The sequence below is a fragment of the Delftia sp. WSY_22 genome (assembly GCF_043104185.1).
GTDB lineage: Bacteria > Pseudomonadota > Gammaproteobacteria > Burkholderiales > Burkholderiaceae_C > Comamonas > Comamonas tsuruhatensis.
The window spans coordinates 1-55,403 of the sequence record NZ_JBICKN010000018.1; the positions used below are offsets into that span (position 1 = coordinate 1).

51 protein-coding genes and 1 pseudogene are annotated in these 55,403 nt (G+C 62.7%); 24 read left to right on the forward strand and 28 right to left on the reverse strand.

Annotated features, from left to right (window positions below):
- Positions 1–220 precede the first annotated feature (220 nt).
- From ACF8NF_RS09805 to ACF8NF_RS09815, 3 genes are all read left to right on the forward strand, one after another.
- On the forward strand, positions 221–1,156 hold the full coding sequence (locus ACF8NF_RS09805) for a restriction endonuclease (RefSeq protein WP_392450642.1): 936 nt from the start codon (positions 221–223) through the stop codon (positions 1,154–1,156).
- 389 nt (positions 1,157–1,545) lie between these two features.
- Positions 1,546–3,237 (forward strand): RNA-directed DNA polymerase, encoded by a 1,692-nt coding sequence (locus ACF8NF_RS09810; RefSeq protein WP_392450523.1) that lies wholly within the window; start codon positions 1,546–1,548, stop codon positions 3,235–3,237.
- Positions 3,227–3,952: a hypothetical protein gene (locus ACF8NF_RS09815; RefSeq protein ID WP_392450524.1), complete on the forward strand. Its 726-nt coding sequence runs from the start codon at positions 3,227–3,229 to the stop codon at positions 3,950–3,952. The genes ACF8NF_RS09810 and ACF8NF_RS09815 overlap by 11 nt, the downstream gene beginning before the upstream one ends.
- Before the next feature lie 465 nt (positions 3,953–4,417).
- Here ACF8NF_RS09815 and ACF8NF_RS09820 read toward each other — a convergent pair whose 3' ends face one another.
- The 3 genes and pseudogenes from ACF8NF_RS09820 to ACF8NF_RS09830 all read right to left on the reverse strand — a co-directional run bounded on the left by ACF8NF_RS09820 (position 4,418) and on the right by ACF8NF_RS09830 (position 5,550).
- Complete coding sequence (locus ACF8NF_RS09820; protein WP_043782013.1) at positions 4,418–4,639, reverse strand: hypothetical protein; 222 nt, start codon at positions 4,637–4,639, stop codon at positions 4,418–4,420.
- A gap of 285 nt (positions 4,640–4,924) precedes the next feature.
- Positions 4,925–5,263: pseudogene (locus ACF8NF_RS09825) on the reverse strand (YkvA family protein).
- A gap of 146 nt (positions 5,264–5,409) precedes the next feature.
- Positions 5,410–5,550, reverse strand: coding sequence for a hypothetical protein (locus ACF8NF_RS09830; RefSeq protein ID WP_392450525.1), 141 nt, complete (start codon positions 5,548–5,550; stop codon positions 5,410–5,412).
- A 449-nt stretch (positions 5,551–5,999) separates the two neighbouring features.
- Between ACF8NF_RS09830 and ACF8NF_RS09835 the strand changes: the two genes are divergently transcribed.
- The 3 genes from ACF8NF_RS09835 (at position 6,000) to ACF8NF_RS09845 (ending at position 8,060) form a co-directional block, all read left to right on the forward strand.
- Positions 6,000–6,935: a hypothetical protein gene (locus tag ACF8NF_RS09835; RefSeq protein ID WP_392450643.1), complete on the forward strand. Its 936-nt coding sequence runs from the start codon at positions 6,000–6,002 to the stop codon at positions 6,933–6,935.
- 11 nt (positions 6,936–6,946) lie between these two features.
- Entirely contained in the window at positions 6,947–7,438 is a 492-nt protein-coding gene (locus ACF8NF_RS09840; RefSeq protein ID WP_279213118.1) for a hypothetical protein, read from the forward strand.
- A gap of 133 nt (positions 7,439–7,571) precedes the next feature.
- Positions 7,572–8,060: a hypothetical protein gene (locus ACF8NF_RS09845; RefSeq protein ID WP_392450526.1), complete on the forward strand. Its 489-nt coding sequence runs from the start codon at positions 7,572–7,574 to the stop codon at positions 8,058–8,060.
- A gap of 41 nt (positions 8,061–8,101) precedes the next feature.
- On the opposite strand, the gene ACF8NF_RS09850 is transcribed toward ACF8NF_RS09845, so the two are convergent.
- Together ACF8NF_RS09850 and ACF8NF_RS09855 are read right to left on the reverse strand one after the other, a co-directional pair.
- Positions 8,102–9,544, reverse strand: coding sequence for an iron-containing redox enzyme family protein (locus ACF8NF_RS09850; protein ID WP_392450527.1), 1,443 nt, complete (start codon positions 9,542–9,544; stop codon positions 8,102–8,104).
- Between the two features lie 316 nt (positions 9,545–9,860).
- On the reverse strand, positions 9,861–10,895 hold the full coding sequence (locus tag ACF8NF_RS09855) for a LacI family DNA-binding transcriptional regulator (protein ID WP_392450528.1): 1,035 nt from the start codon (positions 10,893–10,895) through the stop codon (positions 9,861–9,863).
- A 169-nt stretch (positions 10,896–11,064) separates the two neighbouring features.
- Here ACF8NF_RS09855 and ACF8NF_RS09860 point away from each other — a divergent pair, with 169 nt between their 5' ends.
- From ACF8NF_RS09860 to ACF8NF_RS09885, 6 genes are all read left to right on the forward strand, one after another.
- Positions 11,065–12,069 carry a Bug family tripartite tricarboxylate transporter substrate binding protein gene (locus ACF8NF_RS09860; RefSeq protein WP_392450529.1) on the forward strand — a complete coding sequence of 335 codons (1,005 nt, stop codon included), beginning with the start codon at positions 11,065–11,067 and terminating at the stop codon, positions 12,067–12,069.
- Between the two features lie 20 nt (positions 12,070–12,089).
- Complete coding sequence (locus tag ACF8NF_RS09865; protein WP_392450530.1) at positions 12,090–12,929, forward strand: HpcH/HpaI aldolase/citrate lyase family protein; 840 nt, start codon at positions 12,090–12,092, stop codon at positions 12,927–12,929.
- Between the two features lie 14 nt (positions 12,930–12,943).
- Entirely contained in the window at positions 12,944–14,671 is a 1,728-nt protein-coding gene (araD, locus tag ACF8NF_RS09870) for an L-arabinonate dehydratase (RefSeq protein ID WP_392450531.1), read from the forward strand.
- 84 nt (positions 14,672–14,755) lie between these two features.
- Positions 14,756–15,139, forward strand: coding sequence for a hypothetical protein (locus tag ACF8NF_RS09875; RefSeq protein WP_016451744.1), 384 nt, complete (start codon positions 14,756–14,758; stop codon positions 15,137–15,139).
- A gap of 366 nt (positions 15,140–15,505) precedes the next feature.
- Positions 15,506–17,197: an aspartate-alanine antiporter gene (gene aspT / locus ACF8NF_RS09880; protein WP_189354248.1), complete on the forward strand. Its 1,692-nt coding sequence runs from the start codon at positions 15,506–15,508 to the stop codon at positions 17,195–17,197.
- Between the two features lie 64 nt (positions 17,198–17,261).
- Positions 17,262–18,857, forward strand: a complete 1,596-nt coding sequence (locus tag ACF8NF_RS09885; RefSeq protein ID WP_016451742.1) for a bifunctional aspartate transaminase/aspartate 4-decarboxylase — start codon at positions 17,262–17,264, stop codon at positions 18,855–18,857.
- A 41-nt stretch (positions 18,858–18,898) separates the two neighbouring features.
- Here the strand turns inward: ACF8NF_RS09885 and ACF8NF_RS09890 are convergent, their stop codons facing one another.
- A complete protein-coding gene (locus tag ACF8NF_RS09890) occupies positions 18,899–19,849 on the reverse strand; it encodes a DMT family transporter (protein ID WP_392450532.1) in 951 nt (316 codons plus the stop codon).
- Positions 19,850–19,924: 75 nt separating this feature from the next.
- Between ACF8NF_RS09890 and ACF8NF_RS09895 the strand changes: the two genes are divergently transcribed.
- On the forward strand, positions 19,925–20,827 hold the full coding sequence (locus ACF8NF_RS09895) for a LysR family transcriptional regulator (RefSeq protein WP_252652102.1): 903 nt from the start codon (positions 19,925–19,927) through the stop codon (positions 20,825–20,827).
- A 198-nt stretch (positions 20,828–21,025) separates the two neighbouring features.
- Here the strand turns inward: ACF8NF_RS09895 and ACF8NF_RS09900 are convergent, their stop codons facing one another.
- Entirely contained in the window at positions 21,026–21,157 is a 132-nt protein-coding gene (locus ACF8NF_RS09900) for a hypothetical protein (RefSeq protein WP_392450533.1), read from the reverse strand.
- Positions 21,158–21,346: 189 nt separating this feature from the next.
- Between ACF8NF_RS09900 and ACF8NF_RS09905 the strand changes: the two genes are divergently transcribed.
- A complete protein-coding gene (locus ACF8NF_RS09905; RefSeq protein WP_016447050.1) occupies positions 21,347–22,258 on the forward strand; it encodes a bestrophin family protein in 912 nt (303 codons plus the stop codon).
- 76 nt (positions 22,259–22,334) lie between these two features.
- On the forward strand, positions 22,335–22,544 hold the full coding sequence (locus ACF8NF_RS09910) for a DUF4287 domain-containing protein (protein WP_016451737.1): 210 nt from the start codon (positions 22,335–22,337) through the stop codon (positions 22,542–22,544).
- A 17-nt stretch (positions 22,545–22,561) separates the two neighbouring features.
- Here the strand turns inward: ACF8NF_RS09910 and ACF8NF_RS09915 are convergent, their stop codons facing one another.
- Genes ACF8NF_RS09915 through ACF8NF_RS09925 form a run of 3 tightly spaced genes read right to left on the reverse strand, consistent with a single transcriptional unit; the run spans position 22,562 to position 25,536 of the window.
- Entirely contained in the window at positions 22,562–23,542 is a 981-nt protein-coding gene (locus ACF8NF_RS09915) for an alpha/beta hydrolase (RefSeq protein WP_392450534.1), read from the reverse strand.
- A 2-nt stretch (positions 23,543–23,544) separates the two neighbouring features.
- A complete protein-coding gene (locus ACF8NF_RS09920; RefSeq protein WP_016447052.1) occupies positions 23,545–24,441 on the reverse strand; it encodes an alpha/beta fold hydrolase in 897 nt (298 codons plus the stop codon).
- A 39-nt stretch (positions 24,442–24,480) separates the two neighbouring features.
- Positions 24,481–25,536, reverse strand: coding sequence for a sugar phosphate isomerase/epimerase family protein (locus ACF8NF_RS09925; protein WP_392450535.1), 1,056 nt, complete (start codon positions 25,534–25,536; stop codon positions 24,481–24,483).
- Positions 25,537–25,678: 142 nt separating this feature from the next.
- Here ACF8NF_RS09925 and ACF8NF_RS09930 point away from each other — a divergent pair, with 142 nt between their 5' ends.
- On the forward strand, positions 25,679–26,305 hold the full coding sequence (locus ACF8NF_RS09930) for a TetR/AcrR family transcriptional regulator (protein WP_392450536.1): 627 nt from the start codon (positions 25,679–25,681) through the stop codon (positions 26,303–26,305).
- A gap of 4 nt (positions 26,306–26,309) precedes the next feature.
- On the opposite strand, the gene ACF8NF_RS09935 is transcribed toward ACF8NF_RS09930, so the two are convergent.
- The 5 genes from ACF8NF_RS09935 to ACF8NF_RS09955 all read right to left on the reverse strand — a co-directional run bounded on the left by ACF8NF_RS09935 (position 26,310) and on the right by ACF8NF_RS09955 (position 32,682).
- Positions 26,310–27,422, reverse strand: a complete 1,113-nt coding sequence (locus ACF8NF_RS09935; protein ID WP_392450537.1) for an acyl-CoA dehydrogenase family protein — start codon at positions 27,420–27,422, stop codon at positions 26,310–26,312.
- A gap of 109 nt (positions 27,423–27,531) precedes the next feature.
- Positions 27,532–28,863 carry a c-type cytochrome gene (locus ACF8NF_RS09940; protein WP_392444354.1) on the reverse strand — a complete coding sequence of 444 codons (1,332 nt, stop codon included), beginning with the start codon at positions 28,861–28,863 and terminating at the stop codon, positions 27,532–27,534.
- Between the two features lie 17 nt (positions 28,864–28,880).
- Complete coding sequence (locus ACF8NF_RS09945; protein WP_203400941.1) at positions 28,881–31,181, reverse strand: molybdopterin cofactor-binding domain-containing protein; 2,301 nt, start codon at positions 31,179–31,181, stop codon at positions 28,881–28,883.
- The gene (locus ACF8NF_RS09950) at positions 31,178–31,765 is read right to left on the reverse strand and encodes a (2Fe-2S)-binding protein (RefSeq protein ID WP_209801807.1); all 588 of its coding nucleotides are present in this window, start codon (positions 31,763–31,765) and stop codon (positions 31,178–31,180) included. Before ACF8NF_RS09950 ends, ACF8NF_RS09945 begins: the two co-directional genes overlap by 4 nt.
- 629 nt (positions 31,766–32,394) lie before the next feature.
- Positions 32,395–32,682 (reverse strand): hypothetical protein, encoded by a 288-nt coding sequence (locus tag ACF8NF_RS09955; protein WP_016447059.1) that lies wholly within the window; start codon positions 32,680–32,682, stop codon positions 32,395–32,397.
- A 454-nt stretch (positions 32,683–33,136) separates the two neighbouring features.
- Here ACF8NF_RS09955 and ACF8NF_RS09960 point away from each other — a divergent pair, with 454 nt between their 5' ends.
- Together ACF8NF_RS09960 and ACF8NF_RS09965 are read left to right on the forward strand one after the other, a co-directional pair.
- On the forward strand, positions 33,137–33,412 hold the full coding sequence (locus ACF8NF_RS09960; protein ID WP_016447060.1) for an H-NS family nucleoid-associated regulatory protein: 276 nt from the start codon (positions 33,137–33,139) through the stop codon (positions 33,410–33,412).
- Between the two features lie 268 nt (positions 33,413–33,680).
- Entirely contained in the window at positions 33,681–34,469 is a 789-nt protein-coding gene (locus ACF8NF_RS09965) for an Hpt domain-containing protein (RefSeq protein ID WP_392450538.1), read from the forward strand.
- 7 nt (positions 34,470–34,476) lie between these two features.
- Here ACF8NF_RS09965 and ACF8NF_RS09970 read toward each other — a convergent pair whose 3' ends face one another.
- From ACF8NF_RS09970 to ACF8NF_RS09985, 4 genes are read right to left on the reverse strand one after another with little or no spacing between them, the layout of a single operon-like run.
- Entirely contained in the window at positions 34,477–35,169 is a 693-nt protein-coding gene (locus ACF8NF_RS09970; RefSeq protein ID WP_016451730.1) for a response regulator, read from the reverse strand.
- Positions 35,170–35,216: 47 nt separating this feature from the next.
- Positions 35,217–38,150, reverse strand: a complete 2,934-nt coding sequence (locus tag ACF8NF_RS09975; protein WP_338500672.1) for an ATP-binding protein — start codon at positions 38,148–38,150, stop codon at positions 35,217–35,219.
- Positions 38,151–38,175: 25 nt separating this feature from the next.
- On the reverse strand, positions 38,176–39,348 hold the full coding sequence (locus ACF8NF_RS09980) for an EAL domain-containing protein (protein WP_203400940.1): 1,173 nt from the start codon (positions 39,346–39,348) through the stop codon (positions 38,176–38,178).
- Between the two features lie 19 nt (positions 39,349–39,367).
- Complete coding sequence (locus tag ACF8NF_RS09985) at positions 39,368–40,024, reverse strand: response regulator transcription factor (protein WP_016447065.1); 657 nt, start codon at positions 40,022–40,024, stop codon at positions 39,368–39,370.
- A gap of 348 nt (positions 40,025–40,372) precedes the next feature.
- On the opposite strand from ACF8NF_RS09985, the gene gloA reads away from it, so the two are divergent.
- Positions 40,373–40,822 (forward strand): lactoylglutathione lyase, encoded by a 450-nt coding sequence (gene gloA, locus ACF8NF_RS09990; RefSeq protein WP_026062330.1) that lies wholly within the window; start codon positions 40,373–40,375, stop codon positions 40,820–40,822.
- 94 nt (positions 40,823–40,916) lie between these two features.
- Here the strand turns inward: gloA and ACF8NF_RS09995 are convergent, their stop codons facing one another.
- Positions 40,917–41,441, reverse strand: a complete 525-nt coding sequence (locus tag ACF8NF_RS09995; protein WP_392450539.1) for an OmpA family protein — start codon at positions 41,439–41,441, stop codon at positions 40,917–40,919.
- Positions 41,442–41,679: 238 nt separating this feature from the next.
- On the opposite strand from ACF8NF_RS09995, the gene ACF8NF_RS10000 reads away from it, so the two are divergent.
- Complete coding sequence (locus ACF8NF_RS10000) at positions 41,680–42,303, forward strand: gamma-glutamylcyclotransferase (RefSeq protein ID WP_047473238.1); 624 nt, start codon at positions 41,680–41,682, stop codon at positions 42,301–42,303.
- A gap of 150 nt (positions 42,304–42,453) precedes the next feature.
- Positions 42,454–43,065, forward strand: a complete 612-nt coding sequence (locus ACF8NF_RS10005; protein ID WP_046985507.1) for a superoxide dismutase family protein — start codon at positions 42,454–42,456, stop codon at positions 43,063–43,065.
- Positions 43,066–43,086: 21 nt separating this feature from the next.
- Here the strand turns inward: ACF8NF_RS10005 and ACF8NF_RS10010 are convergent, their stop codons facing one another.
- Genes ACF8NF_RS10010 through ACF8NF_RS10030 form a run of 5 tightly spaced genes read right to left on the reverse strand, consistent with a single transcriptional unit; the run spans position 43,087 to position 48,524 of the window.
- Positions 43,087–43,863, reverse strand: a complete 777-nt coding sequence (locus tag ACF8NF_RS10010; protein ID WP_151019512.1) for a CoxG family protein — start codon at positions 43,861–43,863, stop codon at positions 43,087–43,089.
- Entirely contained in the window at positions 43,853–44,359 is a 507-nt protein-coding gene (locus ACF8NF_RS10015) for a (2Fe-2S)-binding protein (protein WP_252652093.1), read from the reverse strand. The genes ACF8NF_RS10010 and ACF8NF_RS10015 overlap by 11 nt, the downstream gene beginning before the upstream one ends.
- On the reverse strand, positions 44,356–45,252 hold the full coding sequence (locus ACF8NF_RS10020; RefSeq protein WP_016447072.1) for a xanthine dehydrogenase family protein subunit M: 897 nt from the start codon (positions 45,250–45,252) through the stop codon (positions 44,356–44,358). The genes ACF8NF_RS10015 and ACF8NF_RS10020 overlap by 4 nt, the downstream gene beginning before the upstream one ends.
- The gene (locus ACF8NF_RS10025; protein WP_392450540.1) at positions 45,245–47,539 is read right to left on the reverse strand and encodes a xanthine dehydrogenase family protein molybdopterin-binding subunit; all 2,295 of its coding nucleotides are present in this window, start codon (positions 47,537–47,539) and stop codon (positions 45,245–45,247) included. The genes ACF8NF_RS10020 and ACF8NF_RS10025 overlap by 8 nt, the downstream gene beginning before the upstream one ends.
- Position 47,540: 1 nt before the next feature.
- Positions 47,541–48,524 carry a Bug family tripartite tricarboxylate transporter substrate binding protein gene (locus ACF8NF_RS10030; RefSeq protein ID WP_392444366.1) on the reverse strand — a complete coding sequence of 328 codons (984 nt, stop codon included), beginning with the start codon at positions 48,522–48,524 and terminating at the stop codon, positions 47,541–47,543.
- Between the two features lie 243 nt (positions 48,525–48,767).
- On the opposite strand from ACF8NF_RS10030, the gene ACF8NF_RS10035 reads away from it, so the two are divergent.
- Positions 48,768–49,334: a MarR family winged helix-turn-helix transcriptional regulator gene (locus tag ACF8NF_RS10035; protein ID WP_013802266.1), complete on the forward strand. Its 567-nt coding sequence runs from the start codon at positions 48,768–48,770 to the stop codon at positions 49,332–49,334.
- Between the two features lie 2 nt (positions 49,335–49,336).
- Here ACF8NF_RS10035 and ACF8NF_RS10040 read toward each other — a convergent pair whose 3' ends face one another.
- Positions 49,337–49,909: an NTP transferase domain-containing protein gene (locus ACF8NF_RS10040; RefSeq protein WP_267178619.1), complete on the reverse strand. Its 573-nt coding sequence runs from the start codon at positions 49,907–49,909 to the stop codon at positions 49,337–49,339.
- Positions 49,910–49,961: 52 nt separating this feature from the next.
- Between ACF8NF_RS10040 and pdxH the strand changes: the two genes are divergently transcribed.
- The gene (gene pdxH, locus ACF8NF_RS10045) at positions 49,962–50,609 is read left to right on the forward strand and encodes a pyridoxamine 5'-phosphate oxidase (RefSeq protein WP_017405177.1); all 648 of its coding nucleotides are present in this window, start codon (positions 49,962–49,964) and stop codon (positions 50,607–50,609) included.
- A gap of 31 nt (positions 50,610–50,640) precedes the next feature.
- On the opposite strand, the gene ACF8NF_RS10050 is transcribed toward pdxH, so the two are convergent.
- Entirely contained in the window at positions 50,641–51,594 is a 954-nt protein-coding gene (locus ACF8NF_RS10050; RefSeq protein WP_250438882.1) for an AEC family transporter, read from the reverse strand.
- Between the two features lie 277 nt (positions 51,595–51,871).
- On the opposite strand from ACF8NF_RS10050, the gene ACF8NF_RS10055 reads away from it, so the two are divergent.
- Positions 51,872–52,933 carry a site-specific integrase gene (locus tag ACF8NF_RS10055; RefSeq protein ID WP_392450541.1) on the forward strand — a complete coding sequence of 354 codons (1,062 nt, stop codon included), beginning with the start codon at positions 51,872–51,874 and terminating at the stop codon, positions 52,931–52,933.
- 35 nt (positions 52,934–52,968) lie between these two features.
- On the opposite strand, the gene ACF8NF_RS10060 is transcribed toward ACF8NF_RS10055, so the two are convergent.
- A complete protein-coding gene (locus ACF8NF_RS10060) occupies positions 52,969–55,167 on the reverse strand; it encodes a TonB-dependent receptor domain-containing protein (protein WP_016451719.1) in 2,199 nt (732 codons plus the stop codon).
- Positions 55,168–55,403 lie beyond the last annotated feature (236 nt).

Here is a 55,403-nt window from a genome sequence, read left to right on the forward strand (position 1 = left end):
CGATCAATCCATTGCCCCAAATGACAAGGCAAGGAATTTCGCAGACCAGGCATACACCACCTGCTATGCAATCAATAGCGCATTGCACACATTCATCGCCAGCCAGAAGACATCGTGAATGTCAATTTCTCTTGATTTCACCGCACCCATTGGCACAGGAATTCGCCTCGCCCACAAATGTTGCAAAATGTTCGGAAATTTGAACGATGGAGGAGCGGGAGTGGCAAGAAAACGAAAGACCAGCACGGCAGAAGACCTCATGGATCTGATCGCCATGCTGCCCTGGTGGGCTGGCATTGCATTGGCACTCGCCAGCTACATGGTGCTGCACTCCATTGCCATCCGACCCCTGCCTGCAGCACAAAGCCCGCAGCAAATCGGCCAATTGGCCACAACAGCCATCTGGCAAGGCCTGGCCACTGCAGGCCAGTACATCCTGCCCCTCATCTGCCTGGCCGGCGCGGCCATTTCCGCAGTGCGCCAGCGCCGCCGTAGCCAGTTGTTCGAAACCACCTCGGCCAGTTCCAGCGCGGATGCGCTGCAGAACATGTCATGGCGGGAATTCGAAACACTGGTGGGTGAGGGATTTCGGCGGCGCGGCTACAGCGTCGAGGAAACCGGCGGCGGCGGGCCCGATGGTGGCGTGGACCTGATCCTCTCGAAGGATGGCGAAAAGACACTGGTGCAATGCAAACAGTGGAAAGCCTTCAAGGTAGGCGTTGCCACTGTGCGCGAGCTTTATGGCGTCATGGCGGCTGATGGGGCCGCTGCCGGCTTTGTGGTGACTTCTGGCAGGTTTACTCAGGAAGCTGTGGCGTTTGCTGCAGGGAGGAATATCCATCTCATGGATGGCACCGCGCTCATGAAATTGCTCAAGGAGGCAAAGGCCCAGACAGGAGCGGCTTCAGCCATCAAAACTCGGACTTCTGCACCTTTGGCGAACCCTGTGCCTATGGCCGAGCCCGTGAAGACGGAGCCTGCTTTTGACACAGTGCGACCGGCTCCCGCCCCAATACCCGGCTGTCCTCAATGCGGGAAAGCCATGGTTCAGCGGGTTGCGAAGCGCGGGCCTGCTGCGGGAAAGTCGTTTTGGGGATGCTCGGCGTTTGGTGCGGGGTGTCGGGGGACTCGGGAGATGGTTGAGAAAGGGAATTAGTTTTGGAGATGGTCTGCGTTCTAACCGTTGCAGTCTTTCGTGTCTCGGCTGTCGGTGTCTGCAGCGCCTCGATTTCCGCCACTCGTAGCCGAATCCTGACCAATCGGCCTCCGCTCAATAGCGGACATCTGAGCATCTACGCTGCCAACAACTCAACATGGGCTTTGCAGCCGTTGTGCAACGATGCCGGCCTAAATCATGGCAACCGTGATCAAGCAATCGTTTGTGGACGATATGTGATAGGCGATTGTCATACACCGCGACTACAACACGAACAAGGCCATTATTTGAGAAAAACAAGATGTGAAAAAAATTTGGTTGATATTGGAAACCATTCCTTTGTCAGCTGGCATAAGCTGGTATCAAGTTGAAGAAATTTAGGAGTTAATTTGCTTAATCCAACCCTTGAACATTTCATTCGCGCTGCCCGTGAGGTTGCGAAGCACGGTGACAATGACACTCTTCCATTCGACTTAGATGTTCGATTCTGTGGGGATAGTGCTGAATCAATTGCAAAAATTGCGCATGGCTTTTTTAATGAGCTTAAGACTGGTCCCGTGAAGGGCAATCACGAACGCATTGCAGCTCTTTCAATATGGAGTGAGCGTCTAGTCGCCCCTTCTGGGCCTGCAGGGTTCAGAGTTGTCACCAAAATGCATCCATTCTGGAATATCTACCTGAACGGACTCTCGATTGCAATTGCAGAAAAGCTGGAGCCACAGCGAGCTACAACCAGCTATTCTTATAGATTTCTACCTTCCGGTGGAGATGTTCTTTTCGATGAATCTCGCTCTTGGCGGGCATTCAAGGAAGCCACCGTCGCCTGTTCAAATGCAGCAGGTTCAGATGCAGTAATTGTTCAAACGGATATTTCGAGTTTCTATGAGCACGTATCGCATCATTATATCGAGAATTGTATTTCTGCATTAGATGGCGGGCAAGTCCAAGTCGCCACTCAAGTTAATGCTTTGTTGAGCCGCTTGTTCGCTGGTAGATCGTTCGGACTTCCTGTCGGGGGACAGGGCGCGCGCATACTTGCTGAGTTATTTCTGCATCAAATCGATATGGCACTTTCCTCAGCAGGAGTGGAGTGGCATCGTTATGTTGATGACTATGTATTGGTGGCACCCAACAAATCAGAGGCGTATCGCGCGCTAAGCGCCTTGGCCCAATCTCTTATGGACTATGGATTAACTTTAAACAAATCCAAATCAGTCTTCTTGTCATCTAAACATTATAAAGACTATGTGCTCGCGCAGTTGGGAACTGGGGATGAGGAGACGGCAACGCTTAGAGAAATTGATTTGAGGTTCGACCCCTATTCTGATTCTCCTCGCGATGACTACGATTCGCTTAAGGAAACAGTGGAAACGCTAGACATACGCCATCTATTGGCGAGGGAGCTTCAGAAAGCGTTACCCGATAATTTTCTGGTTGCACAGATTAGCCGCACTATGCCGCTGCATGAGCCTCGAGCGGCTCTTGAAATTGCTAGCACGCTGTTGGGTAGCGAGAACCTTCATGCGTTTCGCTCCTCATTTTCAACCATCATGCGCGGCATCGCTCATCTAAGGGTCAATCCTGATTTCAAGAGTATTTCTGAACACCTTGATTCCTTATTAGATGAGGTCCCCGCTCATTCAGCCCATCTATTGAGAGTTGACACTAATTTGCTTCATTATCTTCGCTGCTTGCGATTTTCAAGCTCACTAAAACGAGTCCAGTTTGTACGTGCAACCTTCGATGGAACCCAGCTCGACACTGTGCGAAGAGCGTGTATTGACTGTTGGCGCGGATGGAAGGATCGGGCAGTATTTAACCACCTGAGGAATCGTTGGGCACAGATGTCTGCCGAATGCCAGAGATTATTTTGGTTGTTCTCGCATTCATTTGGAGATGAAGGTGATAGAGCACGTCAGCAGTTCAAACGGACTGCGACAACAAACTGGGAACTTGGCGTAGAGCTTCCTTTTAATGAAGTGACAGACAGGGAGAAATTGAATAGGCATCCACGAGGCTCTGAGCCACGCTTTCCTGCCGTATTTATTGCATGGTCGAAGGAGTTTGTTGATGCAAATTGATCCAAGGACCGTCGCTCGCGATATTCCCGGCATTCTCGATGAGATATTTCCACAACTCACATCAAGTAGTGTTACCTTTATTAATACCAACATATCATACATTCCAATAGCAACAGTACCTCAGCAACTTTTGTCACGCACCAAAATTCAGAAAGCAATGCTATTTGAATTGGCGTACACGGTGGGGGAACATTTACTTCAAGGATCGTCTTCTATAGATTGGGCTGCCTGCTTTGCTGAGACAGTAAATCGTCAGCGCGTCTATTTTGATGCAAAACTTCCCGCGTATCTTGAGAAAGATGACCAAACAATAGCGGAAGTGGTTGGTAGAAACCTCGCAGATGCGCTCAATGCAATGAGTAAAGAGCGAAAAGAAGAAATTGTTATCCGACCGTTCATCCACGGACTAGAATGGGTTTCCAGTGGAAGGGGCGATTTTTCCGTTGGACGCACCCTTGTCGAAGTAAAGTGTACAGAGAAGCGATTTTCCTCCGCCGATTACCGGCAAGTAGCAATATATTGGTTGCTTAGCTATGCAGCCTCTATCGAAGGCTGTGGTGAGGAATGGGAAAGTTTCGTTTTGCTTAATCCTCGTCGCGGGGAGAAATTAACAATGTCTTTCAAAGCATTACTCTCTACGGTCGGTGGAGACCGGAACAAGGTCGATATTTTGCTATTATTCCAATCGCTGATTGGCTCTCGAGTTCGTCTATAATTTCTCCGATAAAACAACAATCGAATTCCTCATAGAGAATTTCAAAATTCTTAGATACTTAGTCCCACGGTAAGATAGGTTGGACTAAACCTAAAATCGAATTGTATATTGGCGGGGCTGCGATATCGCCTTGTGTCGAAACAAGCTAACCGTAACGCACAGAATCGGTCATTCGAGACCGTAAGCTGCGAACCGAGCAAGCGAGTGGCTCTTTTCGAGGATGGAGCGGTCGATACGCCAAAGAGCAACTTCTGGTATTAGCTCTGTTGCGGGCACTCAAGCTCTGCCCCGTGAAAGGCACGGGTCAGGTTGAAGCCGTCGAGCCAAAGTGTGCCGTGCCTGAGCACTGGTGGCCGAGAGCAGTCCTCAGTAGAAGCGCTCTCCACGTGCTACAAACCGTTAGTAACCCCAAACCACCCAGGAAGGCCACGCATATCATGCGTGGCCTCCCAGCGCAGCACCCAGTCAATCCATCCCCCGCACTACCCCGCGCTCACTCACTCCCCCCATCACCCCCTCAAGCGCCTCTTCCTGCGCCTGAATAAACGCAAGCAATTGCCCAGGAGTCACCGGCTCCAAGGCATGCCCCGGGTAGGCGCCAATGATCAAACTGGAAATCAGCCCCAACTGATCCTGCACGCGCCGCAGGCTGTTGTACTCGGGCTCGGAAAGTTGAAAGTACAGCATGGCAACTCCTCAATGAGCGCGCGTGGCGACTGAAGCAAAGGAATGCCCATGCGCTAGAAGCACGGGGCCACGCAAAGGATTGGGAGACGGTTCGGGCATTGATACGCCCGCAAGGAAAGCAGCCATGAGGCCTCCTGTGAGTACGTCCAACTGCTTTCGGGAGTGTGGCGGGACCGCCTGTGAAGGTGTGTTCAGCACCTGGGCGAGATGATACAGCGCTCTGGCGCAGCGCCCGCCCCTGCCTGTTGTCCGCCCGCCGCCGCGAAGCCCGGCAAGGCTCCGCGCTCAAAGACCCCAGCGCCCTCGGAACGCAAGGAAGGCCCCCACGCAAACGCATAGCCAGAGGCCCACCACCAGGGCGACTCCGGCACGGCTTCGGGGCTTGCGGCCCTGGACCCGCATCCAGGCCTCGGCCTGCTGGCGGCTGTCGGCCAACACGGCAGGGGGAAGCAGCCGCACGGCAAGCCAGATCAGCGCGGGCAGCAGCAGGACGTCATCCACATAGCCCAGCACGGGGATGAGGTCGGGGATCAGGTCGATGGGGCTCAGGGCGTAGGCGACCACAAAGGCGCCCAGGGTCTTAGGGCCTGTTCACACTAATCTGGGGATCGCGTTGCCCCGCAGCCGGGCAACCCGAAGGGAAGCTGCCCCACATTAGTGTGAGCAGGCCCTACCGTACCAGGGCGTGTGGGGGCTCTTGCAGGCAAACCACAGGTTGACGCCATCGCGCTTGATGCGTCGTGCCCAAGCCTTCAATTTTTCACCGGCTGTCATGGGTGTGCGAGGTTGTGAACGGGCTGGATGATGGCGGCCGGCTGTTGCCGTTGGTGCTGCGCCGCCAGGCCCGCGCAGCACTCGATGATATGGAACGCCAGCCCGCTGCGCGCGGTGTCCTTGTACCGGGTCTTCATGACCGCATCACCACGGTGCCGTGCCTGTGGCCGCAAAGGCCCGCAGCACGGCGGTGCCGGCTGGCCTGCGTCCACTGGGGCAAATGGCTGCACTGACTGGCAAAGCCTTGTCACCGCCCTCTTCCCCATTCCAAATCTATATCGACTGCACTCAAGGCATGCATCTCGTATATGCATCTAGGAATAATCTGAAAATAATCAGCCACCAGCCTTTCTGCTTGACTTTCAGATACCCAAGAAATCAAATAGCCGGACTCCCACAACAGAATTCCCAGTCCATTGATTGACATTGGCCTTGGGAATGATTGCGAACGCGCAATTCCCACTTCCATACCTTGATCGGACCTGATTTCTCACAGGCCCGATGGGAGGCCTGCGTTTGTGATTTTTCTGGCATTTGGCAAACCACCATTTCCTTACTCATTCCATTAACCATTCGCTTGCAGGCCATGGCACCATCCACCGATCTCATCCGCCCGTATATCAGCTATGAAAAGGCCTTCAACAGGCAAATCACCCGCGCCATGGACAGCCAGCAGGTGGACGTGGTGGTACTCACGCCGCAAGAGTTCATAGGCGTCCTGCAAGACAGGTCGCGCAATGACCCACGCCTGGCGGCCAGCCTGCGCGCCATCCTGGCCCAAAGCGCCTTGGGCAAATATTGGACGCAGACGGCCAGCCCCAATGCCGGTAAACCCTGGACCATCCCCGCCTCCATGCTGGCCAATGACGCGTACCTGTTCACCAGAACGCTGATTGCATTGCGCCTTGCCGGTGCGCGCACCTATGTTAAGGCGACGCCCAAGGGCACCTATATCATCATCACGGGCCGAGCCGGGTTTCGCGGCAATCTGCTGCAGGGCACGCGCTTTCTCACCACCAATCCCCGCATGGTCCAGATGGGCCTGGGCATGCGCGGCCTTCAGGGCGTGGCCAGAGGGGGCTTCATCTTGAGCTTGGTCGTGGGTGTCGGCGTGGAGACATTGGATTTCATCTTCAACGACGAGAAGACCATGCATGACCTGGTGGGAGGGATTGGAGTGGAGGCGGTCAAGGCTGGGTTGGCGACGATGGTGGGCATAGGCGCGGGAATTTTTGTCGCAAGCGTAACCGCCATTGCTGTTTTTTCTTTAGGTGCCATGGCCTTAATGGTATTTTCTACCGGGATAGCTTTAAATGAAATAGATAAAATTTGGAAAATAAAGAAAAATGTTATTGCCTCACTAAGAATTTTGACAAACAGCACGCCTTCTGGCATATACCGCGTTAATACTGACGCTCTCGCCACAGAACAGTTGAGTGGCAATCATGAAACAACAGAGATCAAAGAAATACCCCAAAACCATCCTAAAAATTTACTATCCCCTATCAATCGCAAAAATTGATGAGTCTTAAAATGGACAAAAGAAATTTAACCGAAATCAGAAAATCACTAATATGGAGTATTCCACTTTTTCTGCTGCTTCTGACAATGTCAATTTGGAGTATTTTATATTCTCTATATCAAACCTTAGATGATTTAAACAAACTTGCCCCATCTGTAAGAATCACACCATTTGTTCCAATTGCGTTGTGTGTGCCAATAATTTCAATAACAGGAATTATCATTGCAATACAAAAATCAGTCCCTTGCACAGAAGACGCTATGAAAATCCCAACGCGTATTTTTTTATCCGCCATAGCCGTTGGAGTTTTTATTATGTTTTTTTGTATTTTTGCAGTTACTCCTCTTCAGTACTATGCCATGCCGAAACTGGGCTATACCCGCTGCAATATCCTGGAAGACCACCCCACCATTTATTTTACAGACTGGGTAAAGAATCCGGATTGGTGTGTGCGTGGAAAAAGCCGGAAATGGGTCAATGAGCAAGCTCGTTTGGGGAAATAAGGCAGCCGTACTCTTTTGAACGCAACGGCTGCAGTTACTATATTTACTAAAATTGGCTCAATTTTATTGATCGACGACCAAGCAGTCTTGCCGCGCAGAAACAGCAGCAAAAATTAGCAACCAGGAATACACAATGCAATATCGCGTCAAGCAGAACAGAAAAAATGCTATTTGGGTTATTCCTTTTGCCATAGCGCTGCTTATTGTCGATTTGTACCTTATCCGTGAAATTGTTATACCGGAGACTCTAGATCTCTTTAATCTTTCACCAGTCGTTAGAATAACACCGCTATCTCCAATGATAGGATCCTTCTGGGCAATCCCATTGACATTGATAGTGGCAGTTATTGCCAACGCAATTCCTTTCAAAAAGCGAACACTTAAAAAGGTGGAATGCATTCTCCTCTCTTCCACTTGCGTCAATATATTCTTTGCCGCTGTCGGATTTTTTGCAATACTACCTTTGCAGTACTACACCATGCCCCAACTCGGATATACACAGTGCAATATTCTAGAAGGCCACTCAAATAAAGATTCTATGGACTGGGTCAAAAACCCAGAATGGTGTGTGCGTGGCAAAAGCCGGGAATGGGTCAAGGAGCAAGCCAGTCTTGCCCAATGACCCGATGATTTTTCCCGGCTAGGTAAAGAGGGTCGAATGGCCTACCGGCCCAGGAACAGGCGGGTGGCGCGCAGGCCCAGGGGCGTCCAGTGCAGGCCCGGTGACATGGCCTGTACCAGCAACTCATGCTGGGCCGCTGGATCGAGCGTGGGGTAGCGCTGCTCGAAGAGCATCAGGTCGGTGTCCAGTTCCTGCGCGCTACGGCCCGGGTCCGGTCGCGCGCCACGGGATGTGCGCAGGCGCTCGGCCACGCGAAAGCTCATGCGCCGCGCCGGTTTGCCGGGCTCGGCCACGGATTCGAAGGATGCGCCATCCGCACTGGCCGGCCCCCGCAGCCAGTCATGAATGACTTGCAGCTCATAGGGGGAGAAAACACCAAACATCTCTGCCCGCTCGCCCTGCAGCAGCTGCCAGAAGCGGCTTTCCTCCGCAGGCCGGTTGCGTTGTATCCAGCGTGCCTGCTCCAGCGCGGCCAAGAAGGCAGGCATGTCCTGCGGACGGGACAGCCAGTCATTGACGCTGCGGCCGGCCACCTTGCAGAAGTCCGAGTGCGCGCCATGCCCGGAAGGCGATTTGCGCGCCAGGATGCGCACCACCTCAGCTTCGATATCGAACGATCGGATCACGTCCAGCGTGCTGGTGCCCGTGTCTGCCAGCCGGGCGCCTGCGCGTACGCGGCGCCAGTATTCGCCGCCATCGTCAATGCGCGGCGCGTTTTCCCAGGCGGCAATGCAGGCGCGCCGGGCATGGCCGGTGTCGGCGTTGTCCACGGTGACATGCAGCGTGAAGTAGTAGGGATCTATTCCCAGTTCATTGAGTTCGTAGGCGGTGATGAGCAGGTGCAGCGGCAATTGCTCATAGCCCAGGTTGAATCCCACGATCTCGGGCAGGAACTGCTGCGCATTCCAGCCCAGCGCCAGCTGTACCAGCCCCTGCCGGTACAGCTCGTCGGGCAGGTCCTCCACGGGATCAACGCCATACCTGGCCAGCAGCTCCCGGTAGAGCTTGACGTGGTTCTTGTCGGCCATGCCGTCGCCCAGTTCTTCCACATAGGTGGTGACCAGGTCCGACATGCGTGAGTTGCCCGCGTGCGCGCACAGGCCGTAGAGCCAGGAACCGTCCACCAGCTTGGTAGGTGCCACATTGCGCAGGAAGTACAGCGCATGGGCGCGGTTGCCGAAGTAGCGGCGTGCCGCACCCTCCTTGCGCTCTGCCAGGTAGGCCTGGTACTGGGCGTGCACTTTTTCGACATTGGCACGCATCCAGTCGGTCAGGTGCTCCGGGTTGTCCGGCAGGCCATCGGCATCGGCAGAGGTCTCGGCGATCACGCCGTGCAGGAAGTCCGCAGCAGCCTGGCGCTCCTGTTCGGTGGGCAGATGGTTGGCCAGGCGTTCGTAGAGCGGCACATGCAGGAAAGAAGACTCAAGCGTGCCTGCGCCAGCGGCCAGTTCGGTACGTGGGGGGTCCAGCAGTTCTGTGTTCATGGTGGGGCTTTGGTCCGTAACGCCTTCAGGATGCGGTGTGGCCCTCGGTACAGCCATCGGGCCAACGCCTTCCTGTGCGTCGTAATACGCCTACCCTTGACGCAGGCGCCCGGGCCGGCCCGCCGTCGCCCTGGCGCCCGCGCTCTTGGCACTGGAACAAGACCCGCCCCGGCCTTCCCGGCGAGCATTGGCTGGTACTGGGCGCCGGCCTGCTGGGCCTGGGCTGGGCCCGGTTATGGACAAGCGCGGCGTCTTGCTGATACTGAGATAAAGCCGGTCTTCCTGCCGCTGCCCGGCCATTGGCTCACGCTGGCGTTCAGCGCGCATCTTCGTGCCCCCGCGTACTCCCCCTCCCCACCACCTCGAACCCCACATCCTGCGCTGCCGCCGCCACGCCACCGGCCATGCGCGCAATCAGCGCCTCTGCGCCCAGGCGGCCGATGGCGGCGCCGTCCACGCGCACGGTGGACAGGGCGGGCCAGGCGTCCAGCGCCAGGGCCTGGTCGCCAAAGCCCAGCACGCCGAATTCCTCGGGCATGCGCAGGCCCAGCGCGTGGGCGTGGGAGAGAACACCTTGCGCCAGCGCATCGGAGCTGCAGAAGACGGCATCGACCTCCGGTGCCTGGGCGCGCAGGGCGTTCAAGGCATCACGGCCACGGCCGGATTGGGGGATGGCTTCCGAGAAGACGATTTGCGCAGGAACCGGGGCACCGGCTTCCGCAGCGGCGCGGGTGAAGCCCAGGGCGCGGCGGGCGGCGCGGCTGTCGTCGGCGCGCAGGATGGCCGGGCGCCGGTAGCCGCAGGCGGCCAGGTGGCGGAAGGCTGCGCGGCCCGCGTCTTCCTGCGAGAAGCCGACCACCATGTCCAGCGGATGGGGCTGGTAGTCCCAGAGTTCGACCACGGGCACGTCGGCATTGACCAGCAGGCGCCGCGTGCGTGCCGTGTGCTCGGTGCCGGTGAGCACGATGCCGTCCGGCCGGCGGCTGAGCATGGCGGCCAGCCAGGTTTCCTCATGCTCCGGGTCATAGCTGGAGATGCCCAGCGTGGTTTCATAGCGCTGCGCGGCCAGGGTGTGGATGAGCGCATCGAGCATGTCGGAAAACAGCGAGTGCCCCACCGAAGGCACGATGGCCGCCACCAGCCGCGTCTGGCGCGAGGTCAGCCCGCCCGCCAGGGAGTTGGGCACGTAGCCCGATTGCTCCACGGCCTGCGCCACGCGCAGCCGCGTGGCCTCGGCCACCAGTTCAGGCCGGTGCAGCGCGCGCGAGGCGGTGATGGGCGACACGCCGGCAATGCGGGCCAGGTCCTTGAGCGTGGGCGCAGTGGCGTTGCGCAGGGTGCGGAGGGTCATGCGAGGCCTTTGCCTGGAATGGCGATGGAGAGGCGGCTTGAGGATGATTGCGCGGTCATGTTAACGATGATGTCCATCAGCACGGTCTGATTGTTTCCCCTCGTACGTCCGAATGGAGAGCGCTGCCTTTGCTTGAAATGATTGCGCAATCATTCAAGGGGAGACCACCATGCGCCCTTCGCTCTCCAACCGCCGCAGCGCCATGGCGCGCCTGCTGGCTGCAGCCCTGGCTCCGGCCTCGATGCAGCCCCCGGCACACGCCCAGGCCCAGGCTGCCTGGCCGGTCAGGCCGATCACGCTGGTGATTCCCTTCCCTCCCGGTGGCCAGACCGATGTGGTGGGCCGGCTGGTGGGAGAGCGCCTGTCGCAGCGCCTGGGCCAGCCCGTGGTGGTGGAGAACCGGCCCGGCGTGAATGGCTCGCTGGCCTCCGACGCCGTGGCGCGCGCGCGGGCCGATGGCTACACGCTGGTGATTGGCGGGCCGGGCACACATGCCATCAACCAGCTGGTCAATCCCAACGTGAAGTACGACGCGCGGCGGGATTTCACGCACATTGCCATGCTGGGGCGCGTGCCCATGCTGCTGCTGGCCTCGCCCAGGCTGAAGGTCGCTTCGGTGGCCGATGTGGTGGCCCTGGCCCGGGCCAGCCCCGGCACGGTGAATGTGGCGCTGACGGGCATTGGCTCGTCCAGCCATGTAACGACGGAGCTGCTGCGCCAGGCGGCCGGCGTGAGCTTCAACAACGTTCCCTACAAGGGCGATGTGCCCGCCATGACCGATGTGATGGGTGGCCAGGCCGACCTGCTGTTCGTGCCCGCCACCTCGGCCGTGGGCTTTGCGCAGGCGGGCAAGCTGCGTGCGCTGGCCGTGGCAGGCGAGCGGCGCCTGGCGGCCCTGCCCGATGTGCCCACCATGGCCGAGGCCGGCCAGCCGCAGGTCGTCAACTATTCATGGACCAGCCTGGCGGGGCCGCCTGGCATGCCGGCCGATGTGGTGGAGCGGCTCAACCAGGCCTGCCAGTCCCTCCTGGCCGAGCCCGAGGTCATGGCCCGGCTGGCCGCCATGAGCAACGAGCCCACGCCGAGCACGCCCGCCCAGGCCGCCAGCTTCATCGCCGCCGAGGTGGCGCGCTGGAGCGAGGTGGTGCGCAAGGGAAACATCCAGGTCCAGTGAACAGCGTCAGGAGAGTCCCCATGAGCATGCTGCCCGCCAATACGTTCAAGCGCGCGCTGCGCGAAGGCCGCCCGCAGATCGGCCTGTGGTCCACCATTCCCTCCCCCTTTGTCTGCGAGATGATCGGCGGCGCGGGCTACGACTGGGTGCTGCTCGATACCGAGCACACGCCCACCGACGTGCCGCTGATGCTGGGCCAGCTGCAGGCCGTGGCCGCCGCCCTGCCCGCACCGGGCGCCCTGCCCGTGCATGCCGTGGTGCGGCCCGCCTGCAACGATGCAGTGCTGATCAAGCGCTACCTGGACCTGGGCGCCCAGTCCCTGCTGCTGCCCTTTGTGCAGAACGCGCAGCAAGCGCGGGATGCCGTGCGCGCCATGCGCTATGCACCCCAGGGCATGCGCGGCATGGGCGGTTCCACTCGCGCGGCCAACTTCGGGCGCACGGCCGGCTATGTGGCACGTGCGGCCGACGAGCTGTGCCTGCTGGTGCAGGTGGAGACGGCCGAGGCGCTGGAGCAGATCGAGGCGATTGCGGCCGTCGATGGCGTGGACGGCATCTTCATCGGCCCCGCCGACCTGTCGGCCAGCCTGGGCTATCCGGGCCAGGCGCGCCACCCTGTGGTGAACCGGGCCATCGACCAGGCCATCGCCCGCATCCGCGCCTGCGGCAAGGCGCCGGGGATCCTGATGGTGGACGAGGCACGGGCGCGCGAATGCCTGGAGCTGGGCGCGCAGTTCGTGGCCGTGGCGCTGGACACGCTCTTGCTGCGCGACGGGCTGGATGCGGCGGCGGCGCGCTTCAGGAAAGGGCCGCTGGCCGCGAACCCGCCAGGGCCCGCATCCACCGCCGGCAGCTACTGAGGAGCCCCACAACCATGACACGTTCCCCCGAATCCCTGCGCAGCGCACGCTGGTTTGCTCCCGATGATTTCCGCTCCTTCGGCCACCGCTCGCGCGTGCTGCAGATGGGCTATGGCTACGAGGACTGGATGGGCAAGCCCGTGATCGCCATCGTCAATACCTGGAGCGATGCCAACCAGTGCCACGCCCATTTCAAACAGCGCGTGGAAGACGTCAAGCGCGGCGTGCTGCAGGCCGGAGGATTTCCGCTGGAGCTGCCGGCCATCTCGCTGTCGGAAAGCATGGTCAAGCCCACGACCATGGTCTATCGCAACTTCCTGGCCATGGAGACGGAGGAGCTGCTGCGCAGCCACCCGGTGGACGGCGCCGTGCTCATGGGCGGCTGCGACAAGACCACACCGGGGCTGGCCATGGGGGCGATCTCCATGGGCCTTCCCTTCATCTACCTGCCGGCCGGCCCCATGCTGCGCGGCAACTGGAAGGGGCAGGTGCTGGGCTCGGGCTCGGACGCCTTCAAGTTCTGGGACGAACGCCGCGCCGGCCGGCTGGACGAGCAGGCCTGGCGCGAGATGGAAGCCGGCATTGCCCGCAGCCACGGCACCTGCATGACCATGGGCACGGCGGCCACCATGATGGGCATTGCCGAGGCCGTGGGCCTGGCGCTGCCGGGCGCTTCGTCCATTCCGGCCGCCGACGCCAACCACATCCGCATGAGCGCCGAGTGCGGCCGCCGCATCGTGCAGATGGTGTGGGAAGACCTCACGCCCGCCCGCATGCTCACGCGTGCGCATTTCGAGAACGGCATTGCCTGCGCCATGGCCATGGGCTGCTCCACCAACGCCATCATTCACCTGATCGCCATGTCGCGGCGCGCGGGCCATCCGGTCAGCCTCGATGACTTCGACGCCTTCAGCCGCCGCGTGCCCGTGATCGCCAACATCCGGCCCAGCGGCGACCGCTATCTGATGGAGGACTTCTTCTATGCAGGCGGCCTGCGCGCCCTGCTGGAACGTATCCGCCCGCATCTGGACACTGCGGCCATGACGGTCAACGGCAAGACCCTGGGCGAGAACATTGCGGGCAGCCAGGTCCACCAGGACGACGTGATCCGCCCCCTGTCCAGCCCCATCTACGCCGAAGGGGCGCTGGCCGTGCTGCGCGGCAACCTGGCGCCGGACGGCGTGGTCATCAAGCCCAGCGCCTGCGCCCCGCACCTGCTGCGCCACACGGGCCGCGCCCTGGTGTTCGACGACTACCCCAGCCTCAAGCAGGCCGTGGACGACCCCCATCTCGATGTGAACGGCGAAGACATCCTGGTGCTGCGCAACGCCGGCCCCAAGGGCGCAGGCATGCCCGAATGGGGCATGCTGCCCATTCCCACCAGGCTGCTCAAGCAAGGCGTGAAAGACATGCTGCGCCTGTCCGACGCCCGCATGAGCGGCACCAGCTACGGCGGCTGCCTGCTGCACTGCTCGCCCGAATCCGCCGTGGGCGGGCCGCTGGCCCTGGTCAAGACGGGCGACCGCATCACGGTGGACGTGCCCGCCCGCCGCATCCACCTGGAAGTCAGCGACTCAGAACTCGCCACCCGCCGCGCCGCATGGACGCCCCCGCCCGCGCGCTACGAGCGCGGCTATGGCTGGCTGTTCGGCCGCCATATCCTGCAGGCCAATGAGGGATGCGATTTTGATTTTCTGGAGACGGGCTTTGGGCGGGCTGTGCCGGAGCCGGATATTTTTTGAAGCATGCAAATCAATTCTTTCTTTCAGACTTCCCTATATGATGGAAAGATTTTTTGATCCACATTGCATCAGAATATTGAAACCATGAAAGCAATTGAAAAGCAATTTTCCCAATGGGTCGACGAAACACTGTCCGGCGATCTGCCAGAAGGAATCGCAGCATTCCACTTCAATCTGTATGACTCGCCCACATCGCACGAACTCCAGATTGTGGGCTGCCCGACCTACGACCCGCAGGACCCGGACTGGGCGTGCGATGACATATTCATGTCCGACGACCCTCACTTCGAGTTGCCGCACGAAGTCGTGGGAAGCGAGTGGGAGAAGGGACTTGCTGCTGCCAGGAAGCTGCTTGGCTCCTACGTGGCCTCGGAAGCGGCAGGAGCCCTTCGGCTGCGCCAGTCGCAAGCGGTGAGCGCCGGTTTTGTGGATGGAGAGCTCCACCTCATCTGGGCGCGAGATGCGTAATTGATGAATTCATCTCGCCGCCAATAGATTTCATCCGAAAACTCGCGCCCATGGCCTGCATGCAAGGCAGGCCTATATATGTATCCGCTTTTGCTGACGGCGCAGTCCTACATTGCCGTTGGTCTTTGTCGTGAATAGTGGCTCTGTTCTCAACAAGGATTGACCCAAAGAAGCCAATGAAATAGCCATATTCGATTGAATATTTCTTGGTCACAATCATTTGTGCAGAAGTATTTTCGATAGCTATTTTCAATAGCGACTCGCCGTTTCCCAGTCCACGCGCACGCAATGCCCCCTGCCCTGCCGGGGCAGCCGCTTCCGTTGCCTTGCACCGCCGTGGACCTCAACCCAGAAGCAGAGGTGGCTGTGGACTTTCTCAGAAGCATCTTTCATCAGGCTCCGGAAATCGCGCTGTTCGCGGCCTTGGCGCTCGGTTACTGGGTGGGCAAGTTCAGGTTCGGGTCGTTCCAGCTGGGGGGCGTGGCGGGGTCGCTGCTGGCGGCGGTGCTGATCAGCCAGGTGGGGGTGACCATTGATTCGGGCATCAAGGCGGTGCTGTTCGCGCTGTTCATCTATGCCGTGGGTTTCGAGAGCGGGCCGCAGTTCTTCCGCTCGCTGGGGCGGCAGTCGGTCAAGGAGATCCTGATGGCCCTGGTGGTGGCCGTGTCGGGGCTGGTCACGGTGGTGGTGATCGCCCGGGTGTTCCATCTGGACAAGGGGCTGGCGGCGGGGCTGGCGGCGGGCGGGCTGACGCAGTCGGCCATCATCGGCACGGCGGGCTCGGCCATCGAGAAGCTGGGGCTGGCGCCCGACGAGGTGCAGCGCATGCAGGCCAATGTGGCCATCGGCTATGCGGTGACCTATATCTTCGGCTCCTTCGGCGCCATCATCATGTGCGTGAACGTGCTGCAGTGGCTGACGGGCCGCAAGATCCGCGAGGACGCGATCCAGGCCGAGCAGGAGCTGCTCAAGGGCGTGCGCGTGTACGGAACCGGCGAGTCACCGGCCGTGCCGGATCTGGTGGGGCGCATTTTCCGCGTGGGACAGGCAGGCCGCACCGTGGCGGAGCTGGAGGCCAGCGCCACCGCCAGCGGCGGCACGGTGACGGTGGAGCGCATACAGCGCAGGAACGCGATGGTGGGCGTGGACGGCAGCCTGGCGCTGGAGGCGGGCGACATCATCTTGCTGGTGGGCCGGCGCGCGGCCGTGGTGGCGCTGGGCGCCTCGGTGGGCGAGGAGCTGCAGGGCGCCGAGGGCATGGACGTGGTGATGGTGCGGCGCGACGTGGCCATCTCCAACAGGCAATACCTGAACCGCAGCGTGAAGGACATCCTGGACAGCCTGTCGCAGGAGTTCAAGCACGGCGTGTACGCAGTGGCGCTGATGCGCGCGGGCACGCCGGTGCCGATTGCGCCGGCCACCATGGTCATGCCGGGCGATGTGGTGACGCTGTTCGGCACGCCGCAGGATGTGCAAAAGGCTGCGCAGTCGGTGGGCCCCATCATCGTTCCCAGCGACAAGACGGACTTTGTCTTCCACGGCCTGGGCATCACGGTGGGCCTGCTGATCGGGCTGCTGGTGCTGCGCCTGGGCTCCATTCCCATCACGCTGGGCAGCGGCGGCGGCGCCCTGCTGGCGGGCCTGCTGTTCGGCTGGTGGCGCAGCCGCAAGCACACCTTCGGCAACATGCCCACGGCCGCCTCCACGCTGCTGCGCGACCTGGGCCTGGCCGGCTTCGTGGCCATGGTGGGTCTGCAGTCGGGCCAGCAGGCCGTGACCACGGTGATGCAGCAGGGCCTGACGCTGTTCCTGCTGGGCGTGGTGGTGACCATCGTGCCGCTGCTGATCGCCATGCTGTTCGGCAAGTACGTGCTGCGCTATGACAACGTGGCCGTGTTCGCGGGCTCGCTGTCGGGGGCGCGCAGCGCCAACCCGGCGTTTGGCGAGATTCTGGACAAGGCCGGCAACTCGATTCCCACGGCACCGTTCGCGATCACCTATGCGCTGGCCAATGTGTTCCTCACATTGCTGGGCCCGCTGGTCATCGCCTTTGCCTGATCACCCCTGATCACCCCTGACCGATCCCCAAGGACCACCAAGGACCATCACAAGGAGCTGCGCAATGAGCAAGGATTATCGGAGTCTGGCGAATTTGAGCCCGTTCGAACTCAAGGACGAACTGATCAAGGTGGCCTCGGGCAAGGCCAACCGCCTCATGCTCAATGCGGGGCGCGGCAATCCCAACTTCCTGGCGACCACGCCGCGCCGGGCCTTCTTCCGGCTGGGGCTGTTCGCGGCGGCGGAGTCGGAGCTGTCGTATTCCTACATGACGGTGGGCGTGGGCGGGCTGGCCAAGCTCGACGGCATCGAGGGCCGCTTCGAGCGCTTCATCGCCGAGCACCGCGACCAGGAGGGCGTAAAGTTCCTGGGCAAGTCGCTCAGCTATGTGCGCGACCAGCTGGGGCTGGACCCCGCCGCCTTCCTGCACGAGATGGTGGACGGCATCCTGGGCTGCAACTACCCCGTGCCGCCGCGCATGCTCACCGTGAGCGAGCAGATCGTGCGCCAGTACATCGTGCGCGAGATGGCAGGCGGCGCCGTGCCGCCCGAGTCGGTGGACCTGTTCGCGGTCGAGGGCGGCACGGCGGCCATGGCCTATATCTTCGAGAGCCTGCGCATCAGCGGCCTGCTCAAGGCCGGCGACAAGGTGGCCATCGGCATGCCGGTGTTCACGCCGTATATCGAGATTCCCGAACTGGCCCAGTACGACCTCAAGGAAGTGCCCATCCACGCCGACCCCGACAACGGCTGGCAGTACTCCGACGCCGAGCTGGACAAGCTCAAGGACCCGGACGTCAAGATCTTCTTCTGCGTGAACCCCAGCAACCCGCCGTCCGTGAAGATGGACCAGCGCAGCCTGGACCGCGTGCGCGCCATCGTGGCCGAGCAGCGGCCCGACCTGCTGATCCTCACCGACGATGTCTACGGCACCTTTGCCGATGAATTCCAGTCCCTGTTCTCGGTATGCCCCCGGAACACGCTGCTGGTGTATTCGTTCTCCAAGTATTTCGGGGCCACGGGCTGGCGCCTGGGCGTGATCGCGGCGCACAAGGACAACGTGTTCGACCATGCACTGTCGCAGTTGCCCGAATCGGCCAAGAAGGCGCTGGACCACCGCTACCGCTCGCTGCTGCCCGATGTGCGCTCGCTCAAGTTCATCGACCGCCTGGTGGCCGACAGCCGCGTGGTGGCGCTGAACCACACGGCCGGCCTGTCCACGCCGCAGCAGGTGCAGATGGTGCTGTTCTCGCTGTTTGCGCTCATGGATGAAGCGGACGCCTACAAGCAGGCCCTCAAGCAGCTGATCCGCCGCCGCGAGGCCACGCTGTACCGCGAGCTGGGCATGCCCCCGCTGGAAAATCCCAACTCGGTCAACTACTACACGCTGATCGACCTGCAGAACGTGACCTGCCGGCTCTACGGCGAGGCCTTCTCGCAATGGGCCGTGCAGCAGTCGTCCACGGGCGACATGCTGTTCCGCGTGGCCGATGAGACCGGCATCGTGCTGCTGCCAGGCCGTGGCTTCGGGTCCGACCGGCCTTCCGGCCGTGCCTCGCTGGCCAACCTCAACGAGTACGAGTACGCAGCCATAGGCCGCGCCCTGCGCCGGCTGGCCGACGAGCTGTACGAACAGTACAAGGCGCTGGGCAAGGAGTAGGCCCTGCGCACAAGGCCCGCACGGCTCATCGCCCGCACGGCTCACCGCAGCTGTCGGGCCTTGACCACCAGCAGCGCCCCGGCCATCAGGCCCACACCGGCCAGTTGCACGGCGTCCAGCGCACGCCCGTAGACGGCCCAGTCCAGCACGATGGCCGTCAACGGATAGACGTACTGCAGCACGGCGATGCGGCCCAGCGTGAGGCGGGCCATGCCTGCAAAAAGGATGGCATAGGCCAGGCCGGTGTGCAGCACGCCCAGCCCGGCCAGCCAGGCCCAGGATGACGGCGCCTGCGGCCAGCCATGAACCAGCGGCACCCACAGCAGCAGCACGGTGCCGACCGCGCATTGCCACCAGGCCAGCGCAAACGGCGTGACCACTTTCTCGGTCTTGGCCAGGATGGTCACGGCTGCATAGCACAGCGAGCCGGCCAGGCACATGAGCAGTCCGGACACATGGTCCGGTCCCCAGGCCGCCGCATCGCCACCCAGCAGCCCCGTGGTCAACACCAGTCCCAGCAACGCCGCCAGCATGGCCACCGCCTGCCGTGGCGCCACGGCCTCGCGCAGCACCAGGGTGCCGAACAGCATGATCCACACCGGCTGGATGTGGAACACGATGGTGGCCACGCCAATGGAGGTGCGCGGTATGGCGGCAAAGAACAGCGCCCAGTTCAGCACCATGAGGACGCCGGTGGCCGCCACCACCGGCCAGCTCCTGCCGCGCACGCGCAACTCGCCCATGCGGCCCGTGGCCAGCCCCCAGGCCAGCAGCGCCAGGGCACCGAAGGCGCAGCGAAACAGCACAGTGGCCAGCGGATGCTGTCCGGCCTCCTGCACGAACACGCCCACGGTGCCCAGCAGCACGCCGCCCGCGATCATCAGCCACTGGCCGCGTGTCTCCTTCGCTGTGGGAGCGGCTTGTGCGGGCGTGGGAGCGGGCGCGGTGGAGACTACGGATGCGGCCTGTAAGGAATGGGTTCTGTCTTGCATGGCCGCGATCGTCTCGTGGCAGTAAATTCTCGTAAAGCAAATAGTTTGCAGGTTTAGTATTCGATATTCGAATCCATGGAGCATGCCGTGAACCACCCCGACCTGCAGATCGACTGGCTGCGTGCCCTGGTGGCCGTGGTGGATGCGGGCTCGCTCTCGGCTGCCGCGCCGCTGCTGCACCGATCACAGGCCGCCGTGAGCATGCAGATCAAGAAGCTGGAGACCACCCTGGGCCGGCCCGTGCTGCTGCGCGGCCCGCGCCATCTGCAACTGACGCCCGCAGGCGCGGAGCTGCTGGGCTATGCCCGGCGCATGCTGGAGCTGCAGGCCCAGGCGCAGCAGGCGCTGTTCGGCCCCGACCTGTCCGGGCGCGTGCGGCTGGGCGTGCCGGACGACTACGCATCCACCTATCTGACGCCCGTGCTGCGCAGCTTTGCAGGCCGCTACCAGGGCGTGGAGATCGAGCTGACCTGCGAGCAGTCCACCGCACTCATCCCGCAGGTGGTGCGCGGCACGCTGGACCTGGCCCTGGTCTCACGCGACAGGCCCCAGCGCGGGCGCCTGCTGTTCCACGAGCCCCTGGTCTGGGTGGGCGCGCCGCAGCACGAGGTGTGGAGGAAGAATCCCCTGCCGATTGCCGTCTACGAGGCCGCCAGCCTGGCGCGCACGGCCGCGCTGTCCAGCCTGGCGGCCCAGCGGCGCGCGCACCGCGTGGTCTATCACAGCTCCAGCCTTGCCGGCCAGCTGGCCGCCGTGGAAAGCGGCCTGGCCGTGGCGGTGTTCACGCGCTGCAGCGTGCCCCCGCACCTGCAGGTGCTGCAGAACCTGCCGGCCGGCTTCGAGCTGCCGCCGCTGGTGTCCATGGAAGTGTCGGCCCTGCGCAGCAAGGCCTCGCAGGGCTCGGCGGCCGTGGATGCCATGTACGAGCAGTTGATTGCGACGCTGGGCCAAGCACCTCAGGAACTGACCAAGGCCTGACGCCTGGCGAGGTTCGGCAAGCATTCTGCGCACGCATTTCGCTGTATAGCTGCGCTCGCGCGTTCCCATGCGCGAGCAATGGCTGGCCGCAGGGGCTGCGCCGGGCAACCTCCTCAATGCTGCGCACCAGTTGGGCTTTGGTGCCATCGTGCTCAGTGGCGAGCGCTGTTTTGACCCGGCCCTGCATTCAGCGCTGGGTTAGCGCGAGGGCGAGCATCTGGCCGGCTTCATCAGCCTGGGCTCCATCACCAGCCAGCCATCCCCGCGCGCAACGGTGGCGCCCTCTTCCATGCGCAGGGCATGGCAGGCGGAGCAGGCAGCAGCGGTCACGGCACAGGCCCTTCTCCAGCCAGACGGCAGCCACGACAGCCACGGCAGCGATCTTTGAAGCCGCAGCCGGCGCGTGCAGGGTGGCGCATAAGTGGCGCACAGGTGGCGCACAGGTGGCGCACTGACTGCGCGGGGCGGTTAGAGTTGCGGGGCTGCTGCGCCCTCTTTTCCATCACGGAACAAGCTTTCATGATCATCCGGCCCCGCCCCCACTGGCTGCGCATGCTCTTCGTGCTGCGCGGCTCGGTGCTGCCCGACATCCTGCCCCAGCTGATGGCCGCCACCCTGTTCGCCGTGCTGGTCACGGCCCTGCACGGCCAGCTGTTCGCCTGGAAGGTGCCGCTGAACTTCGTGCCGTTTTCGCTGATCGGGCTGACGCTGGCCATCTTCCTGGGCTTTCGCAACAGCACCAGCTATGCGCGCTATTGGGAGGCGCGCACGCTGTGGGGCACCCTGCTCAACGAGACACGCACCCTGGTGCGCCAGGCCCGCACCTTGACGGACGCGCCGCAGCACGCCCCGGCCCTGGCCATGGTGCTGGCGGCCTTTGTGCATGCGCTGCGCCACCAGTTGCGCGGCACCGATGCCGCGGCCGACATGCGCCGCCTGCTGCCCGCCGCCGACTGCGAGCGCCTGGCCACGGCGCGCTTCAAACCTGCCGTGTTGCTGCTCATGGCCGGCGAATGGCTGCAGGCGCGCCGCCAAGACGGCAGCCTGCAGCCGGTGCTGGTGCCCGCCATGGAGGCGCCGCTGTGCAAGCTGGGCGAGGCACTGGGCGGCTGCGAGCGCATTGCGGGCACGCCCATCCCCTTCACCTACGCAGTGATCATCCACCGCACCATCTACCTGTACTGCCTGCTGCTGCCCTTCGGCCTGGTGGATTCCATCGGCTTCATGACGCCGGTGATCGTGGCCTTCATCGCCTACACCTTCTTCGCGCTGGAGGCACTGGGCGCCGAGCTGGAGGAGCCCTTCGGCACGGCGCCCAACGATCTGGCGCTGGACGCCATGTCGCAGATGATCGAGGCCACGCTGCGCGAGCTGACCGGCGAGGTGCTGCCGCCTGCGCCGCAGCACAAGGATGTGCTGTTCCTGACCTGACCTGACCCTGCCTGCCGGCCCGGACAGCACCAGCGGCACAATCTGCCACCCGCATCACAGGAACAGGACAAGCGCCATGACGGAGACAAGCAAGGTCAAGGGACCGGCCTCGTATTTCCCTTCCATCGAGAAGACCTACGGCCAGCCGATTGCGCACTGGATGCACCTGCTGCAACAGCAGGACACCCGCAAGCACATGGAACTGGTGGGCTGGCTCAAGGCCCAGCACCAGATGGGGCACGGCCATGCGAATGCGCTGGTGGCCGTGTTCCTGGCGCAGGCCTGACCTGCACCCGGCAACCCTCAGCCGATGGCCGTGCCGAAAGCCTGGCGCACGGCGACACCCGCTTCGTCAAACAGGCGGCGTGATGCCGGCGCCAGCCCCAGCATGTGCATGCAGGCGTGCACCATGCCGGGCAGGCGCACGGCCTGCACCGCCACACCGGCCTGCGCCAGCCGCTGCGCATAGGCTTCGGCCTCGTCGCGCAGCGGGTCGTATTCGCAGCTGATCACCGTGGCTTGGGGCAGGCCTGCCAGGTGGTCCGCGCGCAGCGGAGAGACAAGTTCGTGCCGCCCCGGTGCCGCATCGCCCAGGTACGCTCCATAGCAGTACTCCATGGCCGCACGCGTGAGGTAATGACCCTCTCCAAACTGGTGGAACGACGGCGAGTCCATGGCCGCGTCCAGTGCCGGGTACAGCAGCAGCTGGTGGGCGATGGCCGGTGCGCCCGCCGCTCCCCAGCCTTCTTGCTGCCGCGCCAGCAGGCAGGCGGCGGCCGCGAGGTTGCCGCCCGCGCTGTCTCCGGCCACGCCGATGCGCCTGCGATCCAGGCCCAGCGCATCGGCCTGCTCAAAGGTCCAGGCAATGGCATCGCAGAAGTCATGCAACGGCACGGGAAAGCGGTGCTCGGGCGCCAGCCGGTAGTCCACCGAGACCACGACGGCGCCCGTTGCCATGGCCAGTGCGCGGCAGGGGTTGTCGTAGACCTCCAGCGAACCCAGGCACCAGCCGCCGCCGTGGGCGAAGACCAGGGCGGGCTGGGGCGTGGGTGTGTCCGAGGCCAGCGGCCGGTAGATGCGCACGCACAGCGGCGCACCGTCGCGCGCGGGCAGCGTGAAGTCTTCGGTACGGGCCACGGCCTCGGCCGGGCCATGCAGGGCGCGCAGCCCGGCGTCGGTGGCCTCGCGCAGCGCCGCCAGCGTGGGCGGCGTGGGCGGGGCCACGGCCTGGGTTGCCTGCGCCAGCTCGGCGAGATAGCGCGCAATGTCAGCGTCCAGGCCCATGGTCACAGCGTCCTTTGCAGGAAGGGCAGCAGTTCGGCGATGAAGGGCTCGGCGGCTTCCTCCATGATGAAGTGGCCGCAGCCCGGCACGATCACGCCCGACAGGTCATCGGCATGGCCGCGCAGCGTGGCCAGCGGCGCATCGGCCGTGGCGTGCTCGGCGCCAATGGCCAGCACGGGCATGGCCAGCGGGCGCAGCGCACGCTCGCGGTTCTGGCGGATGGTTTCGGGAATGGCACGGTAGTAGGCAAAGCCGCCGCGCAGGCCACCGGGCGCCGCATAGGCATCGACATAGACGTCCACGGCCACGCGGTCGCGCCGCAGCGACCAGCGGTTGAACATGAATTCCAGGTAGGCACGCTCGCGCCCCGCGATCAGGGTCTCGGGCAGGTCGGCCAGCTGGTTGAACATGAAGTGCCACAGGAAGATGTTCTGCTCTGGCGGCGCAAAGATGCTGGGCTCGGGCGCCAGGCCGGGGATCACGGCCTCGGTCAGTGCCAGGGACTGCACGGCCTGCGGCTGGTCGCTGGCCAGCGCATAGGCCACCCACATGCCCACGTCGTGGCCGGCGACCTGGTAGCGCTCATGGCCCAGCGCCAGCATGGTGCGGTGCAGGGTCAGCGCGATGGAGCCCGTGTCGTAGCCGGTGTCGGGCCGGTCCGAAAAGCCCGTGCCCGGCGGATCGACGGCAATGGCCTGGAAGCCCTGCGCCGCCAGTGCCTGCATGACATGGCGCCAGGCATACCAGGTCTGGGGCCAGCCCGGGATCAGCAGCACGGGCGCGCCCTGCCCGGCCGTGATGCAGTGGATGCGGCGGCCGTCGATGCGCACGTAGTCGTGCGAGAACCCGCAGGCCTGGTCTTCCTGCTTGCGCAGGGCGTTCGATGTGAAAGCGTTCATTGTTGGATTCTTTTTGAGGTTCTTTGGCTGCGGGCGTGCTCAGGCGATGCCGAGCATGGCGTTGATCTGGCGCTGGTCCACGGGAGCGCCGGCGAAGTCGTCAAAGATCTTGTCGGTGACGCGGATGATGTGGCGGTTGATGAAGTCCACGCCCTCGCGCGCACCGTCTTCCTGGTCCTTGAGGCAGCACTCCCATTCCAGCGAGGCCCAGCCCTGGTAGTCGTACTGGGCGAACTTGGAGAAGATGGCCTTGAAGTCCACCTGCCCGTCGCCCAGCGAACGGAAGCGCCCTGCCCGCTCCAGCCACGAGGAATAGCCGCCGTAGATGCCCTGGCGCCCGCTGGGCAGGAACTCCGCATCCTTCACATGGAACATGCGGATGTGCTCGCGGTAGATGTCGATGTAGTCGAGGTAGTTGAGCTGCTGCAGCACGAAATGGCTGGGATCGAACAGGATCTTGCAGCGCGCGTGCTGGCCCACCAGTTCATGGAAGCGCTCGAAGCTGGTGCCGTCGTGCAGGTCTTCACTGGGGTGGATTTCGTAGCACAGGTTCACGCCCTGCTCGTCGCAGGCGTCGAGGATGGGGCGCCAGCGGCGCGCCAGCTCCTCGAAGGCGGATTCGATCAGGCCGGCCGGGCGCTGCGGGAACGGGAACAGATAGGGCCAGGCGAACGAGCCCGAGAACGTGCCCATGTCGCTCAGCCCCATGCGGCGCGATGCACTGGCCGACAGCTTGAGCTGCTCCAGCGCCCAGGCCGTGCGTGCGGCCGGATTGCCGCGCAGCGCCTCGGGCGCAAAGCTGTCGCACATGGCGTCGTAGGCCGGGTGCACGGCCACGAGCTGGCCAAAGATGTGCGTGGTCAGCTCGCTGGCCACCAGGCCGTGCGAGGCCAGCATGCCGTTGACATCGTCGCAATAGGTCTGGCTGCTGGCGGCCGTGGCCACGTCGAACAGGCGCTGGTCCCAGGCGGGAATCTGCAGGCCCTTGAAGCCCACGCCGGCCGCCCAGCGTGCGATGTCTTCCAGGGAATTGAACGGTGCCTTGTTGTCGGCGAATTGCGCCAGATGAAGGCTGGGGCCCTTGATGGTCTGCATGTGATTTCCTTGCGTTGAGCTATTGTTTGTTGATCGACAAAGAATAGTATCACGCCAACGCGACTGCTTTTGCGAAGCCGATGCAAGACAGCATCACGGCGCCGCTAAGATGCCGCCCTGACTGTTGACAAGGATGAGGAAGATGGCCGGAAGACCCAGGGAATTTGACCGAGACCAGGCGCTGGAGCGCGCCATGCTGGCGTTCTGGCGGCGCGGCTACGAGGGCACGTCCATGGCCGACCTGGTGCAGGCGCTGGGCATTGCGTCAGCGCGCATCTATGCGGCCTTCGGCAGCAAGCAGGACCTGTTCCGCGAGGCCGTGCAGCGCTACGAGGCCGGTGATGGCGGCTTTGCCGACCGCGCCATGGCCCAGGAGCCGCACGTGCGCGACGCCCTGGCCCGCGTGCTGCGCGATGCCGTGGCCACCTATACGGACGATGCCCATCCGCTGGGCTGCATGGTGGTCACCGCCGCCACCAATTGCGCCGAGGAAAACGAGGCAGTCGCCGCCTGGCTGGCCGAACACCGCCGCCAGCGCACGCAGTCCCTGATCGACCGCCTTCAGCGCGCGCTGGATGAAGGCGAGTTGCGCGCAGGCACCGACGTGCAGGCGTTGGGGGATTTCTATGCCACGCAACTGCACGGCATCTCGGTGCAGGCCCGCGATGGCGTGCCGCGCCAGCGGCTGCTGGCGGCGGTGGAGACCGCCTTGCTGCTGCTGGACACGGCGCTGGAGCCGGCGCTGCAGCCCGCAGGCAAGGCGGGCTGAGCCGTCAGGCGCCGAGCTTTTGCAGTTTTTGCAGCTCGGCGCGCAACTGGATCACGCTGGGCGTGACGATGGGGATGAAGGCCGATTCACGCCAGCGGCGGGCAAAGCCATCGTCCGCATCCAGGCTGTAGGCGCGGCCACCGGCCGTCTGCAGCTCCAGCTGCATGGCCTGCTGCACGCAGTCGTGCAGGGCCAGGCGCAGCGCGAAAAGCCGCTCGGGTGCCTCCACGAAATCGCCGGCCTCGACACCGGCCTTGAGTGCCGCCACCGCCTGCTCCAGATGGCTGCGGGTATCGTCCAGCGGCTGCTGCAGCACATGCCCGCCCTGCCCCATGCGCGAGGCGGCCTGCGCACAGGCCGCGCGCGCCAGCCCGATGGACAGGCCGCATTGCATGCCCAGGAAGGCCGGCCGCACACGCGGCAGGAATCCGCCGGCGCGCTCGGCCAGCAGATCGTCTTCGGTGATGGCCACGTCCTTGAGTTGCAAGGCGGCGGTGTTGGTGCCGCGCAGGGCAATCAACTCCAGATCCGGCGAGCGCTCCAGGCCGGGGCGGTCGGACGGCAGGGCCACGATCATGGGCGGTGCGCCGTCGTCACGCGCCACGGCAATGGCGGCCAGAAAGCGGGGGCCGCGCAGGTTGGTGCACCAGGGCACGCTGCCGTTGAGCAGCCAGCCGCCGCCTTCCCGGGCCGTGGCGCGGATGTTGAGTGCCTCCAGCCCGCTGAGGAATTTCATGATGTTGGACAGCCCCGAGGCACCGGCCGCCTCGCCCGCCAGCAGCGCGGGCAGCCAGCGCTCGCGCAGGGCCGCATTGCCGGTGTTCGCCAGCATCTCGATCAGCACACGCTGGCCCCAGAAGGCAAAGGCGGCGGACATGGAGTGCGTGGCCACCTGGGCAATCGCCTCGATGGCATTGCCGGCGCTGCCGCCCTGCCCGCCTAAGGCATCCGCCAAGCCGTGGCCCAGCAGCCCGGCTTCGGCCAGATAGGGCACGACGGCGGCCGTGGCCTCGCCGTTGCCGGCATCCAGCGCCTGGGCACGTGCATCCAGCCATTGGTGGTTGGCGTCGGTCAGCAGGGGGAAATTGGGCATGGGCTCAGGCATGGGGTCGGGCATGGGGCTTGTCATCTTGCGGGTCACCATAAAAAAAGGGACCGCTGTGGGAACAGCGGTCCCTTGCCATCCTAGCGCAGCACACAGGCTGCGCAGATGACGCAGCGCAGGCTCAGTGCGCCGCCACCTTGCCGGGGCGTGTTTCCTCGCGCAGGGCCTTGACCTTGTCGCTCAGGCCGGGCCATGGCTGCAGGCCGTACTGGCTGCGCATGGTGTTGAGCAGCGTGGCGATCTGATCGTCGCTGAGGTTGTGGCGGAAGGCGGGCATGGTGCCCAGCTGCGGGCGCGCCGGTTGCGTGATGCCGTTGAGCACCACATGGATGGCGTTGGTCGGCGAGTCGCTGTACAGGTTGGTGTTCAGCGACAGCTGGGGACGCACCCCGAAGCTGCTGCCGGCCAGCACGCCGCTGGGATCGGCACGGTGGCAGGCCATGCAGGCGCCCTGGTACAGGCGATAGCCCTGGGCGTCGACCGGCAGCTTGGCAACCTCGGTCTTTTCCTTCACCAGCGCCTCGGCGTCACCCGTGCCAGCGGCATCGGCCACAGGCTTGCGGTACGACATCAGGTAGGTGGCCATGGCGTTGATGTCCTCGGCCGACTGGTGGGACAGGCCTTCGATCACGGGCGCCATGGGGCCGGCGGCCACGCCGTGGCGCTCCGAGAAACCGGTCTGCATGTAGCGGACCAGGTCCTCGCGCGTCCAGGGTAGCGGAGCCACGGCCTTGTCGTTGAGCGCGGGCGCATCCCAGCCGTCGATGAAGGCGCCAGCCAGGTGGTCGGCACCCTTTTTCTCGGCGCCGAACTGGTTGCGCGGCGAGTGGCAGGCGGCGCAGTGGCCCAGGCCTTCGACCAGGTAGGCGCCGCGAATCCACTCGCCCGACTGGTTGGCCGGCGCGGGCTGCTCGCCCGGCTCCAGGTACAGCGCATTCCACAGGGCCAGGCCACGGCGCACGTTGAACGGGAAGTTCAGCGCGGTCTTGGGTGCCTGGTTGGAGACAGCCGGCTCGGTCATCAGGAAGGCATACAGCGCCTTCATGTCCTCATCGGTCACGCGGGTGAATGCCGTGTACGGGAAGGCGGGGTACAGGTAGTTGCCCTCGCGGTCCACACCATGGCGCATGGCGCGCTCGAAGGCCTCGTACGACCAGCGCCCGATGCCGGTTTCGGCATCGGGCGTGATGTTGGTCGAGTAGATGGTGCCGAAGGGGCTGGGCATGGCCAGGCCGCCTGCGTTGCGCTGGCCGCCCGGTGCCGTGTGGCAGACAGCGCAGTCGCCCATGTGCGCCAGGCGGCGCCCCTGGTCGATCTGCTGCTGGCTGAATTCCTGCACCGGGATCTGCTGCAGGGGCGCGATCTCGCTGCGGCCCGTGGCCAGCCAGAAGGCGGCGCCGGCCACGGCGGCCAGGCCGACCACGCCGAGGGTGATTTTCTTGAGTGTGTGCATGTTCCGGTCCTCCGCTCTCAGTTCTGTGCCTTGTCGGCCGGGGCTGCATCGGCAGCCTTTGCCTTGAGTGCGGCCAGCACGCGTGCCGGGGTGAACGGCACTTCGCGCAGGCGCACGCCGGTGGCGTCGAACACGGCGTTGGAGACAGCGGCGGCGCTGGGCACGGAGGCCGATTCGCCCGCGCCCATGGGGTCTTCGCCGGGGCGCTCGACCAGTTGCACGTCGATCTCGGGCAGCTCGTCAAAGCGCAGGATGGGGTAGCCACCCCAGTCCAGCGAGGTCACGCCCTTGCTGTCGAAGGTCACGTACTCCTTGAGCACGCGGCTGGTGGACTGGATGATGTTGCCGTGCACCTGGTGGCGCACGCCGGCCGGGTTGACCATCTCGCCGCAGTCATGGGCCACGAAGACCTTGTCCACCTTGATCACGCCGGTCTCGCGGTCCACGGTCACGTCGCAGATCCAGGTGGCCCAGGCCGCGCCGTAGCCGGGGAACTTGCTGTGGTAGTAGCGGGCGTAGGCAAAGCCACGGCCCTTGACCAGGCGCTGGTCGGCCGGCGCGGGGTTGCGGTGGGCCGGGCCATCCTGCCAGCCGGCCTGCTTGCGGGCGGCATGCGTCAGCGCCACGGCGCGCGGGTCCTTCAGGTAGCGCAGGCGGTAGGCCAGCGGGTCTTCACCGGCCAGGTAGGCACATTCGTCGATCCAGCACTCATGGGCAAAGACGTTGGGCAGGGCCGAGACGCCGCGCATCCACGAAGCGCGCACGATGGGCGCCGCATCCTGCGAGACCACGCGCATCTTGGGGTACTCGTACTGCGGGATGGCCGTACGGTCGCCCATCTGCAGCACCTTGGGCTTGTTGGGCACCTTGCCCGTCAGGATCAGGGCCAGGGCCGCCGCGTCGTTGGACGGGTAGCAGGTCTTGAGCTCATAGCCCAGCACGGCATGGTTCTCGTCCAGGCCGCCGCGCACGCGGATCAATTGGCCCGTGCCCTTGGGCTCCCAGGCGGCTTCCTGCTCGCGCATCAGCTGCACGCGCACCGGGCGGCCCACGGCCTGCGACAGCAGCACGGCGTCGGATGCCACGTCGTCCGCGCAATTGCGGCCATAGCAGCCCGAGGCTTCCAGGCGCGTCACATTGATCTGGTCGGCCGCCATGCCGGTCAGCGTGGCGATGTCCTTGCGCACGTCGTGCGGGTTCTGCGACCCGGTCCAGACCTGGATCTGGCTGGCGGACACCTCGGCCACGGCGCAGGACGGGCCGATGGAGGCATGCAGGTGGTAGGGCCAGACGTAGTCGGCCTCGATCACCTTCTTGGCGCCCGAGAAGGCCTCGTCAATGCCCGCGTCCTCGCGCAGCATGCGGTCGGTCTTCTCGTGCTTGACCAGGGTGTCGTGCATGGCGTTCAGCGACAGGTCGGGCACGCCGGCCCAGTCCTTCCACTTCACCTCCAGCTGGCGCATGGCGGCAATGGCCTGCTCTTCGCGCTCGGCCACGATGCCCACGAAATCGCCCTGCACCACCACCTTGACGATGCCCGGCAGATGAGCGACCGACTGCTCGTTCACAGAGATCAGGCTGCTGCCCAGCGGCGCAGACGCATCGGCACCGCCATAGGGCGGGCGCACCACGCGGCCGTGCAGCATGCCGGGCACGCGCACATCGTGCACATAGGCCAGCGCGCCCAGCACCTTGGCCGGAATGTCCACGCGCTGCACGGACTTGCCGATGTAGTTGAAGCCGCCGGTGCGCAGCGGCACTTCCTTGTCCAGCGCAATGTTCAGGTCCTGGCCCTGGGCCAGTTCGCCGTAGCCGATGCGTCGCCCGCCCTTGGCCACCACCGCGCCCTTGGACGTGGTCAGTGCGGACACGGGCTGCTGCAGCTTCTCGGCAGCCAGGCCCAGCAGCAGCTGGCGCACCTGCGCGGCGGCCTTGCGCATGGGGATGGCGTCCACCTGGATGGTGTTGCTGGCAATGGTCGGGCCCTGGTTGGGCGTGCGGCCCGTGTGGCCCAGAACCATGGTGATGCGTTCGAACTCCACATCGAGCTCATCGGCCACCAGCTGCGCCAGCGAGGTACGGATGCCCGTGCCCAGGTCCACGTGGCCGTGGTAGGCCGTGACGCTGCCGTCCGCGCCAATGGCGATGAAGCTGCTCACCCGGTCAATGGGGGGAATGGGGAAGGCGCCGGCCACGGCGGGCGCCGTACCCGTGCTTTCAGCCACCAGGCCAGCGGCCGCCACCGAGCTGACCATGACCATGCCGCCCAGCTTGAGCAGGTTGCGGCGCGTCAGTTGAAGGGGGTTGGATGCACTCATGCTGCACCTCCCTGGGCGATCAGCACGCGGGCGCGGGCGGCGGCCCGCATGATTTCCACATGCGTGCCGCAGCGGCACAGGTGACCGGACAGGGCCTGGGTGACTTCCTCGTCGGTGGCCGTGGGCTTGTGGTCGAACAAGGCCACCAGGGCCATGACCATGCCGTTGGTGCAGTAGCCGCACTGGGCGGCCTGCTCGTCAATGAAAGCCTGCTGCACGGGGTGCAGTCGGTAGACAGCCTTGACCGGTGCATCGGCTGCCGGCTTGCCGGCAGGCATCCCCGGCACGGCGGCCGGATGGGCTGCTTCCCAGTCACGCGCCACGCGGGCGTGCTCGGCCTGGGTCGCGTCCTGGGACAGGCCTTCCAGCGTCGTGACCTTCATGCCCTGGACCACGCTCACGGGAACGGAGCAGGAGCGGGCCACCTTGCCGTCGATCAGCACGGCGCATGCGCCGCATTCGCCCAGGCCGCAGCCGAACTTGGGACCGTTGAGCTGCATGTCGTTGCGCAGCACATAAAGCAGCGGCGTCTCCGGGCTGACGCCCTGGATCTCGACCTCTTGTTGGTTGAGAGTGAATTTCATCGTATGCAAACCTTGTGGTTGACAACAGGTGCAAACCATAGGTGCGCACTGAAAAATCAGGCGTCAGGCACGCCGCAGCAGGGCCCGAAAAAGAAAGCCCACCGCCGGCGGGGTGGGCTATTTCACGTGGTTTTTAGAGGCAAGTCGGATGGCTGGCTGCCTGTTGTATGCAAACGATTCTATGCCTCGCACTTGCTCGCCGCTGCCAGCGTGCCGCCATCCCGGCACCCGCACAGACTGCAGATTTCCGTGGCTTTTTATGCACAAGACCAAACTCATCCATCGGAAATATCCACTAAAGCACAGCGCAGCAGGCTGATCAGTGAGCCTGCACCAAGAGCGAAAAGGAGTGCACCACCGCAGTGCACAGGAGGGCAGGACACGCTGCAGCAATTTCCGTCCGGATCTTTCAGCCATGCACGGCCGGGCATAGAGATCGCAGCCCGTCCAGGCGTTCAACGCGTCGGCTCGAAAATCACACCAACCCAGCAAAACACTCGGCTTTTACCTGCATCAAATTCCAGTGAGAACGCTTGAAATTCACGAATGCATCATGCGCAGCGCCTGCAAAACACCTGCTCGTCTGCAGGATCGGCACCACGCAAGGCTGCTGGCTGCCACCCCAAGCATCAGCGGGTGCCCGGTGTGATCTGGATCGTGCCAAGGCCCGAATCCATGGCCACACGCCGCCGGGGAGTCAGCCAATGCACCCACAGCCCCCAAAGCCACCCCAGCGCAAACACGCAGGCCAAGGCCAACATGCCCCAGCGCCCGGCAGACAGCGCGCTGTAAATCCAATACGGCATGCCCCCCAGGCCGAAGAGGCAGGCCCATCGCCGAAGCGCGGCGGAACGGGATTGGGACAGCCAGACGGCAAGGGCTGCGGGGAGTGCGAAGGCGATCTGATCGATGCTCATGACTGCATCATACTGTACAAATAAACAGCATTGCACAGAAAAAACCAGACGCTTGCACAAGGCACGTCGACGGGACGGCCACACCCTCTGATTTGTTCGCATCTCATCTGGCAAGCAGCGTACAGACTGGACTTGAAGGATTCCGAATCCGCACCGGAGTTTGGGTAAATCGCGGCCCTTGCATCGCTCAATACCAGCACCGCCGGCCAAGAACCCGGAGTCACGGCTTATCCAGTTCCGCCCAGCCCGAAAGCGAGGGTGCACAGGATTTTGAAAACCCGCAGAACATACAGCGCCATACTGCGCAACGGCTCTTTAACCAAGGTTTACCTGGCAGTTTGAACGCATTCGGGACGGGCAATGGTGGTCATAGGGGGAAATAATCGAAAGCATGCAAACCGGTTCTTAAAAAACAGTTAATATTCGCGCTTCAATCCATGAAAGGCAAACTACCGTGAGCAACACATACAAAGAACTTCTGGCGCAGCGCGAAGCACTTGAGGCCCAGATCCAGACAGCACGCAAGCAAGAAGTCAGTGATGTGATCGCCAAGATTCGCGGTCTGGTTCAGGATTACGGCCTGACAGCCGACGACATTTTCACGGCACGCCGCGCCTCCTCCACCGTGGCCCCCAAGTTCCGCAATCCAGAGACAGGTGACACCTGGACCGGACGCGGCAAGCCGCCCGCCTGGATCAAGGACAAGGATCGCGCCCAGTTCGCCATCTGAAGCCCTGGATAAACGCCTCCATGAAAACAGCCTGCAGTCACTTGCAGGCTTTTTTCATTCTGCCCCCACCTGGAGCGTGCACCTGAATTGGCGTGCCTGCACTTCTGCAGGGCGGCATTGCCCAGGCCTGGCCCCGTGCAATCGCGGCAAGCACGCGCACATGCCCTTAGACATGCACTGTGGATGGATGCCGTGGTTCAATCAGTCGGCCTGATCTGCATCTTGAAATTTCTCGCTGCAGAGACCGGCCCCCGACGTTCGGCCTTCCATGACAAAACAGATCTCCGCCCCGGACAGTGCCCCCACCGCACGCCGTCCTGACAAGCTACCGACCGCCTTTGGAACGACACCTGTCGCAGATGCACTCTTGCGGCCCCATCTGCCATTTTCAGGACAGCAGATTCTGTTCATCTCGTCATGCGACGATCAGCACACCCATCTGCTCCCTTTGCTCAAGGAGTGGGGTTTGGTGACCACGGCATGCCGCCATCCCACCGCGATTCGCCAGGATCGGCTACAGAAGTTCCACGTTGTCGTGCTGTGCGGGCCGAAGACTTTATGGAATGCCAAGGACGAAAACCGCCTGGTGGCAGGAGCGGCACGCATCATCGAATGTGAAGCCAGCCATCCCATGCAGCCCAGAGTGATCAATGCCCGCATCATCGCGGTATCCTGGCATTCACCGCAGGGGATTTTTGATGCGCTGACGATGGCGATCCATTCAACGCATGCCAACCCCGACAGCCTCCTGCCGACTGACGAAGTCGTTCATTTCGAGAAAATTGCGCCAACCATCAGAAATGCCTTCCTGGAATCTGCGCGCTCTTCTCTGGCAACCATCAAATCCAGCCCAAACTGCAAAGATGTGCAAAGAGAGCTTCACAACCTGTCTGGCTCACTGAGATTCTTTGATCTGGTCGAGTTGTCAATACGGTGTGCCGACCTGGAAAGCCGCATGGGCCATGATGGGCTGGCATATCACAGACATTCGCTCTCGCTGCTGGAGCTCCAGCTTGAAGCAGTCATCCAGGACATACAGGCGCTGAAGGCGGAATGAACATGCATCATTGAGATCTCGATGATGTCACCCACCCACATTCCAAGGCATATTTCATAAGGTCTATGTCTCGCTCTATGCCGAGCTTTTGCATGGCCTTGACTTTTTGCGTGCTGATGGTCTTCTTGCTCCTGTTGAGCTTGGCTGCAATTTCATCAATGCGCAGGCCAGCAGCGTACAACCGGACTACCTCGGACTCCTTGGGGCTCAGCTCGGCAGGCACTCTTCTCTCCCCCTGCACTCCGCCCAACCCGCCTGCACCACCTCTTTCCAGCCGCTCGGCGATGGCTGGCGAAAAATAAACTCCGCCAGTGAATGCCGCGTGGATCGCGGGAACAAGATGCAGCACCGGATCGGCCTTGCTGACAATACTGATGTTCGAGACACGACCCAGAGCCTGCAGTATTGCCGAGTTATCCAGCATGGTCAGGACCACCAGACCCAATTTTGGGAATCTTCTCGATATATATCCGAATAGATGCAGTCCATCTCCATATTGCCCGGTCGGCATGGAGTAATCGGATACAAGCACATCAAAACCTCCCTCTTCCAGCTTTTGAATCAGATCGGTTGAATTTGAAACACTCCCATTCAATGCAATTTCTGACTCACCAGACAATTCATGCCTGACACCTGATATTATCCCAGGATGATCGTCCGCCAACAATACGGATATTTTCAGGTATTTTTTATAGTCCATGGTGCGTAAATATGAATAACCTGACACCAGCCGGCTTTCAACCTTTCTCACAAATCTTTCAGAACGTCCATGAAATTCACGAGCTCCACATCGACCGCTCGAAAATCTCGCGCATTGACAAGAGAAGAAATCCTATCAAGCGCCTGGACTATGTCATTGAACCCTGCCACTGCAAATGCCCCCTTCATGGCATGAATTTCCCTATGCACAGCCACGAGATCTCTTTTTTCCAAGGATTTCTTCAAGGAGATCAAGGATGCTTGTGTTGTTGAGACAAGAATGTCACGGTAGCCAGAAATCTTGCTTGTTCTTGCCGGCAATGCATCCACTTGGCAAACCCCGGACTTGCCGATATTTCTATCAATGAATTCCTTGATGCTTTTCAGGGAGGCTGGTTTGACGATGATGTCGGATATGCCGAATTTGGCACATTTATCCCTTTCATGCTTGCCTGCGTTTGCCGTTATTGCCCCCACTCTAATCCCGGGGTAATCCTTACGGATGTGCTGTGCAAGCACATAACCGTTCATGCCGGGCATCTGCAGGTCGGTTAGAACCAGGTCATAGGCCAGCTGTGCCAGCATGCTCAAGGCAGATTCCCCTCCTTCTGCAGAATCGGCCTCATACCCAATGATCCTCAGCTGATCCAGCAACAGCATTCTGTTAACAGGGTGGTCATCCACCACCAGAATCCTTGCCGAGAAATCCTCTCGTTCGTCCTCCGAAAGCAGGACATCGCCATCCTCCCAAGCGACAGCGGATGATGCGGGCTGCGCATGGTATGCGGGCAGCACCAGCTCGAAAATGCTGCCTTTTCCAAGGACACTTGAAAACCGGATCTCCCCTCCCATGAGGTGGGCCATCCGCTGGCACAGCGTCAGCCCAAGTCCGGTTCCTCCAAACTTCGTGGCGATTTCCGAGCCGGCCTGCTTGAACGCATCGAAGATGAACGCATGCTGCGAATGATGAATACCTATTCCAGTATCCGATACCTTGATGTTCAGCTCGCCGGATCTGTCGGATGCATATACCTCTATTTTTCCACTCTTGGTGAACTTCAAGGCATTGCTGAGTAGATTGTTGAGTATTTGCTTGATGCGCTCAGCATCGCCAAGATATCCAGACTTCAGCGAATCATCGATGGTCAGGGAAAATTCAATTTTTGCCTCTGTCACCAAGGGTTTATAGATGGACGCCACCTGCCTGATCACGGACTTGAGATCGAATCCGGCCATCTCGACACTCATCTGACCAGACTCGACCTTCGAGAAATCGAGGACATCATTCAACAGAGACAAAAGAGAATGTGAGGAATTCGAAATGATGTCCAGCCGTGTTTTCTGCTCCATGGACAGAATGCTTCTTCCCAGTATTTCCAGATTCCCCAGTATCGCATTGAGTGGAGTGCGTATCTCGTGGCTCATTACCGCGAGAAAAGATGATTTTTCATGGTTTGCCTCTTCCGCAGCCTTCTTTGCATCCTCCAGGCTTCTTTGGACTTGCTTGTGAGCCGTGATATCGGCAAACCCGCACAACAGCACGTTCCGACCTTGGTATTTTGCCTTCACCATGATCATGGACAGCTCTGCAATGGTTCCATCGTTGGAAATCACCACCTCGCTGGACACGGGCACATAGTCACTTTTCCCGCCACCAAGATATTTCTCCACATAAACTCTGTGGAAATAGCCGATCAATAGCTCGCCAGGGACCGGGCCACGCAGTACTGCACTCTCCTTGTATTTGAACATCATGCTGTTCTCCAACAGCATCTTTTTCTCCTTGAAATCAAGAAGACCAAGTCCGTAAGGAGCCATGGCAATGATGGTTCGACTCAGCTGCTCGGTATCGAAAACATTCTTTGCCTTTTCATAGATTGGAATAAATACCTTTTCGTAGAAATATATCAAAAAGCACCAGAACAAGACAATGAATATCAACGAAAGAATCAAATATACGAACGATTTTCCCTTTAGAAAAACCGCATCCTTCCACGAAAACACGTGGAGCAGAATCATATTTGTATTCGATATCCTCGAGTAGTAATGAAAAAAACCATCCTTGTATACAGCACCATACTTGAACAGAAGATAGCGACTCACCAGGTTGCCTTGGAATTTCGATGTTTCAATATCAAAGAAATCCGCTTTGCTGTAGCCCTCTGGTTCAACACCCAGGGCAACGCTTCCCTGGGAGTCCATGATCAGAAAGGAACTTCTATCCTCACCTTGCTGCATCAGATTCTCAATATGCTGGGTAGGCATGTCACTCACCACGGTGAGAAATGGCTTACCCCTGTGGAATGCAGAAACAACAACCTGGAACGACATTTCACCCGTCAGAATACTTTTGGTCGGGGGAAGCCAAATGGGGTGGCGCACTTGTCCGGAATGAAGTGGAACGCCTTTGTCTTTCGGCAGCCCGGCAATCTGTTGCTGAAGCTCCAAGAGCATCCGTTCCCGCTCAGGCTCATCTGGAATCTGAGGCAGGAGAGCACCGATGAACCCGCCATCCGGACTGAAGGCATATACAGATATGGCTCTTCCATCCTGAAGAAAACTCGAGTTTGCCAGGTATGCAAGCTCCTCCAGCATATCCCTGTATCGCCTGCATGCAGGCTTGTCGCCCTTATCCTCGAGCAAAACCACCGGACTCACACCCGTGATCATAGCGCCCGGCCTGCCAACTCCCGCCGGTTGCGATATATGCGCTTGCCCCCAAAGCAATTCTGATGCGATTATTCCACGCATCATGATGACCTGCTTTGTTTCTATTTCCACCAGAATTCTAGTTCTCTTGTTCTGAAAAATTGACCTTCTTTCCTCCATGAAATCATTGAACTCGAACGATGCCGCAAATAACGCGACAATGATCACAAGGAAAGAAAAGATCAGCCCCCCACCAAAAAGCAGTCTCTTGTTATATCTGGCCAGAAGCAGAAGATCTTCCTTTTCTGCAATTTCTTTTTTATGGATTTCCATCTGGACATCGATATACAGCCATTGCTCAGGCCAATGATCGCCTCATGTAGTCGATAAAATCTTTGCAGGAAAGTGCTCTGGAATACAAGAATCCCTGGGCGACATCAGCATCCATCCTCCTGATCATTCCCAGATCATCAACGTCCTCCACTCCCTCAACAACCACCTGTGCCCGAACATCTTTCGCAAGCGACACCGCTTTGCTCAGCACTCTCTTTGCATGGGCCTGGTTTCTTGCAGCATGCAGCAAAGCCTTGTCAATCTTGATCTGGTTGAAAGGAACGCTAAGCAGGCGCCCTAGGGTTGAGCCGCCCACTCCAAAGTCATCCATTGCGCACTGAAAGCCGCTCATTCGTAAATTCGCAATGACACCGCCCAGGGACTTGTCGAGATCATCCGCCCCATCTTCCGTCACCTCAAAACCGATATTTTCAGGGGAGACCCCTGCATCCCTGATTACGCGCAATGCCGAATCCATCCACTCCCAGGATGCCGCCAGGGAGGCGGATACATTGATGCTGCAGATGAACTGCCCTGAAGGTGCTGCCGATTTGATGAAAGAGATGGACTGCAGGAGCATTTGGAGAGTGAGCTCATGCATCAATCCATGGTCTCCGATAGCCTTCATGAACGCAGCAGGTGGCAACAGTTCCGTGGCCGAAATAGGCCACCGGGCCAAGGCTTCCGCCCCGATGATCCTGCCCGAGCCTGCATGATGCAAGGGTTGAAAATGGGCAACGATTTCGCCGCTGTGCAAAGCGTTCATCAACCTTGCTCTCGGGATCGGCAAGATCGTCCTGGGCTGACCCTCCGTCTTGGTCCGCCCCAGGATACGCAGCAGGAAATCCCCGTTGACCGGCACCTCTCTTGCCATTCTGGAGCGAGATATTGCACAGACGATGTTGAGTGCCAGGCTCCGGGCATAGTCAGCGACCGCATGGAATATTCTTGGTTCGCAGCTGCTGACAAGGATGATGGGGACATCCACTTCACACACTGCCAGATCATTGAGGAACCTCATCAGCTTTTCGCCGATGAAATCCATATCCACAAAGGCCGCATCCGCATTGAATTTCTTCAGTTCCGCCAGAAGCTCATCCGTATTGCTGATCCATTGAATGCCGTGAAAAATTCCTTGCTGTTTGCAACATTGCTGTATCCAATATGGGGCCATCGGATCGTTTGTGGCAACGAGCATTATTTTGCCATGACCGGGACTATTTTCTGGCATCAATCCATCCCATCTCTATTCCATAGCGAATGAGGTCAATGTCCTTGCGGATGCCCAGTTTATTCATGACCGCCACCTTGTGCGTACTGACCGTCTTGATGCTGCGATAGAGTTTTTTCGCTATTTCAGACACTGTCATTCCAGAAATGAAAAGGAGCAGAACTTCCTCTTCACGCTTTGACAGTTCTATCGATGTTCGTACCGCCCCGAGCCATTCGCCGCCAAGCAGTTTGCTTGCGCTCGGCGAAATGAATTGACCATCTGTGTATGCCGCATAGATCGCCGGCACCAGGCTCCCCAAAGAATCTGTTTTATGGACTATCCTGTAGATCCCCTGATTGGCAAGCGACTTGATGATCCCAATATTCTCAATCATGGTCAGCATCACGATCTTGACGCCGGGAAATCGTCGCCGGATGACATTCAGCATGACCAGGCCGTCACCATAGGTTCCGCCGGGCATTGAATAATCAGTCACCAGCACATCGCATTCGTTCTGCCTGAGAAAATTGATGATTTCCGTGGAGTTTTTCGCTCGACCCACAATCTCTATCTCATTTTTTTCCTCCAAAACACTTTCTATGCCTGCCAGAACTGCCGGATGGTCATCGGCAATCAGTATCCGCAAGACGAAATTTTTCATGACTCAAAAAATTAGCAAGAAGAACATTCCTATTCTAGGCAGTGGCGCACTAGGATTTAATTGGATTAATCTGATTTTTCCACTTCAAAATCTAAGATTTGTCTGATTTTTTGACCCAATTGCTGCGAATTCGGGCGTCAGTCCTAGGGAGTACTCCTAGAATTCAACAGATAGTTGAATCGGTGGTTGAATGCGTTGCAGGCCAAGCATCCGGACCACGCGGGAGTCTGTGGATGAGATGCACGCGCCCGTGCAGGAGCCCGCGACCGATGCCGCGGTGGGGCTGAAGCGACCTCACCCCATGGCCGAGCGCGTGAAGAGACCGCCAAATCCCGGCACAATCCGTGGATGCGAATCCTTCACACCATGCTGCGCGTTGGCAATTTCCAGCGTTCCATCGATTTCTACACACAGGTTCTTGGCATGCAGCTGCTGCGAACCTCAGAGAACCCCGAGTACAAGTACTCGCTGGCCTTCCTGGGCTTCGAGGGCGGCAACCCTGGCCAGGCCGAGATCGAGCTGACCTACAACTGGGGTACGGAGTCCTACGACATGGGCACGGCCTACGGCCATATCGCCATTGGCGTGCCTGATGCCTATGCCGCCTGCGAGAAGATCAAGGCGTCCGGCGGCAACGTGACGCGCGAGGCCGGCCCCGTCAAGGGCGGCACCACGGTGATTGCCTTTGTGACGGATCCGGACGGCTACAAGATAGAACTCATACAGGAGAACTCACGCGCCCATGCCGGCGTGCAGCCAGCTGGCGGCGAGAAGTTCGATCCCCTGCGCAATTCCTGATCCACGCAGCCCCAAAAACAAAGGCCCGGAGCGTTCATCGCTCCGGGCCTTTGTTTTTAGCTGCGGCTGCTGCCAGCCGCACTGCTGATCCGGTTCAATCCACCAGGATCACTTCCACCCGGCGGGCCTGGGCATTGCTGCCATCGGCCTGCAGTTGTTCGGGCTTCTTGAGTTCGACCTTTTCCTCGGCCACGCCCAGTGCCGACAGGGCAGCCTGGACTGCCAGGGCGCGCTTCTTGGCCAGTTCGGCGTTGAGTTCGGCGCTGCCGGTGGCGTCGTGGTATCCAGAGATCACGGCGCGCTTGCCGCCCTGCACACCAGCCACCACATCGGCCAGCGCTTCATTGGCGCCAGCCGCCAGCTCGGCCTTGGCCGATGCGAAGTAGAACTTGACCACGCCGTTTTCGACAACGACACGCGCCACGTCTTCCTCCAGGACCACAGGCGTCATCGCCGGCACAGGTGTGGCGCCGGTTGTCGTCTTTGCAGGACCATGCGCAATGCCGCGCTGGTAGACCACGACACCCACGACCGTGGAGACGACGAGCGCAATCAGCGCAAACAAAAAGCCCAGGGCAAAACGTTGTTGGCTGTCGTCGTCGGATTGACTGAAGGACATGAAGCACTCTCCGTGAATGAACTGTTGAAGGAAACCAGAAAGACTGCGAAAAACCGGCCGATTGTAGAGGGCCGCCGCCAACGGCCCTGCGCACCGCCCAAGCCCCGTGATACCACCCGGCACGAACTGTGGCGCCGCAGAGACAAAAGGCCGGCCGTGCAAGGGCAACGCAGGCGCTTGTGCACCGTTTGGGCCGACAGGCGTTAAAACGTCATTGTTCCTTCACGCCACAGCGCCCATGTCCGCCCTGCCAGAATTCTCATTTGCCCGCCGAGAGTCCCAGCCCATGCTGGACGAGGCGCTGCACCGATGGGGCGGAAGCGACGACCTCTGGATCTTTGGCTACGGCTCGCTGATCTGGCGGCCGGATTTCGATTTCTGCGAACGCCGCACGGCCCGTGTCTTTGGCTGGCACCGGGCATTGAAGATGTGGAGCACCATCAACCGCGGCACGCCCCAGAATCCTGGATTGGTCTTTGGCATGCTGTCCGGCGGCAGTTGCCAGGGCATGGTGTTCCGCATTCCCCGGCACCACGGCCATGACGTCATGAGAAAGCTGTGGCAGCGCGAGATGGCCAATGCCGTCTATGACCCCCGCTGGCTGCCCTGCCGCACCGGCCAGGGCACGGTGCAGGCGCTGGCGTTCACGCTGTCCCGTCAAAGCCCCAATCACACGGGCGAGCTGGCGCCCGAAGACTATCGCCGCATCTTCAGCGAGGCCAAGGGCATCTATGGCAGCACGCATGACTATGCGCGCGCAACCTTCGATGAGCTCAAGCGCCTCGGCATCCGGGACCGTGCCTTGCAGCGCCTGCTCAGCTACGCGGGCCAGCCTGAAGCGGGTGCGCAAGCCGCGCGCTGACGCTTTGATGCGATTGATACGCTGATGCGCGCAGGCGCACAACGCTGCCCTCTCCGACATATCCACCGTATTGCACGCTGCAAGATGGCGGCTGCGCGCAATGCGCCTCACAACTTTTCCAGCACGGATATCAACCAGGAGATTGCCACCATGCGTTTGAACGCTTCCCCATCCACCCCGTCCACCGCCGTGAAGCTGCTGATGGCAACCGGCATGGTGCTGGCCCTTGGGGCCTGCGGCAGCCAGGCCAAGCCTCCTGCCGCAGCCGCGGCGTCCACCCCGGCAGCCGTCACCGCAGCCCCTGCCGCCCGCAACGTGGCCATGGCCCAGCTGCAGCCCACGCAAGGCAGCAAGGTCAGCGGCAGCCTGCAGTTCACTGCCCAGGCCGATGGGAGCGTGCGCGTTCAGGGCTCGGTTCAGGGGCTGGCGCCCAACAGCGAGCATGGCTTTCATGTCCATGAGAAAGGCGATTGCTCCAGCCCTGATGGCCTGAGCGCGGGCGGCCATTTCAACCCCACAGGCCACGCCCATGGCCGCTTCGATTCCGCTGTCCACCACGCAGGGGATCTGCCCAGTCTGCGGTCAGACGCGCAAGGCATGGCCAGCATAGATTTCGTTTCGCGCGGCCTGGCACTGGATCAGAGTCCCAACAGCGTGGTGGGCCGCGGCCTGATCGTGCACAAGGACCCTGACGACTACACCACGCAGCCCACCGGCAATTCGGGGGCGCGCCTGGCCTGTGCGGTGATCACGCGCGGATGATGTGCTCGGCCGGGTCTGCGTTCAGCGCAGGCAGTCGCGCAGCCACGCCGCGCACTGCTCGGCGCGCGCGCCCGGCCATTGGACGCTGACCGTGGTATCGCCACGGCGCAGCTCGACATGAATGGTGTCGGCAGCGCCCGCGCTGCCCTCACCGCTCAAGCTGCCGATTAGCCGTCCCCACCAGCCACGGCCCCGCAGGTCTTGGGCCGTGGAGGAGAGCTCCGAAGCTGGCGCTGGTGCTGGCGAATTCCGGGCTTGCACCACCGTTTCCCCGGCTGGCTCGGAGGCCGGCGCGGGCGCGACAGGTGCAGGCGCCTGCATGGTCGCCTTGCCCGCAGCGGGCTCCCCTCCCCCGCCTTCGAGCCGCGCGGCCAGATTGTTACCGAACTCCTCCCATATTCGGTCGGCCTTGGTCTTCATCACGCTCAGGCCGAAGGCGCCCAGACGGCCCAGCAGGTCCACGTCGATCTTGATGCGCAGTTCGGTGCCTCCATCCGGCGTGGCGCTCAGGAAGATTTCACTGCGCTGCTTGAGCGAGCTGGCCACCGAGGTGTCTTCTCCCGTTCCTTCCACGCGCAGATACTCGGGAGCGCGTTGCTCGACGATGCGTGTGCGCAGCTTGAACCTGGCGCTGATGAAGGAGATCTTCTGGTGCATCACCGCCACGTATTCGGTGGGGCTGACCACTTCGATGGACTGCATGCCCGGCACGGCACCTCCCATGACCTGGGGATCGAGCAACAAGGCCCATACCCGCTCTCGCGAGGCCGAAACAGTCAGGGTTTTCTCAATTTCCATGCATTTTCTCCGCGGCCACAAGGACCGATTCCACGATCTGGGTGTAGCCCGTGCAACGGCACAGGTTGCCGTTGAGGCCATGGCGAACTTCGTCCGTGCCGGGAAGGGGGTTGCGCCCCAGCAGATCGCAGGCGGCCATGATGAAGCCCGGTGTGCAGTAGCCGCACTGCAGGCCGCCGCATTGCATGAAGCTTTGCTGCAGCGGGTGCAGCCGTTGTGACGGGTCTGCGCCCGCACCCCCAGCAATACGGTCGGCCAGGCCTTCGATGGTGGTGAGCGCGCGGCCCTGGACCTGCACGGCCAGCAGCAGGCAGGACTTCACCACTTCGCCATCCAGCAGCACCGAGCAGGCGCCGCACACGCCCGTCTCGCAGCCGCGCTTGGTGCCCGTCAGGTGCAGGTCATCACGCAGAAAATCCGACAGCAGCCGGCGCGCAGGCACGTCCACGCTGCAGGGCTCGCCGTTGACGGTGCATTCGATGCGATGTCGGCTCATGCCAGCTCTCCTTGTTCCAGTGCCAGGTCCAGGCCAAACAGTTCGGCCACGGTGCGCCGCACGTTGACGCGCACCATTTCTCGGCGGAAATCCGCCGAGCCGCGCAGGTCCGAAACCGGTGTGATGTCGGCCGCGACGATGTCACCCGCCTCGGCCGCCAAGGCCCAGGTGAGGGCACGGCCTTCAAGAAAGCCCTCGGCGCGCCGCTGGCGCACGGGTATGGGCGTAGAGGCGCCCACGACGAGACGCGCGTCGCGGCAGATGCCCCCGGCGGTGTGCGCCACCAGGGCCACGCTGGCCAGCGGCCGGTGTTCGGCCGCTGTGCGCAGAAAGCGCGTGTACACACCGCTGCGCCGGTCGTCTCCTTGCCCCATGGGCGGCACGCGGATCTCGCTGACGATCTCGTCGCCTTCCAGCGCCGTGGCGTAGTAGTCGACCAGGAAGTCCTCGATGTCCAACAGGCGCTCGCCTCTTGCGCTGGCCAGCACGATCTGGGCGCCCAATGCCATCAGGCAGCCGGGCGGGTCGGTGGAGGGGTCGGCATAGCAGAGATTGCCACCCACCGTGCCCTGATTGCGCACCTGCGGGTTGGCCATGCGCTGCGCCATGCCGGCCAGGACAGGATAGTGATGCGACACCAGCGGCGAGGCCGCCAGTTCGGCATGGCGCACCAGGGCGCCGATACGCAGGCCACGCACCGGGTCGAAGTCCAGGCCGCGCAACGCATCGATGCCAGCCAGCGAGACCAGGTGCGTGGGCGCGAGCATGCGCTGGCGCATGCCCAGCATCAAGGCCGTGCCGCCGGCGATCACGCGGCAGTCCTCGCCCAGTTCGGCCAGCAACCGGCTGGCCTCCGCCACCGAGGTGGGCTCCAGGAAGTCGAAGTCATGCATGACGGCCCTCCTCGGCGCGTGCGCGCAGCGCCGCCAGGATTTTTTCGGGCGTGATCGGCAGATCGCATATGCGCACGCCGATGGCGTCGTACACGGCGTTGGCGATGGCAGGCGCTCCCGGCAGGATGGCGGTTTCGCTGGCCCCTTTGGCGCCATAGGGGCCGTTGGGGTCGTTGGACTCGACAAAGCCGCCGCGCAGCAAGGGCACGGCGTCGGCCGTTGGCATGGTGTAGTCGGCGAAGTTGCCGTTGTCCAGGCGCCCGCCTTCCAGGTGCAGTTGCTCGTAAAGGGCCCAGCCCATGGCCTGGACGGTGGCCCCGTTGGTCTGCCCATGGATGGCGACGGGGTTCAGCGCCTTGCCGCAGTCGTCGGCCACATAGCTGTCAAGCACCAGGACCTGGCCGGTTTCCGTATCGACCTCGACCTCCACTGCCTGGGCCGCGAAGGAATAGGCCGGCGCGATGTTGCCGTGCAGCTGGGCGTCGTGCATCTGCGTCTGGGCATCCCAGGTGTGGCTGACCTGTATGCCCTCGCCGCCATGGCGCCAGATGTGCTGGCGTGCGAGCTCGGCCATGCCTGCCGCACGGTCGGTGCCGCGCACGCGCACCTGACCATCGGCCAGCTCCAGGTCGTCGACCTGCGCCTCCAGCACGACGGCGGCCAGGGCCAGCAGCTTGCTGCGGACCGCCTGCGCGGCACCTATGGCGGCATTGCCTGCAGCCATGGTCACGCGCGAGGCCAGCGAGCCTATGGCGAAGGGCGTGCTGTCCGTGTCGGGTGCGGCCACGCGGACCTGCGACAACGGCAGCGTGAGTTCATGGGCGACGATCTGGCTGAGCATGGTGGCCGCGCCCTGGCCCATGTCGCACTCGCCACTGAGCACAAGCACCTGGCCATCCTCATGGATGCGCACCACCACGGTGGAGCCGTCCCAGTTGCCCATGGTGCGGTTGCCGCTGACATGCATGGCCGCGGCCATGCCCACGCCCCTGCGGCGGGCGCCAAGGGCCTGGCGGGGGCGGGCGCGCTTGCCGCGCCAGTCGATGGCATCGGTGGCCTGGTCTATGCACTCCTTGAGGCCGGCGCTGCCGATCTTCCAGCCATGCACTGTCACGTCGCCGGCTTGCACTGCATTGAGCTTGTGGACTTCGGCCGGATCCAGCCCCAGCTGCTCGGCCATGATGTGGATGTGGCTGTTGAGCGCGAACAGCATCTGCGTACCGCCAAAGCCGCGGAACGCGCCGTGCGGCGGGTTGTTGGTATAGACCAGGGTGGCGTGCGATCGGACGTTGCCCTGCCTGTGCATGTTGTCGCTGCGCATGGCACTGACGTGCATGACCTCGGCCGACAGACCCGCATAGGCACCGCACTCGGCAACGATGTGCACCTGCTTGGCGAGGATGCGGCCATCACGCGCCATGCCCAGCTTGAGCGTGATGCGCTCGGGGACGCTGGAGCAGCAGGCCAGGAAGTCCTCCAGCCGGTTGTTGACCAGGCGCACGGGCCGCCCGGTGCGCAGGGCCAGCAGGCCCGCCACGAGCTGGTTGTCGTCCTCGACGATCTTGCCGCCAAAGCCGCCGCCCGTGGTGGCCTGCACCACGCGGATGGCGGACACCGGCAGCTCCAGCGCCGCCGCCAGCCGGGCACGCGCCAGGAAAACCGACTGCGTGGAGGTCTGTACCAACAGGCGGCCATCGGCGTCGATGGAGGCCAGGGTTGCCATGGGTTCCAGGTAGCCCGGGTACTGCGCATGCGTGGTGTACGTGGCTTCATGAACCAGATCAGCTGCGGCGAATCCGGCATCGGCATCGCCGCGCTCGAAGCGGATCTCGTGGGCGATGTTGCCCCGGCCCGGATGAACGCCGGGCGCTTCTTCATCCAGGGCTTCCTCGGGCGACAGGATGGCGGGCAGTTCTTCGTACTCGACCTCGATCAGGTCCAGCGCATCGCGGGCGATCTCTTCTGTGGCGGCAGCCACGGCTGCCACCTCTTCCCCCGCAAAGCGCACCAGGCCGTCGGCCAGGATACGCCGCTCCTTGTGGCTCACGCCCCAGGGCGTGCGCGGTGCATCTGCCCCGGTCAGCACGGCTTTCACACCGGGCAGCGCACGCGCTGCAGCAATGTCGATGCGCACGATGCGCGCATGCGGATAGGGGCTGCGCAACAGCTTGGCATGCAGCATGCCCGGCAGCTTGAGGTCGCCCGCGTACTGGGCACGACCTAGTACCTTGGACAGCGCCGTGACCTGGGCCGTCTCGCGGCCCAGCGTGGAATTCGAGGTATTCATGTCATTCAGCGGTGATGCCGAGTTCGCGGATCACCTTGCCCAGGCGCTCGTAGTCGGCAGCGTTGACATCGGCCAGCACCTGCGGCGACCCGCCCACGGGCGCGGCACCGAAGGTGGCCATCTTTGCCGCCACCTCCGGCATCCTGAGGATCTCGTTGAGATGGGTGTTCAAGGTCTGCACCACGGCGGCCGGCGTGCCCTTGGGCGCGAAGAAGCCATTCCAGGCACCCGCGGCGATGTCCCTGTAGCCCAGTTCCGCCAGCGAAGGCACATCGGGCAGCAGGGGCGAACGCTTCGGGTCGGTCACGGCCAGCGCGCGCAGCTTGCCCGCCTGGATGTACTGGGCCACCGGCCCCAGCGTGACGTAGGCCAGTCCTACATGGCCCGCTGCCACATCGTTGACGGCCGGTGCCACGCCGCGATAGGGCACATGCTGAATGCTCACTCCGGCAGCGCGGTTCAGCCACTCGGCACCTATGTGCATGGGCGAGCCTGCGCCGGGACTGGCGTAGCTGAGCGTCTTGCCGGCCTTGGCCGCAGCCACCATGTCGGCCACGCTTTTGAATCCCGTGGAGGGATGGGCCACGAGCAGCACGGCCTGGCTGGCGGTCTGCACCACGGGGGTGAAACCTTTCAAGGGGTCATAGGTCGCGGCAGGAGGGAGCCTCATCACCATGGGGGCGATGGTGAAGGGGTTGGGCGTGAACAGCAGCGTGTAGCCATCGGGCACGGCCCGCGCAACCAGGTTGTTGCCCACGGTGCCGCCCGCCCCGGGCCGGTTGTCCACCACCACGGGCTGGCGCAGACGCACCGTGAGCTTTTCGGCGAACAGGCGCGCCATGGCGTCCGTGTCACCACCTGCGGGATAGGCGACCACCACGGTGATCGGCCTGGCGGGGTAGTCCTGTGCAAATGCCGGACCACAGACAGCGGTGGCAAAAGCCAATGCTGCAATGGTCAGGCCTTGCCGACGATGGGGGGTCATCACTGGCTCCTTTGAAAGCGCGGACATGCATCGGTCAGATACGGGCATGGCAGCTGGGGCTGGCTATGGGGTGAATTCATAAAATTCACCCATGAAACATTGATCCTCAAGAGAATCAATGACGATTTTCTCCGGCAAGTTGATGAATCAACTTACTGAAAACACCGATTGACCTCTATTGATTTCTCTAAAGAAATTCCACAAGACAAACGTCAGGCAGCCTGTGAAACAATTGATGGGAACATGTCCATCCCACCTTCTCCTCTCCCTGTGCCCAGCACGCCCGCAGGCAATCCCTGGACCCACCTTGACGAGGCAGGCAGCAGCCTGACCGTCGATGCCTTTCTGACCACGCTGATGAGCCAGGTGGGCAATGCGCTGCGGCGCACCATCACCGTGCCCTATGCCGATACGGCGGGCTTGACGGTTTCGGAGTGGCGGCTGTTGGCCCTTGTCGCGCATGCAGGCGAGTTGCCGTTCAGCGCGCTGGTGGTGCAATCCACTTCGGACAAGGCCCTGGTGAGCCGGGCGCTGCGGCTGCTCGAGGAACGCGGCCTGGTGGCCCTGCTGGCGCAAGGCTCCACTCCACGCAAGAAGATCCTGTGCTCCATCACGCCTGCGGGCCGGCAGTTGCATGACGAGGTGATGCCCGTGGCCCGACAACACCAGGCCGCTGCTCTGCTAGCGCTGACGCAGGAGGAACGGGAGGTGATGTATCGGGCCTTGCTCAAACTGCGCGGTTATTGCCAAGGCAGCCAAGCCGACCCAGCGACCGAAGGCGGCCCCGCTACGGCAGACGGCGAAGCCTGAATTCAGCCCACTTCAGGCCGGTTCTGCAGCAACACCACAGCGCGCGCCAGATCGTCCAGCGTATCGATGTCGGTGAGCACACCAGCATCGTCCACATCGACCTGAACCACATGTCCGGCTTCGCGCAGCGCCTTCAGCACAGGCGCCCCGCCCTTCTCTCCGCTCAACGCCATGAGCGCCGCGCCGCATGCGGCGCCGAAACCCACGGGATGTCCACGCTCGCCTTGATGGACAGGCTGGACGGCTCGGGCCCCCGCATGCAATGCATCGGCCACTTTCAGCAAGGTCTGTGGACTCACCAGCGGCAGATCGGCCGGCAAGACCAGCCAGCCTGGCGCATCGGCTGTGGCACGCACGGCCGCAGACAGCGAATCGCCCATTCCGGGGTGGCCCGCATCTTCCAGATGCCAGGGCAGGCCGCTGGCGCGGACGGCGGCCAGTGTGTGTTCCAGCACGGTGCTGCCGCCCAGCGGCGCAGCGAGCTTGTGCATAGTGCCGCCCGACGCGCGGAAACGCTCGCCACGGCCCGAGGCGAGGATGAGCACGCAAGGCCGGCCTTTGAAGTCTCTGAGCATGCGCAACTCTAGCGCAGCAAATGGGAGGTCGGGCGCAGGCACAATGCAGGCCATGAGCAGCATTTCCACCTCGATCGCCGATCTGCGCAAAAGCTACGAGCGCGCGGAACTCAGCGAATCGGCCTCCCTGGCCGATCCGCTGCAGCAGTTTGACCAATGGCTGCAGGAAGCCCTGAGCGCCCAGGTGCCCGAGCCCAATGCCATGACGCTGGCCACCGTGGGCGGCGACCTGCGGCCCAGCACACGCATCGTGCTCATCAAGGGCTATGACGAGCGCGGCCTGGTCTGGTACACGAACTACGACAGCCGCAAGGGCCAGCAACTGGCGGGCAACCCCTTTGCCGCGCTGCAGTTTCACTGGGTGGAGCTGGAGCGCGTGGTGCGCATCGAAGGTCGGGTGGAAAAGGTCAGCGAGGCCGAAAGCGACGCCTACTTCAACAGCCGTCCGCTGGACTCTCGCATTGGCGCCTGGGCCAGCCCGCAAAGCCAGGTCATCAGCGGGCGCAGCGTGCTGGTGGCCAATGCGGCCAAGTACGGCGCGCAGTTCCTGCTGAACCCGCCACGCCCGCCGCATTGGGGTGGATTCAGGCTGGTGCCCGAGCGCTGGGAATTCTGGCAAGGCCGCAAGAGCCGGTTGCACGACCGCCTTTGCTACCAGCTTGAAGCTGGAACCTGGCTGCGCCAGCGCCTGGCGCCCTGATCCCCTCGATTGCTGGCGCTGCTGAAACCCATCAGCCCGGCAGGCGCTGGGCCAGCCACAGCATCAGCGGCACGGTAAGCAAGGCCAGCGCAGTGGACACCGCGATGCTGGCGGACACCTCCTCCTGCATCACGCCATAGCGCTGCGTGAACAGGAACACGTTGGCCCCCACGGGCAATGCAGCCGCCGTGAACATCACGACCACCGGCAGGCCGCCCAGACCGAAGGCCCAGGCCAGCGCAAGCATCAGCAGCGGATGCACCAGGTTCTTGACCAGCGCGATGCCAGCAGCCTCTCGCAAGTTCTGGCCCACCCTGGTGTAGGCCAGGGTCACGCCGACCAACAGCAGCGCCATGGGGCCCAGCGCCTGGCCCAGGACCTGCAGGGACCGGTCCACCACTTCGGGCAGCACCAGCCCAGTCTGAGCGAACAGCAAGCCAGCGAGTATGGGCAGCGGCACAGGATGCACGATGCCGTTGCGCACGGCCTGCAGCACCGTGCGCCACATGGGGCGCGGTGCGCTTTGGCCGCAGCGCTGGCGTTCGTGGGCCTCGGCCAGCTCGAACACGATGGTGGCTGCGGTCAGCAGGATCAGCGCATGCAGCGAGACCAGGGTGAACAACGTGACAAGCCCTTCCTCCCCGTAGACCAGCCCCACCAGCGGCACGCCGATCATGACGGTGTTGCTGAACATATTGGCCAGCCCCCGCGCGGCCGAGCGCGTGGAAAAGCCGCCCAGCACCATGGACACCACGAAGATCAGAGCAGTCGCCAGGAAATACAGGGCCACGGGCTGAAAGTCCAGCTCCTGTACCCGCACCGCACCCATGGTGCGAAACAGCAGCGCCGGCGTAAGCACCAGAAACACAAGGTTGGACAAATCCTTGATGGCTGTGGCACGCACCCAGGCCAGCCGGGCGGCAAGAAAGCCCGCGCCTATGCAAAGAATGACAGGGATGAGGGAGGCAAGGACGGGAGAGTTCACTGAAGCAGGACCGGGAAGCTGCGCCTGCGCAGGCTTGCGGCGCGCGCAGATTATGCGCCGCAGACCCGGCCCTGCCTCGTTCAGGCGTCGTCCCGGGCCTCGAAGGCCCGGCCAGCCTCCACGGACGTGCCAAGGCTCAGATTCATGCCGAACAGCCCCCTTTTTCTGGCGACTTGTCGCCACTGACATTCATCAGTCGATAACAAGGTTGCCACTCAACTTCATGTAAGTTACATTGAACATCCCTATTGGTTGATTCGTTTTGCTCTAGACGCCCATGACTTCATCACCATCCCAGGCACCCGCTGCCGGCAAGCCGCCGTCCACTGTCCCCGACGGACTGGCCCTGTTCCGGCATTGGCTGGAAACCGAGGGCGCCAAGGGCTGGGATGCCCTGGACACGGCGCCCGACAGCGGCTACGAAAAGGTATGGCGTGCCTGGCTGCGCAGCCTGGGCGATGCGGGCATGCCAGCCAGAGAAAGCACCCCCTCCCCCACCACGCCGAAAGGCAAAGTCAACGCAAAGGCCCGCGCCTGGCAACAGGCCACCGCCGTGGATGTCCAGAATTTCCTGCGCCCGCGCGAAGGCCAGTTGTCGGGCCACCAGCCCGGCCGCCGCATCAGCGAGGTCACGCGCAGGCGCTACTGGCGCCTGCTGGAACGCATCTACGACCATGCGCTGGACCACGGCTGGGTCAGCGCCAATCCCGCCGCAGGGTTGGCGCCGCAGGAGCGCCCCCCTGCCGAAGACGGCCAGGGCCATTGCCTTCCTGCGCCGCTGTGGAATGCCCTGCCCCGCCACATTCCGGTGGCCGACGGCTTTCAGTCGGCGCGCGACCGCGCCATCTTGCTGCTGCTGTACGAGCTGGCGCTGGCGCCCGAGGAGGTGCGCGGCCTGTGCTGGCGCGATGTGCAATGCGCCATCCCAGGCGATGGCCTTCCCTGTCAATTGCATATCGATGGCGCACGCGCCGCGCAGCAGCGCACGCTGGATCTGTCGGAAACGGTGGTGAAGGCGCTGCAGGACTGGAAAGGCTTCAGCGCCGGCCAGCGCGGGCCGGAGGCCGTTCAACCCGGTGCCACGGTCTTTTATTCGCGCGAGGGGCAGCCGCTGTCGGTGCGCGTGCTGTTCCATGTGGCCTCGCAGCTGATACAGCGTGCCCATGCGGCCCAGCCCGCTTCTGCCCAGAAGGCGCCGCTGCACCGGGTCGGGCCGCAGGTGCTGCGCAACACGGCCATCGTGCAGTGGTTGCGCGCGGGCCGTGCCGAGACCGAAGTGGTGCAGTGGATAGGCGTCGACAGCACACGCGCCCTGCGCCATCTGCAGCATTACCTGTAGCAGACGGCGCCGGAGCGCAGCGCGGGCAACCCGCCTTAGAACGACACCTTGACGCCCACGGTGATATTGCGCCCCATCAGCGGCGCAGCGTTCTTGATGAACGAGGTGTGGGCGAAGGCCAGGCGGTTGGTCAGGTTGTTGCCCTTGATGAAGAACTGCCAGGGCGTGCCACCCGAGGTGCGCAGCGTGTAGCTGGCCGAGAGGTTGAGCATGCCGTAGCCGTCCGTCTCGGTCTCGTAGGCGGTGACACGGTTCTGGCGCAGCACCTGCACCCACTCGGCCTGGGCATCCCAGCCCTTGTAGAAGGTGTCCACGCGCAGGCCTACGCGCGCCGCGGGAATGCGCGGCAAGGCGGAGCCGTCTTCCAGCCGCGCACGCACGGCGTCACCGAACAGGGTCACGCCCCACTGGCGCGACAGCTTCTGGCGCACCTGGCCCTCCACGCCGGTGAAGCGTGCGTCGGCCTGGGTGTACTGCAGCAGTTGCAGGCCGTCATGCTCGTCCAGCGTGGCTCCGTAGATGTAGCCCTTGACGCGATGGTGGAAGGCATTGACGCTGAACGTGGTGTCCCCCGAGGTCTTGCGCAGGCCTATGTCCAGCGCCTGCGAGCGTTCGCGCTTGAGGTCGGCATTGCCGCGCTCGTAGGTGGAAGTCGCCATATGCAGGCCGTTGGCGTACAGCTCCTCGGCCGTGGGCAGGCGGTTGCCCTGCGTCAGCGAGGCCGACAGGCTGTAGCCCGGGGTGAACTTCCACACCGAGCCCAGCGAGAACGATGTGCCGCTGTGGCTGCGCGAGATGCCGCTTTGCTGGGCATCCACGGTCTGGCGCTCATGGCGCAGCGCAGCCTGCCAGCGCCAGTCCTGCCAGCGGTATTCCTCCAGCAGGTAGATGCTGTTGCGGCGGGTTTCGGTGGGCTGCACATAGGCCTCCTCCCCCTCGGCACTGAATTTGCGCTGCACGGTCTGCAGGCCGATGACGCCGCGCCAGCCGGCGATGGGCTCCAGCTCGGCCTCCACGCGCAGGTCATGGGCGCGGTTCTTGAAGGTGGTCGAGACCTGGCCGTCCTCGATCTCGTCATGGCGGTAGTCGGTCCAGCCGCCGCGCACGCGCAACGCCGCAATGCCTGCCGTCGGATTGCGCCATTCGCCGCGCAGATCCCAGCGCTCGCTGTTGAGGTCGACCACCGGCACGCTGCCATGGTCGTGATCGTGTTCTTCGTCGCCATGGTCATGTCCGTCCTCGTCGCCGTGGTCATGGCCGCCGCAGTGCAGATGGTCGCCATGGGTGTGGCAGCCCTCGAAGCTGTGGTTGTGGCCCGGCAGGCCATAGCGCGCGGTCTGGCGCGTGTAGGCCAGGCCCAGGTAGCCTTGCGTGCCGATCCAGGACAGGCCCAGGCTGCCCGTATCGGTGCGGTTGAAGCTGCCGCCCACGCGCCCCTGCGACTGGCCGTTGGGCGCCCAGCCGCTGCCCACGCGGTAGTCGCCGGCATCGCGCGCCATGCCCTCGGCGTGGATGGCCAGCTGGCCGGCGCCGCCCGTCAGCGAGAACGCGCCGGCCGTCTCGCCCGCGCCCGTGCTGCCGCGCAGCTGGGCCGAGCCCGTGATGCCGTTCTTGGGAATGGACGTGGGGATCTTGTCGTCCAGGATGTTGACCACGCCGCCCATGGCGCCGCCGCCGCCGTAGATCAGCGCCGAAGGGCCGCGCAGCACTTCAATCTGCGTGGCCAGCATGGGCTCGCTGGCCACGGCATGGTCGGGGCTGATGGTGGAGGCGTCATGCAGCTCCGAGCCATCGCTGAGGATCTGCACGCGCGGGCCGTCCATGCCGCGGATGATGGGGCGGCTTGCGCCCGCACCGAAATGGCTGGCGTGGATGCCGGGCTCGCCGTCCAGCGTCTCGCCCAGCGTGGCGGCCTGGCGCAGCGTCAGCACATCGCCTTCCAGCACCGTGGCTGGCGTGGACATATCGGCCGAGGTCAGGCCCAGGCCGCTGGCCTTGACCGTCACCTCATTGAGCACAGGCGTGTCGCTGCGCGGGGCATCCGCCTGGGCGCCGGTGGCAGTTCCGGGCGCGGCGGCGACTCCAGCCTCCGCAGGCTCTGCTGCCATGGCCAGCCCTGCCATCGCGGGGCCGAGCACGCCCGCCAGCAGCAGTTGCTGCAGCAGCGGGCGCAGCTTCATCCTCTCCCCCTGCACCTTGGCGTCCTGGTGGTATTGCTTTGTTGTCACTCTCATCACTGGTCTTCCCGGCAGCGGCCGGCCACGGCTCCGGGGACGTGGGAATGCGGGCGCTGCAAAAAATGGCGTCGGAAACGGACAACCGGGGTGCGCCATGCAGGCGCACGCAGCCATCCGATCGGATATGCATTCAGGATCTGTCCAACCTGGGCACAGCGCCTCTTGCGTGCAATGCAGGAAGGCGCGCGCAAACAGCTTCAATGGGCGGGCGCATGCAGCGCCGCCGCCCAAGG

What these genes read in the sequence shown, in the direction of transcription:
- ACF8NF_RS09815 (WP_392450524.1), top strand. Translation starts at nt 3,227, where the DNA reads ATGCAAATTGATCCAAGGACCGTCGCTCGCGATATTCCCGGCATTCTC.
- ACF8NF_RS09820 (WP_043782013.1), bottom strand. Translation starts at nt 4,639, where the DNA reads ATGCTGTACTTTCAACTTTCCGAGCCCGAGTACAACAGCCTGCGGCGC.
- ACF8NF_RS09830 (WP_392450525.1), bottom strand. Translation starts at nt 5,550, where the DNA reads ATGAAGACCCGGTACAAGGACACCGCGCGCAGCGGGCTGGCGTTCCAT.
- ACF8NF_RS09835 (WP_392450643.1), top strand. Translation starts at nt 6,000, where the DNA reads ATGGCACCATCCACCGATCTCATCCGCCCGTATATCAGCTATGAAAAG.
- ACF8NF_RS09840 (WP_279213118.1), top strand. Translation starts at nt 6,947, where the DNA reads ATGGACAAAAGAAATTTAACCGAAATCAGAAAATCACTAATATGGAGT.
- ACF8NF_RS09845 (WP_392450526.1), top strand. Translation starts at nt 7,572, where the DNA reads ATGCAATATCGCGTCAAGCAGAACAGAAAAAATGCTATTTGGGTTATT.
- ACF8NF_RS09850 (WP_392450527.1), bottom strand. Translation starts at nt 9,544, where the DNA reads ATGAACACAGAACTGCTGGACCCCCCACGTACCGAACTGGCCGCTGGC.
- ACF8NF_RS09855 (WP_392450528.1), bottom strand. Translation starts at nt 10,895, where the DNA reads ATGACCCTCCGCACCCTGCGCAACGCCACTGCGCCCACGCTCAAGGAC.
- ACF8NF_RS09860 (WP_392450529.1), top strand. Translation starts at nt 11,065, where the DNA reads ATGCGCCCTTCGCTCTCCAACCGCCGCAGCGCCATGGCGCGCCTGCTG.
- ACF8NF_RS09865 (WP_392450530.1), top strand. Translation starts at nt 12,090, where the DNA reads ATGAGCATGCTGCCCGCCAATACGTTCAAGCGCGCGCTGCGCGAAGGC.
- araD (WP_392450531.1), top strand. Translation starts at nt 12,944, where the DNA reads ATGACACGTTCCCCCGAATCCCTGCGCAGCGCACGCTGGTTTGCTCCC.
- ACF8NF_RS09875 (WP_016451744.1), top strand. Translation starts at nt 14,756, where the DNA reads ATGAAAGCAATTGAAAAGCAATTTTCCCAATGGGTCGACGAAACACTG.
- ACF8NF_RS09885 (WP_016451742.1), top strand. Translation starts at nt 17,262, where the DNA reads ATGAGCAAGGATTATCGGAGTCTGGCGAATTTGAGCCCGTTCGAACTC.
- ACF8NF_RS09890 (WP_392450532.1), bottom strand. Translation starts at nt 19,849, where the DNA reads ATGCAAGACAGAACCCATTCCTTACAGGCCGCATCCGTAGTCTCCACC.
- ACF8NF_RS09895 (WP_252652102.1), top strand. Translation starts at nt 19,925, where the DNA reads ATGGAGCATGCCGTGAACCACCCCGACCTGCAGATCGACTGGCTGCGT.
- ACF8NF_RS09905 (WP_016447050.1), top strand. Translation starts at nt 21,347, where the DNA reads ATGATCATCCGGCCCCGCCCCCACTGGCTGCGCATGCTCTTCGTGCTG.
- ACF8NF_RS09910 (WP_016451737.1), top strand. Translation starts at nt 22,335, where the DNA reads ATGACGGAGACAAGCAAGGTCAAGGGACCGGCCTCGTATTTCCCTTCC.
- ACF8NF_RS09915 (WP_392450534.1), bottom strand. Translation starts at nt 23,542, where the DNA reads ATGGGCCTGGACGCTGACATTGCGCGCTATCTCGCCGAGCTGGCGCAG.
- ACF8NF_RS09920 (WP_016447052.1), bottom strand. Translation starts at nt 24,441, where the DNA reads ATGAACGCTTTCACATCGAACGCCCTGCGCAAGCAGGAAGACCAGGCC.
- ACF8NF_RS09925 (WP_392450535.1), bottom strand. Translation starts at nt 25,536, where the DNA reads ATGCAGACCATCAAGGGCCCCAGCCTTCATCTGGCGCAATTCGCCGAC.
- ACF8NF_RS09930 (WP_392450536.1), top strand. Translation starts at nt 25,679, where the DNA reads ATGGCCGGAAGACCCAGGGAATTTGACCGAGACCAGGCGCTGGAGCGC.
- ACF8NF_RS09935 (WP_392450537.1), bottom strand. Translation starts at nt 27,422, where the DNA reads ATGCCCGACCCCATGCCTGAGCCCATGCCCAATTTCCCCCTGCTGACC.
- ACF8NF_RS09940 (WP_392444354.1), bottom strand. Translation starts at nt 28,863, where the DNA reads ATGCACACACTCAAGAAAATCACCCTCGGCGTGGTCGGCCTGGCCGCC.
- ACF8NF_RS09945 (WP_203400941.1), bottom strand. Translation starts at nt 31,181, where the DNA reads ATGAGTGCATCCAACCCCCTTCAACTGACGCGCCGCAACCTGCTCAAG.
- ACF8NF_RS09950 (WP_209801807.1), bottom strand. Translation starts at nt 31,765, where the DNA reads ATGAAATTCACTCTCAACCAACAAGAGGTCGAGATCCAGGGCGTCAGC.
- ACF8NF_RS09955 (WP_016447059.1), bottom strand. Translation starts at nt 32,682, where the DNA reads ATGAGCATCGATCAGATCGCCTTCGCACTCCCCGCAGCCCTTGCCGTC.
- ACF8NF_RS09965 (WP_392450538.1), top strand. Translation starts at nt 33,681, where the DNA reads ATGACAAAACAGATCTCCGCCCCGGACAGTGCCCCCACCGCACGCCGT.
- ACF8NF_RS09970 (WP_016451730.1), bottom strand. Translation starts at nt 35,169, where the DNA reads ATGGACTATAAAAAATACCTGAAAATATCCGTATTGTTGGCGGACGAT.
- ACF8NF_RS09975 (WP_338500672.1), bottom strand. Translation starts at nt 38,150, where the DNA reads ATGGAAATCCATAAAAAAGAAATTGCAGAAAAGGAAGATCTTCTGCTT.
- ACF8NF_RS09980 (WP_203400940.1), bottom strand. Translation starts at nt 39,348, where the DNA reads ATGCTCGTTGCCACAAACGATCCGATGGCCCCATATTGGATACAGCAA.
- ACF8NF_RS09985 (WP_016447065.1), bottom strand. Translation starts at nt 40,024, where the DNA reads ATGAAAAATTTCGTCTTGCGGATACTGATTGCCGATGACCATCCGGCA.
- gloA (WP_026062330.1), top strand. Translation starts at nt 40,373, where the DNA reads ATGCGAATCCTTCACACCATGCTGCGCGTTGGCAATTTCCAGCGTTCC.
- ACF8NF_RS09995 (WP_392450539.1), bottom strand. Translation starts at nt 41,441, where the DNA reads ATGTCCTTCAGTCAATCCGACGACGACAGCCAACAACGTTTTGCCCTG.
- ACF8NF_RS10000 (WP_047473238.1), top strand. Translation starts at nt 41,680, where the DNA reads ATGTCCGCCCTGCCAGAATTCTCATTTGCCCGCCGAGAGTCCCAGCCC.
- ACF8NF_RS10005 (WP_046985507.1), top strand. Translation starts at nt 42,454, where the DNA reads ATGCGTTTGAACGCTTCCCCATCCACCCCGTCCACCGCCGTGAAGCTG.
- ACF8NF_RS10010 (WP_151019512.1), bottom strand. Translation starts at nt 43,863, where the DNA reads ATGGAAATTGAGAAAACCCTGACTGTTTCGGCCTCGCGAGAGCGGGTA.
- ACF8NF_RS10015 (WP_252652093.1), bottom strand. Translation starts at nt 44,359, where the DNA reads ATGAGCCGACATCGCATCGAATGCACCGTCAACGGCGAGCCCTGCAGC.
- ACF8NF_RS10020 (WP_016447072.1), bottom strand. Translation starts at nt 45,252, where the DNA reads ATGCATGACTTCGACTTCCTGGAGCCCACCTCGGTGGCGGAGGCCAGC.
- ACF8NF_RS10025 (WP_392450540.1), bottom strand. Translation starts at nt 47,539, where the DNA reads ATGAATACCTCGAATTCCACGCTGGGCCGCGAGACGGCCCAGGTCACG.
- ACF8NF_RS10030 (WP_392444366.1), bottom strand. Translation starts at nt 48,524, where the DNA reads ATGACCCCCCATCGTCGGCAAGGCCTGACCATTGCAGCATTGGCTTTT.
- ACF8NF_RS10035 (WP_013802266.1), top strand. Translation starts at nt 48,768, where the DNA reads ATGTCCATCCCACCTTCTCCTCTCCCTGTGCCCAGCACGCCCGCAGGC.
- ACF8NF_RS10040 (WP_267178619.1), bottom strand. Translation starts at nt 49,909, where the DNA reads ATGCTCAGAGACTTCAAAGGCCGGCCTTGCGTGCTCATCCTCGCCTCG.
- pdxH (WP_017405177.1), top strand. Translation starts at nt 49,962, where the DNA reads ATGAGCAGCATTTCCACCTCGATCGCCGATCTGCGCAAAAGCTACGAG.
- ACF8NF_RS10055 (WP_392450541.1), top strand. Translation starts at nt 51,872, where the DNA reads ATGACTTCATCACCATCCCAGGCACCCGCTGCCGGCAAGCCGCCGTCC.
- ACF8NF_RS10060 (WP_016451719.1), bottom strand. Translation starts at nt 55,167, where the DNA reads ATGAGAGTGACAACAAAGCAATACCACCAGGACGCCAAGGTGCAGGGG.